53 protein-coding genes and 1 pseudogene are annotated in these 51,889 nt (G+C 71.9%); 18 read left to right on the top strand and 36 right to left on the bottom strand.

Annotated features, from left to right (window positions below; translation table 11 throughout):
• Positions 1 to 57 precede the first annotated feature (57 nt).
• Together AADR41_RS18845 and AADR41_RS18840 are read right to left on the bottom strand one after the other, a co-directional pair.
• A complete protein-coding gene (locus AADR41_RS18845; protein ID WP_342282579.1) occupies positions 58 to 2,208 on the bottom strand; it encodes a flotillin family protein in 2,151 nt (716 codons plus the stop codon).
• 167 nt (positions 2,209 to 2,375) lie between these two features.
• The gene (locus AADR41_RS18840) at positions 2,376 to 3,053 is read right to left on the bottom strand and encodes a hypothetical protein (protein ID WP_342282578.1); all 678 of its coding nucleotides are present in this window, start codon (positions 3,051 to 3,053) and stop codon (positions 2,376 to 2,378) included.
• Between the two features lie 264 nt (positions 3,054 to 3,317).
• Here AADR41_RS18840 and AADR41_RS18835 point away from each other — a divergent pair, with 264 nt between their 5' ends.
• Positions 3,318 to 4,388 (top strand): PucR family transcriptional regulator, encoded by a 1,071-nt coding sequence (locus AADR41_RS18835; protein ID WP_342282577.1) that lies wholly within the window; start codon positions 3,318 to 3,320, stop codon positions 4,386 to 4,388.
• Between the two features lie 284 nt (positions 4,389 to 4,672).
• On the opposite strand, the gene AADR41_RS18830 is transcribed toward AADR41_RS18835, so the two are convergent.
• Entirely contained in the window at positions 4,673 to 5,128 is a 456-nt protein-coding gene (locus AADR41_RS18830; RefSeq protein ID WP_266747201.1) for a tellurite resistance TerB family protein, read from the bottom strand.
• Positions 5,129 to 5,289: 161 nt separating this feature from the next.
• On the opposite strand from AADR41_RS18830, the gene AADR41_RS18825 reads away from it, so the two are divergent.
• Both AADR41_RS18825 and AADR41_RS18820 read left to right on the top strand, forming a co-directional pair.
• Positions 5,290 to 5,808 (top strand): BlaI/MecI/CopY family transcriptional regulator, encoded by a 519-nt coding sequence (locus AADR41_RS18825; protein ID WP_342282576.1) that lies wholly within the window; start codon positions 5,290 to 5,292, stop codon positions 5,806 to 5,808.
• 7 nt (positions 5,809 to 5,815) lie between these two features.
• Entirely contained in the window at positions 5,816 to 6,763 is a 948-nt protein-coding gene (locus tag AADR41_RS18820) for a M56 family metallopeptidase (protein ID WP_342282575.1), read from the top strand.
• Here the strand turns inward: AADR41_RS18820 and AADR41_RS18815 are convergent.
• A complete protein-coding gene (locus AADR41_RS18815; RefSeq protein WP_342282574.1) occupies positions 6,711 to 7,253 on the bottom strand; it encodes a nitroreductase family deazaflavin-dependent oxidoreductase in 543 nt (180 codons plus the stop codon). The genes AADR41_RS18820 and AADR41_RS18815 overlap by 53 nt on opposite strands.
• 118 nt (positions 7,254 to 7,371) lie before the next feature.
• Between AADR41_RS18815 and AADR41_RS18810 the strand changes: the two genes are divergently transcribed.
• On the top strand, positions 7,372 to 7,923 hold the full coding sequence (locus tag AADR41_RS18810; RefSeq protein WP_342282573.1) for a MarR family winged helix-turn-helix transcriptional regulator: 552 nt from the start codon (positions 7,372 to 7,374) through the stop codon (positions 7,921 to 7,923).
• A 2-nt stretch (positions 7,924 to 7,925) separates the two neighbouring features.
• Here AADR41_RS18810 and AADR41_RS18805 read toward each other — a convergent pair whose 3' ends face one another.
• From AADR41_RS18805 to AADR41_RS18795, 3 genes are all read right to left on the bottom strand, one after another.
• Complete coding sequence (locus tag AADR41_RS18805) at positions 7,926 to 9,251, bottom strand: cation:proton antiporter (RefSeq protein ID WP_342282572.1); 1,326 nt, start codon at positions 9,249 to 9,251, stop codon at positions 7,926 to 7,928.
• A gap of 2 nt (positions 9,252 to 9,253) precedes the next feature.
• Positions 9,254 to 9,724, bottom strand: a complete 471-nt coding sequence (locus tag AADR41_RS18800) for a cation:proton antiporter regulatory subunit (RefSeq protein ID WP_342282571.1) — start codon at positions 9,722 to 9,724, stop codon at positions 9,254 to 9,256.
• A gap of 286 nt (positions 9,725 to 10,010) precedes the next feature.
• Positions 10,011 to 10,508 carry a hypothetical protein gene (locus AADR41_RS18795; protein ID WP_342282570.1) on the bottom strand — a complete coding sequence of 166 codons (498 nt, stop codon included), beginning with the start codon at positions 10,506 to 10,508 and terminating at the stop codon, positions 10,011 to 10,013.
• A 295-nt stretch (positions 10,509 to 10,803) separates the two neighbouring features.
• Here AADR41_RS18795 and AADR41_RS18790 point away from each other — a divergent pair, with 295 nt between their 5' ends.
• Positions 10,804 to 11,199: a nitroreductase/quinone reductase family protein gene (locus AADR41_RS18790; RefSeq protein ID WP_342282569.1), complete on the top strand. Its 396-nt coding sequence runs from the start codon at positions 10,804 to 10,806 to the stop codon at positions 11,197 to 11,199.
• 70 nt (positions 11,200 to 11,269) lie between these two features.
• Here the strand turns inward: AADR41_RS18790 and AADR41_RS18785 are convergent, their stop codons facing one another.
• The 3 genes from AADR41_RS18785 to AADR41_RS18775 form a co-directional block, all read right to left on the bottom strand.
• The gene (locus AADR41_RS18785; protein WP_342282568.1) at positions 11,270 to 12,709 is read right to left on the bottom strand and encodes a flotillin family protein; all 1,440 of its coding nucleotides are present in this window, start codon (positions 12,707 to 12,709) and stop codon (positions 11,270 to 11,272) included.
• 141 nt (positions 12,710 to 12,850) lie between these two features.
• Entirely contained in the window at positions 12,851 to 13,360 is a 510-nt protein-coding gene (locus AADR41_RS18780) for a hypothetical protein (RefSeq protein ID WP_342282566.1), read from the bottom strand.
• Positions 13,361 to 13,466: 106 nt separating this feature from the next.
• Positions 13,467 to 13,952, bottom strand: a complete 486-nt coding sequence (locus AADR41_RS18775) for a peroxiredoxin (protein WP_342282564.1) — start codon at positions 13,950 to 13,952, stop codon at positions 13,467 to 13,469.
• A gap of 96 nt (positions 13,953 to 14,048) precedes the next feature.
• Here AADR41_RS18775 and AADR41_RS18770 point away from each other — a divergent pair, with 96 nt between their 5' ends.
• From AADR41_RS18770 to AADR41_RS18755, 4 genes are all read left to right on the top strand, one after another.
• Entirely contained in the window at positions 14,049 to 14,759 is a 711-nt protein-coding gene (locus AADR41_RS18770) for an alpha/beta fold hydrolase (RefSeq protein WP_342282563.1), read from the top strand.
• A gap of 213 nt (positions 14,760 to 14,972) precedes the next feature.
• Complete coding sequence (locus tag AADR41_RS18765; RefSeq protein WP_446751069.1) at positions 14,973 to 17,075, top strand: eCIS core domain-containing protein; 2,103 nt, start codon at positions 14,973 to 14,975, stop codon at positions 17,073 to 17,075.
• Between the two features lie 105 nt (positions 17,076 to 17,180).
• Positions 17,181 to 17,453, top strand: a complete 273-nt coding sequence (locus AADR41_RS18760; RefSeq protein WP_342282562.1) for a DUF1876 domain-containing protein — start codon at positions 17,181 to 17,183, stop codon at positions 17,451 to 17,453.
• Positions 17,454 to 17,586: 133 nt separating this feature from the next.
• Positions 17,587 to 19,314, top strand: a complete 1,728-nt coding sequence (locus AADR41_RS18755; protein ID WP_342282561.1) for a SpoIIE family protein phosphatase — start codon at positions 17,587 to 17,589, stop codon at positions 19,312 to 19,314.
• Positions 19,315 to 19,323: 9 nt separating this feature from the next.
• On the opposite strand, the gene AADR41_RS18750 is transcribed toward AADR41_RS18755, so the two are convergent.
• From AADR41_RS18750 to AADR41_RS18730, 5 genes are all read right to left on the bottom strand, one after another.
• Positions 19,324 to 20,172, bottom strand: coding sequence for a GNAT family N-acetyltransferase (locus tag AADR41_RS18750; RefSeq protein WP_342282560.1), 849 nt, complete (start codon positions 20,170 to 20,172; stop codon positions 19,324 to 19,326).
• A 74-nt stretch (positions 20,173 to 20,246) separates the two neighbouring features.
• The gene (locus AADR41_RS18745; protein WP_342282559.1) at positions 20,247 to 20,846 is read right to left on the bottom strand and encodes a hypothetical protein; all 600 of its coding nucleotides are present in this window, start codon (positions 20,844 to 20,846) and stop codon (positions 20,247 to 20,249) included.
• Positions 20,843 to 22,147: an MAB_1171c family putative transporter gene (locus tag AADR41_RS18740; RefSeq protein WP_342282558.1), complete on the bottom strand. Its 1,305-nt coding sequence runs from the start codon at positions 22,145 to 22,147 to the stop codon at positions 20,843 to 20,845. Before AADR41_RS18740 ends, AADR41_RS18745 begins: the two co-directional genes overlap by 4 nt.
• A gap of 42 nt (positions 22,148 to 22,189) precedes the next feature.
• Entirely contained in the window at positions 22,190 to 22,810 is a 621-nt protein-coding gene (locus tag AADR41_RS18735; protein ID WP_342282557.1) for a toxin, read from the bottom strand.
• 6 nt (positions 22,811 to 22,816) lie between these two features.
• The gene (locus AADR41_RS18730; RefSeq protein WP_342282580.1) at positions 22,817 to 23,278 is read right to left on the bottom strand and encodes a hypothetical protein; all 462 of its coding nucleotides are present in this window, start codon (positions 23,276 to 23,278) and stop codon (positions 22,817 to 22,819) included.
• A gap of 796 nt (positions 23,279 to 24,074) precedes the next feature.
• On the opposite strand from AADR41_RS18730, the gene AADR41_RS18725 reads away from it, so the two are divergent.
• Complete coding sequence (locus AADR41_RS18725) at positions 24,075 to 24,278, top strand: cold-shock protein (RefSeq protein ID WP_093547863.1); 204 nt, start codon at positions 24,075 to 24,077, stop codon at positions 24,276 to 24,278.
• A gap of 242 nt (positions 24,279 to 24,520) precedes the next feature.
• On the top strand, positions 24,521 to 25,975 hold the full coding sequence (locus tag AADR41_RS18720; protein WP_342282556.1) for a DEAD/DEAH box helicase: 1,455 nt from the start codon (positions 24,521 to 24,523) through the stop codon (positions 25,973 to 25,975).
• Between the two features lie 90 nt (positions 25,976 to 26,065).
• Here the strand turns inward: AADR41_RS18720 and AADR41_RS18715 are convergent, their stop codons facing one another.
• The 7 genes from AADR41_RS18715 to AADR41_RS18685 all read right to left on the bottom strand — a co-directional run bounded on the left by AADR41_RS18715 (position 26,066) and on the right by AADR41_RS18685 (position 31,684).
• On the bottom strand, positions 26,066 to 27,964 hold the full coding sequence (locus AADR41_RS18715; RefSeq protein ID WP_342282555.1) for a LamG-like jellyroll fold domain-containing protein: 1,899 nt from the start codon (positions 27,962 to 27,964) through the stop codon (positions 26,066 to 26,068).
• 456 nt (positions 27,965 to 28,420) lie between these two features.
• Positions 28,421 to 29,215 (bottom strand): SDR family NAD(P)-dependent oxidoreductase, encoded by a 795-nt coding sequence (locus tag AADR41_RS18710; protein ID WP_342282554.1) that lies wholly within the window; start codon positions 29,213 to 29,215, stop codon positions 28,421 to 28,423.
• Positions 29,216 to 29,555: 340 nt separating this feature from the next.
• Complete coding sequence (crcB, locus tag AADR41_RS18705; protein ID WP_342282553.1) at positions 29,556 to 29,930, bottom strand: fluoride efflux transporter CrcB; 375 nt, start codon at positions 29,928 to 29,930, stop codon at positions 29,556 to 29,558.
• Positions 29,927 to 30,283: a DUF190 domain-containing protein gene (locus AADR41_RS18700; protein WP_342282552.1), complete on the bottom strand. Its 357-nt coding sequence runs from the start codon at positions 30,281 to 30,283 to the stop codon at positions 29,927 to 29,929. Before AADR41_RS18700 ends, crcB (AADR41_RS18705) begins: the two co-directional genes overlap by 4 nt.
• A complete protein-coding gene (gene crcB / locus AADR41_RS18695) occupies positions 30,280 to 30,690 on the bottom strand; it encodes a fluoride efflux transporter CrcB (protein WP_342282551.1) in 411 nt (136 codons plus the stop codon). The genes AADR41_RS18700 and crcB (AADR41_RS18695) overlap by 4 nt, the downstream gene beginning before the upstream one ends.
• A 64-nt stretch (positions 30,691 to 30,754) precedes the next feature.
• Positions 30,755 to 31,210 (bottom strand): carboxymuconolactone decarboxylase family protein, encoded by a 456-nt coding sequence (locus AADR41_RS18690; RefSeq protein ID WP_342282550.1) that lies wholly within the window; start codon positions 31,208 to 31,210, stop codon positions 30,755 to 30,757.
• Between the two features lie 297 nt (positions 31,211 to 31,507).
• Positions 31,508 to 31,684 carry a hypothetical protein gene (locus AADR41_RS18685; protein WP_342282549.1) on the bottom strand — a complete coding sequence of 59 codons (177 nt, stop codon included), beginning with the start codon at positions 31,682 to 31,684 and terminating at the stop codon, positions 31,508 to 31,510.
• A 107-nt stretch (positions 31,685 to 31,791) separates the two neighbouring features.
• On the opposite strand from AADR41_RS18685, the gene AADR41_RS18680 reads away from it, so the two are divergent.
• From AADR41_RS18680 to AADR41_RS18665, 4 genes are all read left to right on the top strand, one after another.
• Positions 31,792 to 32,628, top strand: coding sequence for a helix-turn-helix domain-containing protein (locus AADR41_RS18680; RefSeq protein ID WP_342282548.1), 837 nt, complete (start codon positions 31,792 to 31,794; stop codon positions 32,626 to 32,628).
• The gene (locus tag AADR41_RS18675; RefSeq protein WP_342282547.1) at positions 32,625 to 32,840 is read left to right on the top strand and encodes a DUF397 domain-containing protein; all 216 of its coding nucleotides are present in this window, start codon (positions 32,625 to 32,627) and stop codon (positions 32,838 to 32,840) included. The genes AADR41_RS18680 and AADR41_RS18675 overlap by 4 nt, the downstream gene beginning before the upstream one ends.
• A 150-nt stretch (positions 32,841 to 32,990) precedes the next feature.
• On the top strand, positions 32,991 to 33,206 hold the full coding sequence (locus AADR41_RS18670) for a DUF397 domain-containing protein (RefSeq protein ID WP_342282546.1): 216 nt from the start codon (positions 32,991 to 32,993) through the stop codon (positions 33,204 to 33,206).
• A 64-nt stretch (positions 33,207 to 33,270) separates the two neighbouring features.
• Positions 33,271 to 34,776, top strand: a complete 1,506-nt coding sequence (locus AADR41_RS18665; protein WP_342282545.1) for an alpha/beta hydrolase — start codon at positions 33,271 to 33,273, stop codon at positions 34,774 to 34,776.
• A gap of 75 nt (positions 34,777 to 34,851) precedes the next feature.
• Here the strand turns inward: AADR41_RS18665 and AADR41_RS18660 are convergent.
• From AADR41_RS18660 to AADR41_RS18635, 6 genes and pseudogenes are all read right to left on the bottom strand, one after another.
• Positions 34,852 to 35,478 (bottom strand): annotated as a pseudogene (locus tag AADR41_RS18660) (phosphoribosyltransferase); the annotation flags it as partial.
• Between the two features lie 135 nt (positions 35,479 to 35,613).
• On the bottom strand, positions 35,614 to 36,411 hold the full coding sequence (locus AADR41_RS18655; protein ID WP_342282544.1) for a VOC family protein: 798 nt from the start codon (positions 36,409 to 36,411) through the stop codon (positions 35,614 to 35,616).
• 100 nt (positions 36,412 to 36,511) lie between these two features.
• Entirely contained in the window at positions 36,512 to 37,198 is a 687-nt protein-coding gene (locus AADR41_RS18650) for a response regulator transcription factor (protein ID WP_342282543.1), read from the bottom strand.
• The gene (locus AADR41_RS18645; protein ID WP_342282542.1) at positions 37,195 to 38,421 is read right to left on the bottom strand and encodes a sensor histidine kinase; all 1,227 of its coding nucleotides are present in this window, start codon (positions 38,419 to 38,421) and stop codon (positions 37,195 to 37,197) included. The genes AADR41_RS18650 and AADR41_RS18645 overlap by 4 nt, the downstream gene beginning before the upstream one ends.
• A gap of 188 nt (positions 38,422 to 38,609) precedes the next feature.
• On the bottom strand, positions 38,610 to 40,805 hold the full coding sequence (locus AADR41_RS18640) for an MMPL family transporter (RefSeq protein ID WP_342282541.1): 2,196 nt from the start codon (positions 40,803 to 40,805) through the stop codon (positions 38,610 to 38,612).
• A gap of 280 nt (positions 40,806 to 41,085) precedes the next feature.
• Positions 41,086 to 41,361 carry an FAD-dependent oxidoreductase gene (locus AADR41_RS18635; protein ID WP_342282540.1) on the bottom strand — a complete coding sequence of 92 codons (276 nt, stop codon included), beginning with the start codon at positions 41,359 to 41,361 and terminating at the stop codon, positions 41,086 to 41,088.
• Between the two features lie 991 nt (positions 41,362 to 42,352).
• On the opposite strand from AADR41_RS18635, the gene AADR41_RS18630 reads away from it, so the two are divergent.
• The 3 genes from AADR41_RS18630 (at position 42,353) to AADR41_RS18620 (ending at position 43,881) form a co-directional block, all read left to right on the top strand.
• Positions 42,353 to 42,874 carry a hypothetical protein gene (locus AADR41_RS18630; protein ID WP_342282539.1) on the top strand — a complete coding sequence of 174 codons (522 nt, stop codon included), beginning with the start codon at positions 42,353 to 42,355 and terminating at the stop codon, positions 42,872 to 42,874.
• A 235-nt stretch (positions 42,875 to 43,109) separates the two neighbouring features.
• A complete protein-coding gene (locus AADR41_RS18625; RefSeq protein WP_342282538.1) occupies positions 43,110 to 43,469 on the top strand; it encodes a hypothetical protein in 360 nt (119 codons plus the stop codon).
• Between the two features lie 55 nt (positions 43,470 to 43,524).
• Entirely contained in the window at positions 43,525 to 43,881 is a 357-nt protein-coding gene (locus tag AADR41_RS18620) for a hypothetical protein (RefSeq protein ID WP_342282537.1), read from the top strand.
• Positions 43,882 to 43,951: 70 nt separating this feature from the next.
• On the opposite strand, the gene AADR41_RS18615 is transcribed toward AADR41_RS18620, so the two are convergent.
• The 8 genes from AADR41_RS18615 to AADR41_RS18580 form a co-directional block, all read right to left on the bottom strand.
• A complete protein-coding gene (locus AADR41_RS18615) occupies positions 43,952 to 44,731 on the bottom strand; it encodes an enoyl-CoA hydratase/isomerase family protein (RefSeq protein WP_342282536.1) in 780 nt (259 codons plus the stop codon).
• Entirely contained in the window at positions 44,728 to 45,858 is a 1,131-nt protein-coding gene (locus AADR41_RS18610) for a cytochrome P450 (protein ID WP_342282535.1), read from the bottom strand. Before AADR41_RS18610 ends, AADR41_RS18615 begins: the two co-directional genes overlap by 4 nt.
• A gap of 427 nt (positions 45,859 to 46,285) precedes the next feature.
• Positions 46,286 to 47,680 (bottom strand): cytochrome P450, encoded by a 1,395-nt coding sequence (locus tag AADR41_RS18605; protein WP_342282534.1) that lies wholly within the window; start codon positions 47,678 to 47,680, stop codon positions 46,286 to 46,288.
• A 97-nt stretch (positions 47,681 to 47,777) separates the two neighbouring features.
• The gene (locus AADR41_RS18600; RefSeq protein ID WP_072487819.1) at positions 47,778 to 48,368 is read right to left on the bottom strand and encodes a GTP-binding protein; all 591 of its coding nucleotides are present in this window, start codon (positions 48,366 to 48,368) and stop codon (positions 47,778 to 47,780) included.
• On the bottom strand, positions 48,343 to 48,717 hold the full coding sequence (locus tag AADR41_RS18595; protein WP_259927769.1) for a DUF742 domain-containing protein: 375 nt from the start codon (positions 48,715 to 48,717) through the stop codon (positions 48,343 to 48,345). The genes AADR41_RS18600 and AADR41_RS18595 overlap by 26 nt, the downstream gene beginning before the upstream one ends.
• Complete coding sequence (locus tag AADR41_RS18590; protein ID WP_342282533.1) at positions 48,714 to 49,118, bottom strand: roadblock/LC7 domain-containing protein; 405 nt, start codon at positions 49,116 to 49,118, stop codon at positions 48,714 to 48,716. Before AADR41_RS18590 ends, AADR41_RS18595 begins: the two co-directional genes overlap by 4 nt.
• The gene (locus AADR41_RS18585; RefSeq protein WP_342282532.1) at positions 49,115 to 50,344 is read right to left on the bottom strand and encodes an ATP-binding protein; all 1,230 of its coding nucleotides are present in this window, start codon (positions 50,342 to 50,344) and stop codon (positions 49,115 to 49,117) included. The genes AADR41_RS18590 and AADR41_RS18585 overlap by 4 nt, the downstream gene beginning before the upstream one ends.
• A gap of 323 nt (positions 50,345 to 50,667) precedes the next feature.
• Entirely contained in the window at positions 50,668 to 51,798 is a 1,131-nt protein-coding gene (locus tag AADR41_RS18580; protein WP_342282531.1) for a hypothetical protein, read from the bottom strand.
• Between the last annotated feature and the right edge of the window lie 91 nt (positions 51,799 to 51,889).

The raw sequence follows: 51,889 nt of genomic DNA, 5'->3' as shown, positions 1-51,889 counted from the left end.
CCCCCCCCCCCCCCCCCCCCCCCCCCCCACCGCGCGACCGGCGTTCCGGTCACGGCACTACGCGACCGGCGCGGACCCGTTCCGCGAGACGGGCACGGCGGAGCCGTCCGCGGCCCCCGCCGTCGCGGGGACACCGGCCCCGGTCACCGCGGAGATCGGCTGGTCGGCGATGCCCAGTTCCCTGGCGGCGGTCAGGAGCTGCTGGATCTGGCCCGGTGCGACCCCGGCGCCCGGTGCCCGCATCATCCGCATCAGCAGTGCGGACACCGTCAGGTTCTGCACATCGCCGGTGGACACCGAGCCGAGTACCCGGGTCAGGTCGTCGGTGAACGACGAGGTGCCGTTCAGCCACGGAGCCGCGAGGGCCTTCGCGGTGTCCGAGTTCTCCACGAACCCGTCGAAGCTCTTGCCCATCGACACGGCCGAGACCAGCCGGTCGAAGAAGACCGACTCCCCGCCGACGATGTCGATGTCGGCGTTCTCCAGGCCCGTGGCCAGCACCGTGGCCTGCGCCTCGGCGACCTGACGCTGCACGTCGAGGCCTGCCAGCCGGATCTCCTTCTCCGCGGCGAGCCGCAGCCGGTACTCCTCGTGTCCGCGCGAGGCGTCGTCCAGCGCCGCCATCGCGGCCGCCTTCTCGGTGAGGCCCGCCGCCTCGGCCTTCAGCTTCTCGCCGATCATCGCCGCGTCGGCCGTCGCCTGGGCCTGGGTTCCCTCGGCCGCCGCGAGCGCCTTGAGCCTGGCCCCCTCGGCCTCGGCCCGGAGCCGGGCGGAGGCCGCCTCGGCCTCGGCGAGACCCTGCTTCTCGATGACGTCGGCCTGCGCGTCCCGCACCTGGACCTCCGCGAGGCCGGCCGCCGCGGACTCCGCCTGGATGCCCTCGGCCAGCCGCAGCTTCGCCTGGGCGTCCAGGTCCGCGGTCTTCAGCCGGGCCTCGGCGAGCGTCAGCTGCTCGGCGGCCACGTGGGTGGCCGCGGCCTCGGCCGCCTCGGCGGCCTTGATGTCCTTGACCAGCTTCTCCTGGGCCTCCGCCTCGGCGGCGATGATGACCGACCTGCGGGTGCGCTCCGACTCCTCGACGGCCCGCAGTGTCTTGATGGACTCCTCCTGCTCGGCGACCGTGCGGTCCACCGCGATCCGCTCCCGGATCACATCGGCGACGTCGCGGCGCTCGGCCTCGACCTCCTTCGTCGCGGCGATCCGGTCCAGCTCGGTCTGCCGCTCGCGCCCGATGACCTCGATCAGCCGGTCCTTCTCGATGCGCTCGTTCTCCACCGCGATGACCCGCTCACGGTTCTTCTGCGCGACGGCGATCTCCCGCGCCTGGTTCTCCCGCTGGATGCCGAGCTGCTCCTCGGTGCGGATGAACGCGGCCTGGGCGCCGAGCCGTTCCTCCTCCTGGACCTTGGCGGTGGCCGCCTCCTCGCGGGCCCGCAGCGTCTCGACCTCGCGGCGCTGCTTGATCTCGGCCTCGGCCTGCCGGCGCTCCAGTTCCAGGATGGTCTCGCGGGCGTCGACGTCCTGCCGGGTGATCTCCTTCTGCTCGGTGCGCTGGAACTCGTTGGTGCGCACGTGCTCGATCGCCGTCAGCTCGGTGATCTTGCGGATGCCCTGCGCGTCCAGGATGTTGGCGCCGTCGAGCTGCGTCATCGGCGTCTGCTCAAGGAAGTCGATCGCCGCGTCGTCGAGGTGGTAGCCGTTCAGGTCGGTGCCGATGACCCGGATGATCCGGTCCCGGAACTCCTCGCGCTTGGTGTACAGATCGACGAAGTCCAGCTGCTTGCCGACCGTCTTGAGCGCCTCGGCGAACTTCGCGCCGAAGAACTCCTGGATCGCCACCTTGTCGCTGGCCCGCTCCGTGCCGATGGACTGGGCGACCTTGATGACGTCCTCGACGGTCTTGTTGACCCGTACGAAGAAGTTGATGTGGATGTCGGCGCGGATGTTGTCCTGGCAGATCAGGCCCTCGCGCCCGGTGCGGCGGATCTCGATGGTCTTCACCGAGATGTCCATGGTCTCGGCCTTGTGCAGCACCGGCAGGACCACGGCCCCGGTGAAGGTGACATCGACCTTCTTGGTCTTGGAGATGATCAGCGCCTTGCCCTGCTCGACCTTGCGGAAGAGCCGGCTGACGACGAGGAGCAGGGCTACGGCGATGAGCAGAACGACGGCTACGAGCACACCGAAGCCCAGGGTGATGGCATCCATGACAGTCCTTGCGGCTGGTGAGGAAGGTGGTGAAGGAAGAGGAGGGGGCAAAGGTCCCGGCGGCGAACGGTCCGAGGGCGAGGGGTCCGGCGGCGGGCGGCCTGTCGTACGACGGCGGCCCGACGGACGGTCCGGGCGGCCCTCGCCCGGCTGTGCGGCCCGGACGGTCAGCCGGTTCGGCGCGGGGTGCGGCGCGGGGTGCGGCGCGCACCCGTGCGTGGTCGCGGGGCCGGCGGGCCCGGGTCCAGGGCCTTGTCGTAGGGCGAGACCCAGAAGAACTCGCCCTCGTCGTCGTACGCGTAAAGAAGGCCCGCACTGCCTGCGGCGAGGGCCGGGCCGTCCGCCGGAGCGAGCATCCTGACCTGCACGATCGCGGTGGAGCCGTCGTCCGCGGTGACCTCGGCCTGGCCGAAGTCGGAGCTGACGGAACCGGTACGGACCGTGCAGATGCGGCCCAGGAAGTCCTGCCGCGACGGAGGAGGTTCGTCCGGGAAGCTGCGGCGGAAGCAGCGCACCAGGATCCGCAGCACCGACCGGCCGAGCAGCAGCGCCGCGGCGAAGACGGCGCAGGCGAGCGCGGCCCGGGTGAGGCCGGTGGTTCCGCTGCGGTGCACCAGGACCGTGCCGGTGAGGCTGGTGAACCAGCCGACGACGACCATCACGGACACCGAGACGGTGACCGGCACCCCGCCGATCCCGGCCAGGTCGGTGTCGAGGTCGCCGTCGAAGGAGTGGTGGTCGGCCGCACCGGCCAGCACCAGGAGCCAGAAGAGGACGACGACGGCCAGCGCGGCGCCGAAGAGGACGGCGGGAAAGGCGGTCGCTGCGCTCAGGAACTCCTGCATCCGTCCACCCCTTCTCCTGCCGGGCGGCCGGTGGTGACTCCGGTGCTGCGGCACCGCGTGGCGCGGTGCCGCAGCAGCCGGGTCGTATCCCCCGTGTCCCCCCGTGTTCCCCCGGTTGGTGCTGACCGGATCGTGTCATTCACAGGCATGAGATCGCATTGCCGGAGCCCGGCAATCTTTGCTCTTCCTTGATGCCGGGCACCGGCACCGGGCGGTATGCGTTGGGTGAGTGTCAACGTCGCGACAGAATTGTGAGGAGAACGCGTGCCGGAGCCGGAGATCCCCGATGACCTTCTGGCGGGATATGACCGCATCCTGGCCGATGTGGCCGCCACCGGACGCCGGCTCACCCGGGACGAGCTGGACGACCGCCGCCTGCTGGGCCGGGAGGCCGCCGAGTCCGGATTCCAGCTGCGCGCCCTGATCGTCCGTCACATCGCGGCGACCCGCACCGCCTGGCCGCTCACCTCCGCGGCCGACGGGGCGGCCACGGATTCGGTGCTGGCCGCCGTCGAGCAGGCCGTGGACGCCTTCGCGGACGGCTTCGAGCGGGCCCAGCGGATCACGGTGCGGCGCGAGGAGGCGGCCCGGCGCGAGTTCATCGACGATCTGCTGTACGGGCGCAGCGATCTGGGGCGGCTCGCCGAGCGGGCCACCCGGTTCGGCCTGCGGCTCTCGCGCGCGCACGCGGTGGCGGTGGCGACGGGCCCGGAGGCGTACACGGAGACCGACTCCGTGCCGCGCACGGTCGAGGCGGCGCTGCTCGCCCGGTTCGGCGGCCGGAAGATCCTGCTCACGACGAAGGACGGTCGGCTGGTCTGCATCGCCCCCGGCAGCCAGCCCGACGTCCTGCGGTACTTCGCCAAGCAGTCGCACGCGGCGACGGACGGCGGCCGGGTCGCGGTGGGACGCCCGCACCACGGGCCCGGCGGGGTGGTCCACTCGTACGACGAGGCGCTGGACGCGCTGGATCTCGCGGAGCGGCTGGATCTGGACGATCCGGTGCTGTACGCCGCGGATCTGCTGGTCTATCCGGTGCTGACCCGCGACCGGCAGGCGATGGCCGATCTGGTCCGCAGCGAGCTGGGCCCGCTCCAGCAGGCCCGCGGCGGTGCCGAACCCCTGCTGAAGACGCTCGCCGTCTACTTCGACGCGGGCTGTGTGGCCGCGGAGACGGCCCGCCGGCTGTCGCTGAGCGTACGGGCGTTGACCTACCGGCTGGAGCGGATCCATCAGCTGACCGGTTCGGATCCGTCCGACCCCATACGCCGCTACGCCCTGCAGACGGCGGTCATCGGCGCACGGCTGCTGGACTGGCCGGCCAAGGAGGTGTGACCCGGCCGCGGGCCCGGGGCAAGGGGCCCGGCCCCGCGTCCGGAGAAAAGGGTGGCCGGGGATGCGCAAAGGGGGAGTAGCGCATCCCCGGCCTGCCGGGCGCCGGCCGGTGGTCAGTCGGCAGCGCTTGTTCCGGCGGTCCGGGACGCCGGACCGGGCGGTGCCGGTCCGGCGAACAGGTGGGACCTGGGTTCTTTCGTTCGGATCGGGCCGGATCGGGCACCGGGGCACGTGAGCCCGGCGTGATCCGAACGAGAGGGCCTACAGGTCGGGAACGAGAGGTCCTAGAGGTCGAACTCGTGCGGCGGGAGGTCGAGCGCGAAGCACGCCTCGCGCACGACGGCCTGCTCCGACTTGTCGAAGTCGCCGTCGGCGCCGCCGATGACGATGCCGATCTGGATGACGGCACGGGCCTCGGCGGGCTTCTTCTTCGCCTTGCCGATCTCCTGGAGCACGCTGACCTTGCCGAAGGCGAAGTCGGCGGTGAGCTTGTTCACGTAGTCGTTGAAGCGGCGCTGGAGGTCGTCCGCCGGGAAGTTCTGCAGAACCTCGTTGGATGAGATCAGGGAGGCGACGCGCTGGCGCTCGGACGGGTCGATGGAACCGTCGGCAGCGGCGACAAGGGCGCACATCGCCATGCTCGCGTCGCGGAACGCCCCGCTCTTCAGGTCGTTCTTCTTGGCTTCCAGCTGCGACTGCATCGACGAGGCGGATTCCTTGATCCGATCCCACAGTGCCATGACGTCTCCATACGTTGCTTGCGTTGCGTTGCCGGATGGAATCCAACTCTACAGACGTGTAGAAGTTAGCAGCAGGTGCGGTTGCTGTGTTCCGGAAACGGCGGTAAGTAGGATGCTGCGACGTCGCGGCCGACGCGGCATCGCAGAAGGGCGGACCCCTGATGGACCCGGCCAGGCCCGGCCACCACCCGGACAACGAACCACCAGGCGACGGAGTGCCCGGCCGCGCGGAACCGCTGCCCGGCGCGGCGTGCCCGGGCGGTGAACGTCCCGGAGGCCGGCGGCTGCGCAGACGCGGCCAGGGCGAGCTGGAGGCCCAGGTCCTCGCCGTGCTGCACTCGGCGAACGGTCCCGCGACGGCCGGCTGGGTCCAGGAGCACCTCGAAGGCGACCTCGCGTACACCACCGTCATCACGATCCTCTCCCGCCTCTACGAGAAGAAGGCCGTGACCCGGTCCCGCGAGGGCCGTTCCTACACCTGGACGTCCGCCTCCGACGAGGCCGGTCTCGCCGCCCTGCGGATGCGCCGGGTGCTGGACGGCGAACGCGACCGCGACGCCGTGCTCGCCCGCTTCATCTCGGCTCTCTCACCCGGCGACGAGGAACGCCTGCGCGCCCTGCTCGCGCGGGCGGCCGCCCCGGACGACCCGGTCGACCCCCGTGACACGGAAGGCATGTAGCCCGCCGATGGGTGTCTTCGTCTGTCTGCCGCTCGTACTGCCGCTGACCGCGCTGCCGATCGCGCGTCTGGCCGAACAGCATCTGCACCCCCGCAGCGCGACCCGGCTGCTCGCCGTCGTCGGCGCGCTGCTCGCCCTGTGCAGCACGCTCTGTCTGGGCCTGCTGATGGTGGTGGGCACCGCACAGCTCCCGGGCAACCCGCTGCCGGACAGCTGGTCGGACCCGGAGGTGCGGGACGCGGTGCCGTACGAGGAGAAGGCGGGCATCGTCGCGATCGGGGTGCTGGTGGCGGTGCTCGTGGCGTGCGGATGGACGGTGTTCCGTCATGTCCGGCTGCGGGTCCGGGCGGGCCGTGCGCTGGCCGCCGCGCCCTCTGTCGTCTCCGACGGTGTCGCGCTGCTCCCGGACCCGGAGCCGTACGCCTACGCGCTGCCCGGAAGTCCGGGCCGGGTCGTCGTCTCGACCGCGATGGCCGAGTGCCTGGACGCCCGTGAGCGGCGGGCCCTGATCGCCCACGAGCGGGCCCATCTGGCCGGGCGGCACCACCGCTATCTGCTGGCCGCCCAACTCGCGGCGCGCGCCAACCCGTTCCTGCTGCCGCTGCGCACCGCGGTGTCGTTCAGCACCGAGCGGTGGGCGGACGAGGAGGCCGCGTGCGCGGTCGGCGACCGGCGGGTGGTGGCGGTCGCGGTCGGCAAGGCGGCGCTGTACTCGCACCGGGCGCCGGACGTCTCGGCGGGCCTCGCGGCCTTCGCGGCCCCGGCCGGCCCCGTGCCGCGGCGGGTGGCGGCGCTGCTCGCCCCGGTGCCGCCGGTCCGGTTGTGGCCGCCGTCGTCCGCGTACGTCGCGCTCGCGGCGCTGGTCGCGGCGGTCGGCACGGCGGCCTCGGCACTGTCCTCGCTCAACGCGGCCGTGACGCTGGTGGGGATCCTTCGCGCGGCGACCCCGCTATGAGCCGGACGAAGGGGATGGACTCGCCGGCCCGCCGGTAGCCGTCCGCGCTCCCGTCGGGCTCGTACCCCAGGTACGTGCAGAGCCGGCGCGCGAGTCCGGGGTGCCGTGCCGCGTACCGCGCCATCAGCTCGCCGCCCTCCCCGGCCGGGACGAACTGCGCGGTCACCACGTGGAACCGGCGGCCCACCTGCACGGTGGCCTGCGGGGTGAGGACCAGGTTCCGGTACCAGTCGGCGCCGGGCCCGAATCCGGACGCGACGGTCCAGCAGTGCCGCCCGTCGGTCACCGTCGACTCGACGACCTCGATCGTGGTGCGCCGGGCGAGGCCGGAGACCCGGCCGGTGTGGACGAGCAGCAGCAACCGCCCCCGGAACAGCGGTCCGAGCCCCATCCGGAAGAGGTGCGACGGGAGCCGGGCGGCCGTGCGCCGCCAGCCGGCCGGCGGGGGTGGGCGGTGCGGTTCGGCGGGGTCGGGGAGCTGAGGCGTCACTATGCAAACGTTGCATAGTCCAAAGGTTTGTGCCAGCGTCCGGTGCCCGTTGCCCGTACCGGGCGCCCGGTTCCCGGAACCGATTCGAGTCCTGCGGACCGGCACGGTACAAAGGGGCATGGCCGCGCGCGAACAGGCACCCGAGGAACGGTCCCCGGAGCGGGACAGCGACGATGTCGACGAGGTGACCCGTGCCGTGCTGACGGCCTCCAGGCTGCTCGTCGCCGTCTCGGCCCGATCGCTGGCCGCGGTCGAGGACCGGGTGACACTGCCCCAGTTCCGGCTCCTGGTAGTGCTTTCCACCCATGACGAGGCCAAACTCGTGACGCTCGCCGAACGGCTCGGGGTGAACCCGTCGACCGCGATGCGGATGCTGGACCGGCTGATCGCCGCGGGGCTGGCCGAACGGCGGGTGAACCCCGCCAACCGGCGGGAGACGGTGCTGCGGGTCACCCCGGGGGGCCGCCGGCTGGTCGAGGACGTCACGGCGGGCCGGCGGCGGGAGATCGAGGGGATCGTCGAGCGCCTCGCCCCGGAGCAGCGCGCCGCCCTGGTCGACGCGCTGACCGCGTTCACCGTGGCGGGCGGCGAGCCGTCCGTGCCGGGGGGCGGCACGGACGCGTACCCGCTGGGCTGGACCTGCGGCCCGCCCGCCCGCCACGACGACTGAACTCAGCGCTTCTCGGAAGCGAGTTCCTCCTGGGCGGTGGGCGCCGGACGTGTCGCGGGGACCTCGCCGCCGCTCTCGCCGGTGCCGCTCGCCCTGCCGGCGCCGCCGCTGTCGCCGGTGCCCGTGGTGCCGCTCTTTCCGGTGCCGCTCGCCCTGCCGGTGCCGCCGTCCCGGCCGCGCCACGCCTGGATCTTCGCCGCGACCGGCTGGGTCCAGCGGGCGGTGAGCGGTCCGACGATGACGAGGATGAGGACGTACGCGGTGGCGATGGGCCCGATCCGGGGCTCGGTCGCCACGGCCAGGCCGGCGATGACGATGGAGAACTCGCCGCGTGCGACGAGCGTGCCACCGGCCCGCCACCGTCCGCGCGAACCGATTCCGGCCCGCCGGGCCGCGTACCACCCGGTGGCGATCTTGGTGAGTACGGTGACGACCGCCAGCAGCGCCGCGGGGAGCAGCACCGGCGGGATCTCGGCCGGGTTGGTGGAGAGCCCGAAGAACACGAAGAAGACGGCGGCGAACAGGTCGCGCAGCGGCGTCAGCAGCTTGCGGGCGCCCTCGGCGACCTCGCCCGAGAGCGCGATCCCGACCAGGAACGCGCCGACGGCCGCGGACACCTGCAACTCCTGTGCCACCCCGGCCACCAGGACGGTCAGCCCGAGGACCACCAGGAGCAGCATCTCGGGGTTGTCGGAGGAGACGGCCCGGCTGATCAGGCGGCCGTGCCGCAGCGCCAGATAGAGCACGAACCCGACGGTGCCGAGCGCGATGAGCAGGGCGATGCTGCCCCCGGCGAGGCCGACGCCCGCGAGCATCGCGGTGAGCAGCGGCAGATAGACGGCCATCGACAGGTCCTCGATGACCAGGACACCGAGGATGACGGGCGTCTCCCGGTTGCCCAGCCGCCCCAGATCGGTGAGCACCTTCGCGATGACCCCGGACGAGGAGATCCAGGTGACCCCGGCCAGCGCGACCGCGCCCACCGGTCCCCAGCCGAGCAGCAGCGCCGCCACGGCTCCCGGGGTCGCGTTGAGCACGAAGTCCACGGCTCCGGACGGGTATTGCGTCTTGAGGCTGGTCACCAGCTCCGAGGCGCTGTACTCCAGGCCGAGCAGGAGCAGCAGCAGGATGACGCCGATCTCGGCGCCGACGGCGGTGAACTCCTCGCTGGCCCCGAGCGGAAGCAGCCCGCCCTCGCCGAACGCCAGGCCCGCCAGCAGATACAGCGGGATCGGCGAGAGTCCTATCCGGCCGGCGAACCGTCCGATGAGTCCGAGGCCCAGAATGACGGAGCCCAGCTCCACCAGCAGTGCGGTCGTGTCGTGCACGGTCAGCCCTCCGCGATGATCTCGGAGAGCGTGTCGACGCCCTCACGCGTACCGACGGCGACCAGGGTGTCGCCGATTGCCAGCCGGAAGTCCGGCCCGGGGGACGGATGCGCACTGTGCGTCCGCAGCACCGCCACGATCGAGGCCCCCGTCCGGGTCCGGGCCTTCGTGTCCCCGAGCAGCCGCCCGCCGTACGGCGAGCGCGTACCGAGCGGGATGTGCTCGGTCACCAGGTCGATGCCCTCGGTGCGGACCGCGTCGATGGGCGCGGAGTCGATGAGGTGCGCGAGGCCGGTGGCCTCCTGCGGTGTCAGGGGTACCGAGAGCAGGCACGAATCAGGGTCGTCCTGGTCGTAGAAGCCGATGAACCGCCGTCCGTCGTGGTGCACGACGACGGAGATGTGCTGTCCCGACTCGGTCGTGTAGTCGTACTGCACACCGACTCCGGGCAGCGTGGTGCGGTGGGTTCCCATGGCTTCCTCCCGAGGGTGCGGCGGCTCTTGACGCACTTGGTGATCTCTTTATCCGCCCATTACCTTATCCGGAGGGTTCCGCCGCCTCCGGTGCGTGGGGCCGCCGGATCGCATCCGGCAGGCGCGGAGCGCGAGTCCGGTGCTCGTCACCGGTGCCACGGCGAAGGCCCCGGCCGGAGGCCGGGGCCCTGTTCGTCGTTCCGGTGCCGCAGGGGTTTCGGGGCCGCGTCCGGTGGTGGCCGGCCCCCTTCCCGCACGGCACGCCGATCCGCCCCCGCGGCGCTGCTCAGCCGCGCATCGCGACGGTGTGGACGTACAGGGCGATCAGGCCGGCGACGCAGGCGAGGATCACCCAGGAACCGAAACCGGTGTGTCTCCCGCTGCCCCCGGACCGCCCGGCCTTCCCGGACCGCCGGGTTTTCCCGGCCTTCCCGGCCTTCCCGGCCTTCCCGGACCGCCCCGGCGCCGCCCGTCCCGGCGCGCCCGGCGCCACATCGGCTGCCGCCTCGGCAAGCAGGCGACGGCAGGTCGCGGCCAGCACGTCCGTACCGGCGGACAGCGGCACCACGGCCTCCGAACGCGCCGGAGCGGTGGTGCCGCCGTCCAGGATGCGCCCGACGCGTACGAGAGCCTCGCCCCGGCCGCCCGTCGGAGCAAGGCTGATCCACCGCCGCACATGCTCACCCCGGATGACCACGCCGCCGGACCGCTCCCGGTACACGGTGTGCTCCCGCCACAGAACCCCCGCCAACTCCCCGGCGATATCCCTCAGTTGTGCGCTCACGGCCCCTCCCCCTCCACCTGCGGTGGATCGAACAAACATCGCACTTTAACGGCAGGCGCAGAGACAGGTGCAGAGAGGAGGGCCCGGCGGCATGAACATCGTCCTGCTCCCGCCGCGCGGCATTCCGTCGTCCCGCGTGGCCGATCGGAGGGCCGGGTCCGGGAATCGCCGCCACGCGTGCGTCCGCCGGCGTCCGTGACGCGGCGGCAGGGGCGTAGCGTCGTAGGCTCTCGGGCGCGGTCGTCGGGGACCGGCCGGGCCGCCCGTGGGCGGCGACAGGTGGAAGGGGCACGCGATGGCGGACTTTCGGGATCTGAAGTTCCGGGCGGTCACCTCGCTTCAGCGGAATGTCGTCAACCCGCTGGCCAGACGGTCCGGGGCGCAGATCCTGCTGGAGACGACGGGCCGGACCTCCGGTCGGCCGCGTCGTACCCCGGTCGGCGGGCGGCGCACGGGTCAGGAGTTCTGGCTGGTCTCGGAGTTCGGGGAGAAGTCGCAGTACGTCCGCAACATCCTGGCCGACCCGCGGGTCCGGGTCCGTATCGCGGGCCGCTGGTACGACGGGGTCGCGCACCCGCTGCCCCAGGACGACGCCCGTGCCCGGCTCCGGACGCTGCCGCGCTACAACAGCGCCGTCGTGCGGGCGATGGGCACCAACCTGCTGACCGTGCGGGTGGATCTCGCGGACTGACGGGTCCGGACACGGGCGTGCCCGGGTGGTGTGCAACCACCCGGGCACGTACGGGAGCCGTTCCGCCGGATCAGTCGGTGATCTCGATCTTGCCGTTCGGCGCGGCGGCGGTCTCCGGCTGGGCCGGGGTCTCGGCCCCGGGGCCCGAGCCCTTGAGGTTCTTCAGCAGGGCGGCGAGGTCGACCCCTGTGGTGGAGCTGAGGAGTTCCATGCCCTGGGCGACGTTGTCGGTGACCGTGCGCGACAGCCGGCTCGCGCCGTCCGTCGAGATCACGGTCATCTTGTCGACGGCGCTCAGCGGCTCGGACGCCTTGGCGACGACCTGCGGCAGCACCTCGACCAGCATCTGGAGCACGGCCGCGTCGCCGTACCGGTCGAAGGCGTCCGCCTTCTTCTGCATGGCCTCGGCCTCGGCCGCACCCTTCGCCGCGATGGCCGCGGCCTCCGCCTCGCCCTCGATGCGCACGGCGTCGGCGAGTGCCGAGCGGTGCAGCTTCTCGCCCTGACCGGTCAGGCGGGAGCGCTCGGCGTCCGCCTCGGCCTCCTTGACCTGGGCGATCCGGCGGGCCTCGGCCTCCTGCTCGGCCTGGTAGCGGGCGGCGTCGGCGGGCTTGCGGACCTTGGTGTCGAGCTCGCGGTCGGTCAGTGCGGCCTGGCGCTGGGCGACCTTCTCCTGCTCCTCCAGGACCTCCTGCTGACGGGCCGCCTCGGCGAGCGGGCCCGCCGCGTTGGCCTTGGCCGCGGCGGCTTCCGTCTCGGCCTTGATCTCCGCCTGCTTGAGGTAGAAGGTCCGCTCGGCGATGGCGATCTCCTCGGCGGCCTTCAGCCGGGCCTGCTCGGAGGCCCGCTTGGCGATCGCCTCGGCGATGTCCGCCTCCTGCTTGGCGCGGGCGGCCTCCGGACGGCCGAGGTCCTCCAGGTAGGAGCCCTCGGTGGTGATGTCCTGGATCTGGAAGGCGTCCAGGATCAGGCCCTGGCCGGAGAGGCTGGCCTCGGCCTCCTCCGCGACCTGCCCGGCGAACGCGGCCCGGTCACGGATGATGTCCTCGACCGACATCCGGCCGACGATGGCGCGCAGCGCGCCGGAGAGCACTTCCTGGGTGAAGCCGACGATGCCGTCCTGCTGCTGGAGGAACCGCTGGGCCGCGGCCCGGATCGCTTCCTCGCTGCCGCCGACCTTGACGATCGCGACGCCTTCCAGGTTGGACTTCACACCGCGCAGGGTGACGGCGCCGCGCACCGCGATCGGGATGTGCCGGCTGGACAGGTCCAGGGTGAACTTCTGCTGGACGAACGGGACGACGAAGACGCCGCCGCCGACCACGACCTTCTGGCCGCTGTTGTCGATGCTGGTGCGGCCGGTCACCGGGTCGGTGGACTTCTTGCCGCGGCGGCCGGTGATGATGAACGCCTCGCTGGGCCCGGCGACCTTGTAGCGGGTGATGACGACGAGGGCGAGCAGCACCAGGAGTACGACGACTCCGGCGACTGCGGTCACGACTGGGCTCATAAAGGTGTCCCCCCTGCCTCCCTGCGGGAACGGCAGCTAGGTTTCGGGCGGTGTGCCGCGGGGTGGTGCGGTGCGGCACGGTGGATCGGCCGGGGCGGTGGCCCGCGCCCGGCGGCCGGACCCGGCGTTCGGGTGCCGGGCTCAGTGCTCGACGGGGCGGACCGCGACCGAGGTGGACGACAGCGCGGACTCCACCCAGATCTCGGTGCCGCGTGGGACCGGCGTCGCGCTCTTCGCCGCCAGCTTCACGGGCTGGCCCGCGAGTTGCAGCAGGACCTCTCCGTAGCCGTCGGCCGGGATGGCCGTGACGACCGATCCGGAGGTGCCCACGAGATCGTCGCTGCGCGGTGTGACGCTGGTCTGGTCCCGCATCAGGGCCCGGCTGAACTTCCAGGTCAGCCAGGCCGCGACGAGCCCGGCCAGCACTCCGGCGGCGGTCGCGACGACCGTGCCGGCGCCGGTGGCGCCGAGCACGATCGCTCCGCCGAAGCCGAGCATCGAGAGGAATCCGGCGATGACCGGGAGGGACAGGAGGCCGTCGAACAGACCGTCCAGTACGCCCCCGAAGAGCCCTTCCAGGACTCCGTCGAAGATCAGGGACAGCACGAGCAGAACGATTCCCGCAATGCCGAGACCGAGAAACAAGGTCACCTGGTCACCCTCCCCGATCTTCGAAATCCCCCGGGCATTTCCGTCGAACTGGCTGGATGATCCCATACCTGTAGGCCAGTGGGCACTGCCGGGTTCCGGCAATCTTTTACGCGCTCTTGATGCCGGAGAGCTGTTCGGTCAGTCTGGCCGCCGACTGGAACGTGGCACCCAGCAGCGCGACGTGCTTCCAGCGCAGCACTCCGTCCGGCCCGATGAGGAACACCGCCCGGCGCACCCCGATCCCGGGTGCCGCGACCCCGTACGCGCGGGCGGTCTCCCGGTCGGTGTCCGCGAGCAGCGGCATCCGCAGGCCGTGGGCGCGGGCGAACGACTCATGACTGTCCACACCCTGTGGACTGATTCCCCAGACCTCCGCGTCGAGCTCCTCGAAGGCCTCCAGGCCCGAGGAGTACGAGCAGAGCTGCTTGGTGCAGACCGCCGTGTTGTCGCCCGGGTAGAACGCGAGGACCACGCAGCGGCCGCGCGCCCCGGCCAGGGTGTAGTCGCGGCGCTCGAAGTTCTCGCCGCCGAGCACGCCGCCGGGCAGTGTGAAGTCCGGTGCGATCAGGCCGAGTTGCGGGGACGGTGCCATGTCGTTTCCTCCGTGGTCCGGTGCTGCCGGGTTTTCCGGGCGTGCTCCGTACAGCATGCTCGGTACGGGACCGGCTTCCCGCACCAGGAGGTACGCATGGCACGACCGCCGTCCACCGTGGGTCCGTCCGCGGCGGTGCTCCTGCTGCACGGCGGGGCCGAGACGGGCCTGGCCGCGCCGCCGCCCGGCCCGCTGAATCTGCCGGCCGTACGGATGCGTCCCTTCGCCCGGTCCGTCGCGGGGGCCACGGGAGGCGAGGACGGAGGCGTGCTCGTACGGACCGCCCGCTACGCCCACCGCGGCTGGAACGGCCCCCGCGAGGACCCGCTGCACGACGCCGTACGCGCCCTGGAGGCGCTGCGCCGCGAGGCCGGGGACATCCCGGTGGTCCTGGTCGGTCACTCGATGGGGGCCCGCGCCGCCCTCCGCGCGGCCGGTCACCCGCTGGTGCGCGGGGTGGTCGGCCTCGCCCCGTGGTGCCCGGCCGACGACCCGGTCGACCAGTTGGCGGACCGCGATGTCGTCCTGCTGCACAGCACCCGCGACCGGATCACCAGCCCCCGCGCCTCCCAGCACCTCACCGTCCGCGCCCGGCCGGCCGGTGCCCGCGCCTGTCTGGTGGCGGTCCGGGGCAGTGATCACGCGATGCTCCGGCGCGCCGGGCAGTGGCACGCGCTGACGGCCCGGATCGTGGCCGGGCTGCTGGGGCTGGGCCCGCTGCCCGGGCCGGTCGAGGCCGCGCTCGCGCTGCCGCCGGACGCCCCGGCGGTGGACGGCACCCTCGACCTGGACCGGCTGGAGGTGTGACGGGGCGCCGCCGTGCGCCCCGCGTCCCGGGGCGCCGCCGGGAACGCCTGCGCGCGGGGGCGGCGCCGGGAACACCTGCCGGACGCTGCCCGCCCGGCTCCCTCCACCCTGTCCGCCCGGTCACCCCGCCCTGCCCTCGGCCCCCTAGCCGTGGCCCCCGTCCACCCCGTATCCAGGAGGTGTCGCTGCTCCCGGAGGGGAAGAGGTCCCGTTTTGCGTGCCCAGGACCAGGACAGGACCAGGGGGAACGAGCGCTCCCGCACGCCGCTGCCGGGTACGCGGGCGGCAGGGCGCGAGGTGCCGCCGGCGGGGCTGATGGCGCAGCAGGGCCGGGTGGGGAACGCGGTCGTCCTGCGGATGCTCCGCGGGGCCGGGTACCCCTGGGCAAGCGGCACGGACGGTACATACGGCACGGGCGGGGCGGGGGTCACGGGCGAGCAGGACGCGCCCCACGTCCAGCGATCCGCCGTGCACGACGTGCTGCGCGGGCCCGGGAGGCCCCTCGACGGCGCGCTCCGTGCCGAGATGGAATCCCGGCTGGGCGCCGACTTCTCGGATGTCCGGGTGCACGACGAATCGGCCGCGCGGGCATCCGCCGCCGAGATCGGCGCGCACGCCTACACCAGCGGCAACCACATCGTCCTCGGCAGCGGCGGCGTCGACCGGCACACCCTCGCGCATGAGCTGACCCACGTCATCCAGCAGCGCCGGGGGCGGGTGAGCGGGCGGGACAACGGCGCGGGGCTGCGGGTCTCCGATCCGTCCGACCGGTTCGAGCGGGAGGCGGAGAGCACCGCGCGCCGGGTCATGGCCGCGCCGGTCCCCACCGTCCCCGCAAGCCCCGCGAGCCCCGCGGCCGCCGCCCGGCAGGGCGCTGCGCCCGTACAGCGGGCCGTCCCGGCGACCGGTGGCGGTACGCCGGTGATCCAGCGCAAGTCCCGCTTCAGCAGCATCACGCCCAGGGAGACGAACGCTCCGCTGCCCGTGGACAGCCTGCACACCGCGTTCGAGAAGTACTTCCGGGAAGTCGGGCTGCCGGAGCAGTACTTCTTCGCCGCGCTGGGCCTGGTCGGGGCCGCGGACTACCGGAGCGGCTTCCACCGGGCCGGAGCGGTCACGGCCGAGATCGACCCGGCGTCCCACCGCAACGCGGACGGCAGCAACCGGGACAACGGCGTGATCGGGCCGTACGGCCACTTCGGCGCCATGGAGCGGGCCATCTTCGGGCGGCAGAACCTGGGCAACACCTACGACGGCGGGCATCTGGTCGAGCACACCCTGATGGAGGCGCGGGACGCGGATGTGCACGGCAACATCGCGCCCCAGGAGAACAAGAACTTCAACCAGGGGCTGATGCGGGGCTGGGAGAGAATCGCCGAGGAGCTGGTGCGTACCGGGCAGCCGTTCCGCTACCGGGTCGAGGTGAGCTACTCCTCGGACACGTACCAGCGGACCGGACGGCAACTGGTGGCGGCGGGCATCATTCCCGTCCCGGTCCTCGACGTACTGGCCAGGACGACGTTGCCGGCCGACCCCACCCGGACCCTGGCCGACCTCCTGTACGCGGAGACCGTCTCGTTCCAGCGTTGGGTGCCGACGCAATGGGTGGGAACGGTGGCGGAACCCACTGGCGCGGCGCTGCCCACGATGACCCTCAACAAGGGCGCGCACTTCAGGAACCTGCACGGTTCGCAGGCCGACGCCATGAACGGCGTGGTGGATCCGACCGCCCACGCCCTGGCCACCAACTCCGGTGTCCCCGGCCTGCGTCGGCAGAACTCGGGGACCTTGGGCGGCTTCATCGAGACCGCCGCCGTGACGAACACCGGGCTGCTGTCGGTCGGCGGTGTCCCGTCGCTCTCGGCGCACATGTACCAGCCGGAGCCGCAGGACCTCGCCGACCAGCCCACCGCCACCACCACTCCCGCCGGAGCGGCGCCGGCGCAGCTTCCCGCGTCGAGCATCGTCGTGAACGTCCTTCCGCAGCAGGTGGGGCTGGCCGCGCTGCACCGGGATCTGATGAGCATCGAGACGAAGAAGCGGAAGCGGCCCGGCGGGGAGCTGTCGAACGAGAACAAGGCGGCCACGACGATCGACCAGGAAGCCAAGAACGCGTCAACCGGCTTCCGGACCCTGCGCGCGCTGCTCGGCAACGCCGAGAACGGGAAGAAGCTCGTCCTCGCGATCAGGGGGCACGACGCGAACACCGCCTTCAGGCATGGTGAGTTCGTCGAGGCCGTCCGCCGTTCCGGCCTCACCACGGACTTCCGCCGGACTCTGCTCGCGCTCGGATACGACCCGAACCTCGTGGCGTGACGAAGGGCGTGACGAGGGGTGTGACGAGGGGCGGGGCGGGCCCCGGCCCGGTGCCGTGGTGCAGGGGTGGGGGAACGGGCGCACCCTGGTAGGGAGGTGATCGTCATGGTGATGACAACTGTCGGGTGGCATGTCGAACTGGAATTCGAAGAAGACACCCATCGCACCCGCGCGGCCGCCCTGGTCCGGCTCCCGGACGGGTCCGAGGTGCGCGCCCATGGATATGCGAGCCGCCACCCCTCCGACAAGCACCAGCCGAGGGTGGGAGAGGAGATCGCGGGAGCCAGAGCGCTCAACGAACTGGCGATGAAGATGCTGACGAAGGCGCACGACGAGATCGACGACGCGTCCGGCCGGACCTCGCATCCGCTCACCTGACGCGGCGGCCGGGGCGTACGCGGCCCGGCCCGCACGGCGGCCGCCGGCCCGGTCTGCGGATGCGCGGCGGGGGCGGGCGGCCGACGATTGAGGGCCGGGCAGCGGGTGGTCCGCGCCCGCCCAGGAGGTTGACGTGCAGGCCGATACGTACGCCGGCGGCCCCGCGCCGTTCGACCCCCGCGCCCTGGCCGCGCTGGTCGACGGCACCATGGCCGGGGTGGGCGTGCTCGACACCGGGCTGCGCTACCTCTATGTGAACCGGGCGCTCGAACGGCTCAACGGCATCCCGGCCGCCGAACATCTGGGACGCACCGTCTCCGAGGTGCTGCCCGGCGTCGACGCGCGCGAGGACATGCTGCGGGCGGTGCTCGCCGACGGCAAGTCCCGCGAGATCACCTCCAGCGGATTCACCGCCGCGGCCGCCACGGTCCGGCGGTACTGGCACGGCGCGTACCACCGGCTGGAGATCGGCGGGCGGGTCGTCGGCGTGGCCGGGATAGTGCTGGAGGTCATGACCTCGGACAAGGGGCAGCGCGAGCTGGAGCAGGCCCGGCGCCATCTGAACCTGCTCGACACCGCGGCCGCCCGGATCGGCACCACGCTCGACATGGACACCACCTGCGCCGAGCTGGTCGACCTCGTCGTGCCGGGGCTGGCGGACCTCGCCACGGTCGAGGTGTTCCCGCCCGACGTCGCCCCGCCGGTCCGGCCCGCACCGCCCGGGGTGCTGCGGCTGCGGCGGGCGGCGCTGCGGGCGGTGCCCGCGCTCCGCGACGAGCTGGACGGCTTCGGGCTGACCGACGAGTACATCGACTACCAGGAGGGCGCCGCCGTACAGCGCTGTCTGGCGGTCAACCAGCCGGTGGTGGAGAACCTCACCACCGACGAACAGCTCGCCCGCTCCGCCCCCGGCCCGGAACGGCTCGCCGCCTACCGGGCCCTCGGAATGCACTCGGCGGTCATCGTGCCCGTCACCGTGCGCAGCGGCCCGCTCGGCATCCTCGGGCTGATCCGGGCGGGCGACTCACCGGTCTTCACGGACGAGGACGTGGTGATCGCCCGGGAGCTCGCCGGCCGGGCCGCCGTCGATCTCGACCACGCCCGCCGGTACGCCCACGAGCACACCATCGCCCTGGAGCTCCAGCGCTCCCTGCTGTCCGAGCCGCGCCCGCCGCACCCGCACATCGAGATTGCCACCCGCTATCTGCCGGCCGACCGGAGCGTGATGGTCGGCGGTGACTGGTTCGACGTCATTCCGCTGCGCGACGGGCGGCATCTCAAGGCGATGGGCGATGTGATGGGGCACGGGGTGGAGGCGGCGGTCGCCATGAGCCACTACCGCTCCCTGCTGCGGATGTTCGCCGACGACGAGCTGCCGCCGCACCGCATCCTGGAACAGCTGGACCGGATGGTCGAGCGGTCCGGGCTGGACCGGGCGGCCACCTGTCTGCTGGCCGTCGTCGACCGCTTCGGCAGGGCGTGCGAGGTGGCCAGCGCCGGGCATCTGCCGCCGGTGCTGATCGAACCCGGGGCGGGTGCCCGGGTGTGCGACGAGATGGCGGTGGGTCCGCCGCTCGGCACCGGGTTCGGCGGGTACCGGACGACGCTGATGGAGTTCGATCCGGGCACGGTGCTGTTCCTGTACACCGACGGTCTGGTCGAGCGGCGCGGCGAGGACATCGACGTCTCGGTCGACCGTCTCAGGGAACTGAGCCTGCCGGCCGGCGGCAGCCTGGAGCAGCTGCTGGACGACGTCCTCGTACGGTTCGGGCCGGGGGCGGAGGACGACATCGCGGTGCTGGCCTCCCGGACCCGGCCCACCGGGAGGGGCACGCCGGAGGCCGCCCCGGACAGCCCCTGAGAACGGCCCTCAGCCCAGCTCCAGACTGGTGATGCCGAACAGGCCGGTGTGGTCGATGTCGGGCGACGGTCCCGTGTACATCCGGGCGGTCTCGAACGACGGGGTGAGGCCCAGCTGTTCGGCGAGGCGTACGGCGGCCGGGTTGACGTCCGGCACGTCGATCGCGACCGGGACGCCGGGATCGGTCGCCGCCACCGCGCCGACCAGGGCGCCGGCCACCTCGGGCGACTCCGCGTACACCGGGCCGATCCGGGACGACGTACGGCAGGGGCGCAGCACCGCCAGGCCGCACAGCTCGCCGTCGCGGACGGCGGCGAGCGAGGTGCGGGTGGGGTGGGCGATCCACGGTGCGAGGAAGCTGTCGCGGTCGGCCGGGAAGAAGCGGCGGTCGTAGGCGGCGAGCCGGTCGAAGGGCACGGAGCGCCCGTCGACCAGCTCGATGCCGGCCGGGGCGGCCGGGCCGGCCGGCGGCAGGCCCTCGTAGCGCATGTTCGTCCACACCGAACGGAAGCCGGACTTGCGGTAGTTGGGCTGCTGGGCCACCACCCCGTCCAGGCCGACGTTGCGCCCGTCCAGCCGTGCCATGCCGGCCCGCCAGAGCTGGATTCCGTACCCCTGGCCGCGCAGCCGGGGCCGGGTCAGGTAGAAGCCGAGGAAGCCGGAGTCGGTGCCGTAACGGACCACCGAGACGCAGGAGACCGGTTCGCCGTCGAGGCGGCCGATCAGGAAGCCGCGCGGGTCGGCGGCGAAGAACGCGTGACGGTCGGTCAGTCCGGGGTTCCAGCCCTCCTCGTGGGCCCATTCGGCCAGCATGGTGAGGTCGTCGGCGCTCGCGGTGGTGATCTCGAAGTTCGGCACGGGGCACCTGTACCCGTCCGGGCGGCCGTTCCAACGGATGTTTCCCGCCACCACCCGGCGCGCACCGGTACGGGTCAGACCAGCAGGAACGCGCCCGCCGTCGCGGCCCCCAGCGACGCCCCGGCGACCGTCTGGGCCACCGAGTGGTACCGGAGCGCGACCCGTGACCAGCACACGGCGAGCGTCATCGCGTAGCCGAGCAGCCACCACGGCGAGTGGACCGCGGCGAGCAGGGCGACGACGGCCGAGGCGACCGCGGCGTCCACCGAGATCTTCCAGACCGTGTTGACGGCCAGCAGGATCACGGTCATCGCCCACAGGGCGAGCATCACCACGAGGATGCCGGCGGGGGCGTCGCCCAGCACCATCACCACCGAACCGGTGCCGATGGAGCCGAGGATCACGAAGAAGATCGGCGCCCGTTTGGTGCGGTCGACGACGTGGCGGTCGCCCCAGGTGCCGCGCCCGCGCTCCCATTCGATGTACCCGGCGGGTATGAGGCCCGCGCAGAGGGCGCCGAGGAATCCCCAGAGCAGGCCGGTCCAGTGGCCGGCGGCGGCCAGGCCGATGCCGAGCATGCCGATCAGCAGGACGTTGCGGGGCTGGAAGACGTCGGTGACGGTGCGCGCGACGGCGTTGTCCGGCGAGGCGGGGGCGGTGTCGGTGGTGGTCATGCTGTCTCCTCGGTGGAGGCGGTGCGGGGTGCCGCGGTCGCGGCGGACGGGTCGGCGGCGGCGGACCGGGCCGCTGCCAGCACCTGCGCGGCCCGGTCCTGCGGGACGGTCCGGTAGGCGGTGGCGACCCGGACCAGCCAGGCCACCTCGCCGTCCTGGTCGGTGGCGTGCTGGGCCTCGACCGCGGCGGCGGTGGAGGCGGGCGTCCCGCTGTTCTTCGCGGTGAGCGCGGCCTTGATCCAGTAGGCCTCGGTGAGCGGGCCCGCCTTCTCCGAGTCCGCGGAGCCGTCCGAGGCGGCGCTCTTCGCGGCCGGGAGCAGGGTGTCGGGGACGTAGTGGCGCAGTTTCTCCAGCGCGTCGGCGATGTCGGCGGCCCAGCGGTCGATCCGCAGGTCGGCGGGGGTGCCGAAGCGGGTGAGTTCGCGGGCCAGCGAGGCCGGGGGGTCGAAGGGCTGCTCGGGGAACGCGGTCATCAGCTCGCGCCACAGGCCGTGCAGTCCGGCCTGGGCCCGCCAGAGCTTCGCGCGCCGCCGCCCCTTGCTGAGGGCGGGGATGGAGGCGCCCACGGCGAAGAACGCGAACAGCACCACCTGGGCGGCCTCGGTGATCTCGTCGAAGCGGAGCGCGAAGGACTCGCTCGGGGTGTCGACGGCGCCGACCCACAGGAACAGGGTCCGGCTGACGGTGTAGCCGACCCCGATGAACATGGCGAACGTCATCATCCCGAGGCCGATCCGCAGATGGCGCAGCCCGGCACCGGCGGTGGCCAGCGCCCACTGGTAGGCGCAGACGGCGGACGCGGCGCCCAGGTAGAGGTAGAACACGCTCATGTACAGCGTGGCCCCCCACTGTCCCGCGTGGTCGGCGACGAAGCGGTCCGAGGGGACGGAGCGGTCGACGACGGTGAAGAACAGCACCGTCAGCAGGATCAGCGTGGCGATCGACGCCTTGGCCGCCACCTGCTGGATGATGCGGGCGAACCGTACGTGCCGGGGGACGGTTCCGCCGTCGGGGTACTGGCCGTAGATCGCGACGATGTAGCTGAGGATCGCCAGGATCGCGATCGTCGCCGTGTAGTGCTTGATCAGTACGGCGAGGTCGGTGACGGCGCTGTCGTTGAGCGCGATGCGCACGGCCCGGGTCTTGGTCCACAGGGCGACGGCGAAGCCCGCGTAGCAGCCCCACAGGGCCCGGCGGCGCTTGTCTTCTTCGTCGCCCCACAGGGCGGCCGGCATGCGCCACAGTGCGACGGCCGTCATCAGGGCGGCTACGAGATAGCCGGCGAGGTCGAGCGGGGTCACGGCGGATTCCTCGGGGTGGGGGGTACGGGGAGAGGTGCGGTGTCAGGAGCGGCGGAACAGGCCCCGGCGGCGGTTGGCGACCGGGCGGGACAGGGAGTTGGCCAGCCGGCCCACCATGTCGTCACTGGTCACGTCCATGGCCATGCGGGGAATGAGCGAGGCCCCGAACTCGGCCATGCGCTCGTCGTGGGTGTCGTACTGCGCGCGGGCCTGCACGGTGCCGTCCCCGGACCGGAGCGCGTCGGCGATCGTGGCCACGACCGGCGACGGCGGGGGCGGTGACTGCGGCGGCGGGGGGCCGTTTCCGAGGACCCGGGTGATCAGCGAGGTGTCGAACACCGGCAGCAGCCGCCGCAGTTGTTCCGGATCGAGGGAGGTGCCGTGGTCGAACCACTCGTGGCACAGCTCGTGCAGGATGACGTGCTGGGTCTGGTACGCGGTCGGTCTGCGGCGGTAGAGCACGAAGCTGGTCCGGCCGGTCTTCAGCCGCAGCCCGCAGGCGGCGTTGACGCGGGCCAGCCGGTCGGGCATCTCGTGCAGCACGATGGTGCGGCCGCGGGCCGCCTCCATGTTCGCCACCAGTGCGTCGATGGAGAAGGGCGCGGGGATGGGCAGGTCGGCGAGCCCCGCCTCGCACTCCTTCCGCAGTTCGCGCATCGACATGGCGGTCTACTGCTCCGGCTCGCCATGGACGCCGCCGCCGTCGGCCGCGCCCTGCCGGCCCTTGGCGTCCTGAAGCAGCGAGAGGGCGAACTGCAGCAGCTCCGGCGGAAGACCGTCCTCGTCGAGGCCGCGCCCGGCGACTCCGCTGATCTCCCCCGTACGCCGCATCGCGAGGAACTGGAGCCCGGCGACCACGTCGTCGACGACCTCGGACTCCTCCTTGAAGAAACGCCAGTCCACGCCGAATCCCAGACCGAGCGCCTTGAGGATGTCCTCGGAGGGCTGGGTGACCTTCCCGGCCAGGATGTTGGAGAAGTAACTGTGCGAGAGGGATCCGCCGCGTTCCCTGACCAGATCGGCGAAGAAACGCCCCGAGATCTTCTGGCCGGGGAAGGTCTCCTCCACCATGTACTCGACCTTCTGCTGCAACGTCCGCAGCTCCGGTGTGCGTTCCTCGGCGCTGTCCATCCGGTCCCCCACGTATCCGCTCCCGTGCGATCGGCGTTCACGGTCGTCGATTCGGTCGACGGGCTCGTACTGTAACCAACCCCGGCGCGCCGCTCTCATTGCGGTGGGCGATAGGTGGTACGGAAACGGGCTTGCGTAAACACGCTACGTCACTGTTAACTCGAAAAAACACGGGCAGGGGACCACGAGGGGAGTCCCCTGCCTGTGGAATCCATGGGTTTCGTGTGAATTCACCACGGACAAAAGGTGCATGACGCACATACATGGTGTGCGGGCATGGGTGTAGCCCTTCACGACGGGGGATGCGTGAAGGGCTACGCGTACATTATGACTGCTGGTCAGGCCGTCATCAACTGCCCTTGCCCCGGCGTGTCCGGGGACGGCGCCGCCGCGGGGGGTCCGGTTCGGTCGCACACCTGCCGATTTCCGGCCGAAAAGAATTTCACGCGATTTCCGGGTGGATTCGCATTCCATTCGGACCGGGATTCGAATCGGAGTTCAATTCCCTGCTCAATTCTCGGCCCGGTCCCGGGCTCAATTCCCGGCTCAATTCAGGGGTGGATCCGGATCGGTGGACCGTAATTTATTTCCCTGTCCGGTCGCTTCCGCCGTGCTATTCTGGAAGCAGTTGCAGTTGTGGTTCCCGAAGACTCCAAGTGTGCTCCCCGGCTCAATGCGCCGGGGGCTGCGCTTCTGTGTTTTCCGGTGCTTTTTCCGGATGGGGCAATCATCGCGGCGACGTGGGATCCGCACCGTGCGGCTCCCCTGGAACTGCCCCCCATGAAGGAGACAGAACATGGCTACTGGCACCGTCAAGTGGTTCAACGCGGAAAAGGGCTTCGGTTTCATCGAGCAGGACGGCGGCGGCCCCGACGTCTTCGCCCACTACTCGAACATCGCGGCCACCGGCTTCCGTGAGCTCCAGGAGGGCCAGCGGGTGAACTTCGACGTCACGCAGGGTCAGAAGGGCCCGCAGGCGGAGAACATCACCCCGGCCTGATCCGGCCGCTCCGGCGCCGTCGCGCTGTGACGACTTGCACGATCGGGGCCCGCACCTCCGGGTGCGGGCCCCGGTTCGCTGTCGTCCGTACGGTCCGGTGCCCGCCCGAGCCACGTGAACGCGGCTCATTTTTCGCAGCCGGGCTTCGCCCAGGCTTGTCAACGGCCCGTTCTTGCGATTCCTGTGCCGCCCGCCGCCGCAGTGAATTCCTCGATACGCGCCCCGTCGAGGAAGGGTCCTGCATGGACCGCGATCGCACAGCACGTTCGACCGACCGTTATTCCCGTCCCCGCTCCGGCGGCCGCAGGCCCGCCTCCGTACAGGGCGAGTTCGCACCGCCGAAGACCATCACTCCGGCGCTGCCCGCCATTTCCGCCTTCGCGGAACTGGACCTGCCCGAGCCGCTGCTCTCGGCACTCACCGCCGAGGGCGTCACCGCGCCGTTCCCGATCCAGGCGGCCACCCTGCCGAACTCCCTCGCGGGGCGCGACGTGCTGGGGCGCGGCCGGACCGGATCCGGCAAGACCCTCGCCTTCGGCCTGGCCCTGCTGGCCCGGATCGCGGGCAACCGGGCCGACGCCCGCCGCCCGCTGGCCCTGGTCCTCGTCCCCACCCGGGAACTGGCCCAGCAGGTCACCGACGCGCTCGCCCCGTACGCCCGCGCGCTCCGGCTGCGGATGGCCACCGTCGTCGGCGGCATGTCGATCGGCCGGCAGTCCTCCGCGCTGCGCTCCGGCGCCGAGGTCGTCGTCGCCACGCCGGGCCGGCTGGGGGACCTCGTCGAGCGCCGCGACTGCCGGCTGGACCGGGTCTCCGTCACCGTCCTCGACGAGGCCGACCAGATGTGCGACATGGGGTTCATGCCGCAGGTCACCGAGCTGCTCGACCAGGTGCTGCCGCAGGGCCAGCGGATGCTGTTCTCGGCGACCCTGGACCGCAACGTCGACCTGCTGGTGCGCAATTACCTGCACGACCCGGTGGTCCACTCGGTCGACCCGGCGGCCGGCGCGGTGACCACGATGGAGCACCACGTGCTCTACGTGCAGGGCGCGGACAAGTACGCCACCACGACCGAGATCGCGGCCCGCGAGGGCCGGGTGCTCATGTTCCTGGACACCAAGCACGCCGTGGACAAGCTCACCGGCCACCTGCTCGGCAGCGGGGTGCGGGCCGCCGCGCTGCACGGCGGCAAGTCCCAGCCGCAGCGCACCCGCACCCTGGACCGGTTCAAGAACGGCCAGGTCACGGTGCTGGTCGCGACGAACGTCGCGGCGCGCGGCATCCACATCGACAACCTGGACCTGGTCGTCAACGTCGATCCGCCGAGCGACCACAAGGACTACCTGCACCGGGGCGGCCGCACCGCCCGCGCCGGTGAGTCCGGCAGTGTCGTCACCCTGGTGCTGCCGGGGCAGCGCCGGGAGATGACCCGGCTGATGGCCGACGCCGGGATCACCCCGAAGATCGCCCAGGTCCGCTCCGGCGAGGCCGAGCTGAGCCGGATCACCGGCGCGCGGAAGCCCTCCGGCGTGCCCGTCGACGGCAGTGCGCCGACGACGGAGCGCCCCCGCAGCGTGCCCTTCCGGGGCCGGGGCACCGCCCCCACGAAGGCGGGCCGCTCGTCCCGCCGCTCCGACCTGCCCGACGCCGCGGCGCGCGCCGCCGCGAAGCAGCGCCGCACCAACCGGGCGGGGTGACCCCGGGGGCCGCGCCCGCCCCTCCCGGGGAGCCGCGGTCCCCGGACCGGCCGTCGCCCGGGAGCCGCGGCCCCTGGGCGAAGGCCGGTCTCAGGCGGTCATGAAGTCCTGCACCCGCAGGGCGCGTTCGACGATCCTGATGTCGCCGAGCCAGCCGTGCATCAGCTGGTCGAGCCTGCCTCCGTACTCGTAGGCGCCGAGCAGCCAGGGCAGGCCCACGGTGGCGAGACCGGTGGTGCGGGTGGCGGGGTTGCGGGCGACCACGCAGCCGTCGATGTACATCGTGGTGTGCTTCCCGTCGTTGACGACCGCCACGTGCCACCACCGTTCGCGCGGCAGTTCGTGGCTCCAGTTGGTGACGCCCCCCGGCTGGTTCAGGGGCGCCGCCGCCCACTGGAGCCCGGGGCCGTCCGACACGGAGAGCGTGGCGACGGGCTCCTCCGGGTCGCCGGAGGTCTTGCCGGCCGCCCCGAGGGTGCCGCGGCGGCCTAGTACGGCGCCCCAGGCGTTGCGTCCGGCGTCCCAGTCGGCGGGGAGGCGGAGGAAGGCCTCGATGGTGTAACCGGACCTGAAGGTCTTGGTGTTGAGCGGTGCGTTGTTCTCCGTGCGCAGATACGCGCCGCGCAGCGGCGGCTTCGAGCCGTCGAAGTAGAGGCTGCCGTGGCCGGGCTGGTCGGGGTGGTGGGAGGCGGACCAGCGCAGCGCGTCGGACGCACTGCCGGGAACGGCCTCGCGCACCAGGTCGTTGCGGTGCCCGGACAGGTCGGGGACGCGCAGACCGGCTTCGGCGGCGGAACCGTCCGGGTGCGAGGGGGAGTCGAAGCGCCAGTAGGCGACGGTGCCCGGTATCAGCAGCTGCTTCGCCGGGCGGGGGCCCCGCGCGGGCACGGGCGCGAAGCCCGCGAAGCGCTTCTCGAAGTCGATGGGGACGGCGAAACAGTCCTGCGGACCGGTCAGTTCGATCTCGCCGCGCTCCAGGTCGTTGAGCCGCTCGCCCGCGCGGCCGAGGACCCACGGGGAGATCGTCTCCACGTCGATGGTGTTCCTGGCCAGGTCGAAGCGGTAGAGGCGGATCATGGCGCTGCCGCCGTAGTAGCGGTTCTGGTAGTTGGTGATGTGCAGATGGACGTCGTTGCCCGCGGTGTTCCTGCGGGTGGTGCGCCCGGCGGGCCAGTAGTGGCCGTTGAGGGTGAGGAAGATCTGGTCGTTCCCGGCGATCAGCTCGTCCCACAAGTGCTTTCCGTGGTCGGAGAGTTCGGCCTCGTCGCCGTCCGCGTTCGCGTACACCAGCTCGTGCGTGGTGAGGATGACGGGGGTCCGGGGGTGCCGGGCGATGACGTCCTTCGCCCAGGCGAGCCCGGCCGCCGACGGCCGCCAGTCGAGCGCCAGCACCAGCCACTCGCGCCCGGCGGCGCGGAACAGGTGGTACGTGTTGTAGCCGTCCGGGGTCGCCCCGCCGAACGTCGGCAGGCGCCGCATGCGCTTCGGACCGAAGGTGTCCAGGTACGGGGTGCGGCCGCGGCGGTCGTCGGTGGAGGACTTGATGTCGTGGTTGCCCGCGACGACGCTGTAGCCGACCCGTCGCCGGTCGAGCAGCTCGAACGCCTCGCCGATCGCCGCGAATTCGCCTGCCTGGCCGCTCTCGGTGAGGTCGCCCAGATGGGACAGGAAGACGATGTTCTCGTCGCGCCCGTGGTCGAGCACGTAACGCAACGACGCCTCGACCGGCGCCTTGTGGATGCTCGCCCCGTCGAAGAGGTACTGGGTGTCCGGCATGACGACGAGCGTGAATCTGGGGTTCTCGGGGTCGGGCCGCCAACCGGCCGCGACGGCACCGGTGTGCTGCTGGGCATCGGCCGCGGCGGGCGTGGCGGACGCGAGCCCGGTGGCCGCGGTGGCGGCACCGGTGAGCGCGGTCGCCCGCAGGAACGTACGGCGGCTCGCGCCGGGCAGAAGCGGTCCGTCGGGCTGGTGGAGGGGGCTGCACATGGATGTCTCCGCGGGGGACGAGCGTAGGGACGAACGTTGGGGTGATCGTCTGCAAGCTAGCCGCGGGGTGGGGGAGGAACCGGTCCGTAAGGGCCACACCTGGGCGAAGGCTCCATGAATTCGTACGGTGCCGGGCGCGCGGGACGGCGGCGCCGGGGGAGTACGGGCGGGGCACGGAGAAGCGGGCCCCGGCCCCACGGAGCCCACTGCCGGTCCCGCCACGCTCGGCTGCCGGTTCCGTTGCGCCCGCTGTCGGTCCCGCCGCGCCCGCGACCGGTCCCGCCGAGCCCGTTCCCGGCCCGCCGAGCCCGTTCCCGGCCCGCCGAGCCCGTTGCCAGCCCTGCCGCAGCCGCTGTCGGTCCCGCCGCGCCCGCGACCGGTCCCGCCGAGCCCGTTCCCGGCCCGCCGAGCCCGCGACCGGCCCGCCACGTTTCGCTGCCGGCCCGCCGCGCCCTGTTACCGGCCGCCCGAGACCCGCAGGACCGTCCCGGTCACGTAGGACGCCTCGCCCGACAGCAGCCAGGCGATGGCGGCGGCGATCTCCGGGGCGGATCCGACGCGGCCGAGCGGGATCCCGGGGGCGGCCGCGTCCGCGCGGCCGGGGTCGCCCGCCGTGGCGTGCATGTCGGTGTCGATCATGCCGGGCGCGACCGCGTTGACCCGGATGCCGTCGGGCCCCAGCTCCTTGGAGAGCCCGACCGTCAGCGCGTCGGTCGCCGCCTTCGTGGCCGCGTAGTGGACGAACTCCCCGGGGCTGCCCAGAGTGGCCGCGACCGAGGACAGATTGACGATCGCGCCGCCCCCGCCGGCCGCCATGTCCTTCGCGGCCCGGCGGCAGCAGAGCAGGTAGCCGAGGAGGTTCACGTCCACGACGCGGCGCAGCGTCTCGGCCGAGGTGTCGGCGAGCCGCCCGAGCGGGCCGGTCACGCCCGCGTTGTTGACCAGCCCGGTCACCTGGCCCAGCTGCTCGGCCGCGGTGTCGAAGAGCCGCTCCACATCGGCCTCCTCGGCGGTGTCCACCCGCACCGTGACGCAGCGCGCCCCGGCGGCGCGTACCGCCGCGGCCGTACGTTCGGCGGCCTCGGCGTTGCTCACAAAGCCCAGGGCGAGGTCGTGCCCGTCCGCCGCCAGACGGATACAGGTCGCGGCGCCGATTCCCCGGCTGCCACCGGTGACGACGGTGACGGGGCGCGGCTGCGGGGTGATGCTGCTGTCCGGCACTGAAGACCTCTCGTTTCGCTCTCGGACCATGAACGCCAGGTGGGTCACGTGACGGACATGGATGCGGATCAGTCAGCGAATCACCGCGGGTACCGGTGGATCAAGGCCGCCGGCCGGGTGACGGCAGCCTGGGCCCCCGGGCGCCGGGCGCCCGCCGTTGGGGTGGTGCCGGGACGCGTACCGGCGTGGTTCCCGGTTCGGCGCGCGGACGGTTGCCTAGCGTCGGCGCCTGACGGACCGCTGTCGGCGCGGAACGGGTTGAATCGCCCGGCGCTCGGTGACGGCTCCTCCTCAACGGCGTTCCCCTGCCACCGTCTCGCATTGCGGTGGCAGGGGACGCCGACCGCTCCCCGCCCGCGATCCCCGCGTCCTACGCCCACAGCGCCCGTGCGAGCGCGACCCCGGCGAACGCCGCGGCCAGCCCCGCCGCCACGCTCCCCACGACATTGGCCACCGCGTAGGACTTCGCGCCGTCCTCGGCCAGCCGAAGCGTCTCGTAGCTGAACGTCGAGTACGTGGTGAGCGCCCCGCAGAGCCCCGTGCCGATGAGCAGTTGCAGGTGCGAGGAGGCGGCGCCGGCCGCCACCGCGCCGGTCAGCAGGCCCAGGATCAGCGAGCCCGACACATTGATCGTGAAGGTCCCCCACGGGAAGACGCTGTCGTGGCGGGACTGCACGGCCCGGTCGGTCAGATAGCGCAGCGGCGCCCCGACCGCCGCGCCGACGATCACCAGCAGCCAGTTCACCGGCCCCGCTCCTGTTCGTCGCCGAAGCGTACGATCTCGCACTCGTCCAGGAAGGCCACCCCGCCGCCCGCGACCAGTTCCCCGATCAGCGGCAGGAACGCCCGGACGCGCTCCTGCGTGTCCACGATCACGACCGCCACCGGCAGGTCCTCGCTCAGCGAGAGCAGCCGCTGGGTGTGGATCATCGACGAGGTGCCGAAGCCCTCGATGCCCCGGAACACACTGGCACCGGCCAGACCGGCCAGATGTGCCCGGTGCACGATCTCCGTGAAGACCGGCCGGTGGTGCCAGCCGTCGGACTCGCCGACGAGAACCGTCAGCCGCAGGCCCCGTTCCGTCCCCGGCGTCGTCATGACTGCCTCCAGGCCAGCACGCGGCGGGTCGCCCACACCGCACTCCACACCGCCGCGAGAGCCGCGAGCAGCGTCAGTCCCAGGTACGCCAGCCCGGCGCGGGCACGGCCGCCGTCGAGCAGGCGCTGGATGTCCACCGCGTACGTCGAGAACGTGGTGAAGCCGCCGAGCACCCCCGTACCGAAGAACGGCCGCACCAGCCGGTGTGCCGTCCACGCCTCGCTGATCACCACCATGAAGACGCCGATAACCGCGCATCCGACGGCGTTCACGACCAGCGTCGTCCACGGGAAGCCGCCCGGGGCGGTGGGCCAGAGCAGCGCGGCCCCGTAGCGGGCGGTGGCTCCGATCGCGCCGCCGAGCGCGACCACCGCGACGACGGAACCTTGGGGGTTCGGGCTTCCCATGAGCGCTTTTCTCCTGCCTGCCGCACCCCCAGGCTATCGCCCGGGGGTGTGACCGGCGCGGGGCCTACCAGGTCTTGCCCGGGGGCTGCTTGGTGGTGACGTTGATGCGGTTGAAGAGGTTCGTCAGACCGATCGCGAGGACCAGGCCGGCGAGCTCCTTCTCGCTGAAGTGGCGGGCGGCCTCGTCCCAGACGGCGTCCGGAACCGGGTCGTAGCGGTCGCTGAGCCGGGTCGAGTGCTCCGCCAGCGCCAGCGCGGCCCGCTCGGCGTCGGTGAAGTACGGCGCGTCGTGCCAGGCCGACACGGCGAAGAGCCGCTCGTCGCTCTCACCGGCCTTCCGCGCGTTGCGTACGTGCCCGTCGACACAGAAGGTGCAGCCGTTGATCTGGCTCACCCGCAGTCCGACCAGTTCGAGCGTCGTCTCCGGCAGCCCCGCCTTGCCGATGGCCTTGACCAGGCCCAGCACGGGCGGCAGGGCCTCGGGAAGGATCTCGGCCGGGTTGTCGATACGTGCCTGCATGATGTCTCTCCTTCGCTGTCCGTCACGGTCGCGGCGGCGTTCTCGCCGCGCCCTCACTGCACTGACGGACGGCGGAGCGGAAGTGTGACGAGAGCGGCGGCCGGGGTCCTCACCACGTCCGCCGGAGCGAGCTGCGCAGCTCGTTCTCCTCGACGACCCTGGCCCGGAGCCGCCGTATCAACGCGGATTCCGCAGCTCTGCCGCTCCCGCCGGAACGGCACCGCGCGCATTCGCAGGGCGGCCAGCGCGACGGGGTGAACCCGGGCGACTCCGGTGCGGGCTCGGGCGCTCGTCCGCTCATGCCGATCGCTGTTCCGCGCAGTCCGCCGTGTCCCGGTGGCGCCGGAGCAGTACCCGGCAGTCCGTCGCCCTGCTGTAGTCGCGCTGATCGTTGGCGAGGGCTTCGGCCAGGCGGAGTTCCTGACACCCGGGACAGGGCTTCTGCCCGGCCGGGGAACCGGTCTTCGCGGACACGGGTCATTCCTCTCCGTAGTCGTTCCACTACTAAGCGGACCCAGATTGGCCTACAGTTGGGGGCGCTTCAACTTGTTGGGTGCGAGCGAAGAGTCAGGTGACAGCCGTTGAACCGCAAGGAGTTGGACCCCGAGAGCAGCCCGCAGGCAGCCTTCGGCGCACGCATCCGCAGACTCCGGGAGGAACGCGGATGGAAGCAGGAGGAGTTGGCCGAACGGGTGGGCTACTCCGGTACGCACATCTCCGCCGTCGAAACCGGCCGCAAGATGCCGACTCTTCGGTTCTCGCGCAGTGCGGATCAGATTTTCGGCACCGGAGAAACAGCAGACACGTTCGAACGCCAGTACCGCGAGATCCGGCACGGCTCGCTGCTGGAGGGCTTCCCGCAGTACGTGGGGCACGAGGGGCGTGCGGTCGAGATCCGGCTCTATGAAATCGGCATCATCCCCGGGCTGTTGCAGACGCCGGAGTATGCGCGGGTGCTGGCGGACAGCGCGCTGCGGCGAGGGGCGATCGTTCCGGAACAAGCAGCCGAGCGGGTCTCGTTCCTGGCGGAGCGTCAGGGTGCGCTGGTGCGTCCCCGTCCTCCCATGATGATGGTGGTGATGGACGAGAGCTGCATCCGCAGGCGGGTCGGCGGGAACGAGATCATGGCCGCCCAGCTCGACCGCCTGCTGGAGTTCGCCGAGCTGCCCAACACCGTGCTCCAGATCGCTCCGTACGACATGGGCGAGCGACGCACGTTCAATCTCCCGATGAACCTGCTGACGCTGTCGGACATGTCCGTGATCGCGTACGCGGAATCCCAGATGCGGGGGCATCTGGAGCGCGATACGACCTCTGTGCTCCCGCTGTTGACGGCCTACCATCAGCTACAGGCCGAAGCGCTGTCCCAGGCGGCATCGGTGGCCATGATCAATGAGGCACGAAAGGGCACCCCGTGACGACCACGACCGAGTCCCCCCGCTGGTTCAAGTCCTCGTACAGCGACAACGGCGGCAACTGCGTGGAGGTCGCCGCCAACCTCGTCGCCCCGCGCGGCGTCGTCCCCGTCCGCGACTCCAAGAATCCGGGTGGCCCGGTGCTGACCGCCTCCGCCGCCTCGTTCGCCTCCTTCGTCGAGGGCGTCAAGGCCGGAGAGTTCGCTGCCGTCTGAATCAGCAGCCCCAGTGCATGCGATCCGCGATTGCCCCGCCGTGCACCGCATGGTGGGGCTTCTCGCTGTCGGCGTCGCGTTGCCCCGTTGACGGCCATCAACTTCGGCTCCACGCTGAAGCGTTGCGTCAGAGACGAGGAAGGGCACCCCGTGACGACCACGACCGAGTCCCCCCGCTGGTTCAAGTCTTCGTACAGCAACAATGGCGGCAACTGCGTGGAGGTCGCCGCCAACCTCGTCGCCCCGCGCGGCGTCGTTCCCGTCCGCGACTCCAAGAATCCGGGTGGCCCGGTGCTGACCGCCTCCGCCGCCTCGTTCGCCTCCTTCGTCGAGGGCGTGAAGGCCGGAGTGTTCGCCGGGGGCTAACCCCACCGTGTTCCGTCATGCCTCCCGGATGGGTTGATGACGCTTGCTCAACCAGCCTTGTGGCATGAGGACTTACGGAAAAACCGCCGCGTTCGTCGCCCTGTCCGTCACCACCGTCGCCACCGTTCTCACCGGGGCCGCCGGCCCGCGGGCCGTCGCGTCGGCCAACCCCGTACCCGCCCTCGACTGGCGGCCCTGTGCCACGGCCGGCGGGCCCGTCGGGCAGGAGTGCGCGGAGTTGCCGGTGCCGGTGGACTACCGCGATCCGGGCGGTCCGCAGCTCTCGCTCGCGGTGACCCGGGTCCGCAGCGACCGGCCCGCCGCGCGGCGCGGGACGCTGGTGGTGATCGCCGGCGGTCCGGGTACCTCCGGGGTGCAGCGGGTGAAGGAGAAGGGGGAGCGGCTGCGGCAGGAGACGGAGGGGCGGTACGACATCGTGAGCCTCGACCCGCGCGGGGTCGGCGGCAGCGCGAAGGCGGGCTGCGGGCTCGACCCGGAGGACCGGGAGCTGGTGAACATGCGGTCCTGGCCCGCCGCCGACGGTTCGATCACCGAGAACGTGTCGCGCTCCCGGCGCATCGCCGAGGCCTGCGCGCGCAACGGCGGAGCGGTGCTGCGGAGCCTCACCACGGCCAACGAGGTGCGGGACATCGACCGCTTCCGGCAGGCGCTCGGCGAGGAGAAGCTGTCGGCGTGGGGGATCTCGTACGGTACCTACGTCGGCGCCGTGTACGCGCAGAAGTACCCGCAGCACACGGACCGTTGGGTGCTGGACAGCAGCGGCGACCCCGACCCGTCGCGCGTCGCGCAGGGCTGGATGGCGAACATGGCGGTGGGCGCGGAGGACCGGTTCCCCGACTTCGCGCGGTGGGCCTCCGACCCGGCCAGGGAGGAAGCGGGGCTGCGGCTCGCGAAGCGGGCCGAGGACGTGCGGCCGCTGGTGCTGGAGCTGGCGGCGCGGCTGGACCGGGAGCCGAGGGAGTCCACCACGGCGGGCGTCCCGCTGACCGGCAACCGGCTGCGCCAGGCGCTCCAGATGGGCATGTACGACGACGGTGCCTTCGCCGGGTTCGCGGAGCTCGTCCAGGCGGCCCGGAGCACCTCGGTGAAGCCCGTGCTGCCTGCCGCACTGGCCGGTCCGCTGCCGGACGCGGACGCGGCGGTCTCGATGGCCGTGGTCTGCAACGACGTGCGCTGGAAGGGCACCGTCCCCTCGTACCGGCGGGCCGTCGCCGTCGACCGCGCGAAGCACCCGCTGACCGCCGGGATCTCGGTGAACGTCACCCCGTGCGCCTTCTGGAAGGACGCCCCCGCGGAGCAGCCGACCAGGATCACGGACGCGGGACCGTCCAACGTTCTGATGGTCCAGGGCCTGCGCGACCCGGCGACGCCGTACTCCGGCGCGCGGAAGATGCGGGCGGCCTTCGGGGACCGGGCCCGTATGGTCGCCGTCGACCACGGTGGGCACGGCATGTACCTGGGCAACGGGAACGCCTGCGGCGACCGGGCGGTCACGACGTTCCTGAACACCGGGGCACGACCGGAGCAGGACACGTACTGCGCGGGCTGATCGCCGTACGGCGCGGCTGCGGCTGAGCAGGCGTCCCGCTCAGTCGCAGCCGGGTGTCACATGTCCGCTGTTCCTGGCCTCCGCCAGCAGGGTGACGACCTCCTCGTCGGACGTCTGCGTGAAGTCCCGGTACCACTCACCGACCGCGTAGAACAGGCGCGGCACCGACAGGCACACCACCTCGTCCGCGCTCCGGCGCAGCCGCACGACCGCGTCCGGCGGCGCCACCGGCACGGCCGCCACCACCCGCGCCGGCTGCTGTGCCCGCACCACCAGGCAGGCCGCCTCGGCCGTGGCGCCGGTCGCGATGCCGTCGTCCACGACGATCACCGTCCGGCCGCCGAGCGGTATCCGCGCCCGCCCGGCCCGGTACACCTGCGCCCGCCGCCCGAGCTCCGCCTCCTCGACCCGCTCGACCGCCGCGAGGTCCTGCTTGCCGGCCCGCAGCCGGGAGACGACATCGTCGTTGAGTACCCGCACCCCGCCCTCGCCGATGGCGCCGAACGCCACCTCCTCGTGGTGCGGCACACCGAGCTTGCGGACGACGATCACATCGAGTTCGGCACCGAGCGTCTGCGCCACCTGGAAGGCCACCGGAACCCCGCCCCGGGGCAGTCCCAGCACGACGGGGTTCTCCCGCTCCAGGTGGTGGAGCGCCTCGGCCAGCTGCTGGCCCGCGTCCTCGCGGTCGGCGAACAGCACGGTGGTTCACCCCCAACCAGGGAGTGGGGCCGCACACGTGCGCGCCCCACCGGCTTTCCTACTTCGAAACAACCCCATGTGCGGCGGCCCCGCAACTCGGGCGGGAGCCCCGGCGGCACCGTTCGGCGGTCCCGCTCAGGACACCGGCGACATCTTGGGCACCTCGCCCTCGGTCGTGTGGACGTCGATGACGGAGAACGCCGCGCCCTGCGGGTCGGTCAGCGCGGCGAACCGGCCGAACGGCATGGTCATCGGGCCGAACCGCAGGACGCCGCCGCGCTCGGTGGCCTTCGCCACCGCCGCGTCGCAGTCCGGGACGGTGAAGTACACGTTCAGGTACGGCGGAACCTCGGGCGGGAACTCGTCGCCCATCTTCATCCGCCCCAGGACGGTCTTGTCGCCGAGGTTGTACATCCGGAAGTCGACGTGCTCGTCCGCCATCTTCACCATCGAGTACGGGAAGACCGCGGGGAAGAAGGCGTCGGACTTCTCGGGCTCCCGGGTGAAGACCTCGGCCCAGCAGAACGCACCGGGCACCGCCTGCGCCTCGAAGCCCTCGTGGGTGCCGGCCTGCCACACGCCGAAGACGACGCCGCCGGGGTCGCGGGCCAGCAGCATCGTGCCGAAGTCACCGACCCGCATGGGGTCCATCAGGGTCTCGCCGCCGTTGTCGCGGATCTTCGCCGCCGTGGCCTCGGCGTCCGGCGAGGCCAGGTACAGGCACCAGGCCGACTGGCCCTCCTGGCCGGGCATCGGGGGCACCACCGCGGCGACCGCCTTGCCGTCGGCGTACGCCTGCGTGTAGTTGCCGAACTCGGACGAGGACTCTCCGAACGTCCAGCCCAGCACCTCACCGTAGAAGCTCTTCGCGCCCTCCAGGTCGGCGAACATCGCGTCGGCCCAGCAGGGTGTGCCCTCCGGTTGTACAGCCATGACCCTGACTCCTTCGCGTTCGGTGGGGGTGGTGGTGGTCCGGCTTTTCACGCTAGCCAGCCCACCGCCTTCCCGCGCGCCGGGAGTCCGGCCCCGGGGCCTAAGGGCTGTCCCGGCCCTGCGGCGGGTCCACCCGCACCAGGCCCGACTGGTAGGCCATGGCGACCAGCTGGGCCCGGTGCCGGGCGCCCAGCTTCGTCATCGCACGGCCCACGTGGGTGCGCACGGTCAACGGGCTGACGTGCATCCGGGCGGCGATCTCGTCGTTCGACAGGCCCTCGGCGGCCTGCGCCATGACCTCGCGCTCGCGGGCGGTCAGCACGTTCAAGGACTCGGGCGCCGCGACCCCGCCCTCCGGGCGGGCGAGGTAGCGGGTGATGAGGGCCCGGGTGGCGGTCGGGGACAGGAGCGTGTCGCCCGAGGCCACCGTCCGGATCGCGTCCAGCAGTTCCTCGGGGCCCACGTCCTTGCCGAGGAAGCCGCTGGCCCCCGCACGCAGCGCGCCGGCCACGTACTCGTCGATCTCGAACGTGGTGAGGATGAGGATGCGGGTCTGCCGCAGCGCCTCGTCGCGGCAGATCTCCTCGGTGGCGGCCAGCCCGTCCATGCCCGGCATGCGGATGTCCATCACGACCACGTCCGGGGCGGTGGCACGGGCCTTCTCCACCGCCTCCCGGCCGTCCGCCGCGACCCCGACGACCTCCATGTCGTCGTTCGACTCGATCAGCAGCCGGAAGGTCCCGGCCAGCAGCGCCTGGTCATCGGCCAGCAGTACCCGGATGGTCACCGTGCCGTCCTTTCCTCGTCGTCGTCCTGGTGCGATTCGGGCTCCGCCGTCTCCAGGGGAAGTTCCGTGGTCACCTCGAAGCCTCCGTCGGCCCGGTGCCCGGCCGCCAGCCGGCCGCCGGCGGACAGAGCCCGCTCGCGCATGCCGATGAGGCCGTAGCCCGACGTGCCCGCCGTGGGCGGCGCGTGCCCGTCGTCGGAGACGGTGAGCGTGAGCAGCCTGCGCGAGTAGCCGAGACGGACCGCGGCCGTGGCGCCGCCCGAGTGCTTGGTGACGTTGGTCAGTGCCTCCTGCACGATCCGGTACGCGGTCAGGTCCGCGCCCGGCGGCAGCGGCCGGGCCTCGCCCTCCACGGTCACCGTCACCGCGAGCCCGGTGTGCTCGAACGAGGCGATCAGCTCCGGGAGCCGGGCCAGCCCGGGCGTGGGCTCCAGCGGTGTCTCCGGGTCGCCCTCGCGGCGCAGCAGCCCCACGGTCGCCTTGAGCTCGCGCAGTGCGGAGGAGGTGGTGCCGGCGAGTTCGTCGAGCATCTTCTGTGCCTGGTCGGGCTTGCTGCGCAGCAGGTACGCGGCGGTCGCCGCCTGGGCGTGGGCCAGGGCGATGTGGTGCGCGACGATGTCGTGGAGCTCGCGGGCGATCCGGGTCCGTTCCTCGCCCACCCGCTGCCGCGCCTCCTCCTCGCGGGTGCGCTCGGCCAGTTCGGCCCGCGCCTCCACGGCGGCCAGATGGTCGCGCCGGCTCCGTACCGACTCGCCGACCGCCCCCGCCAGCAGGACGCAGGAGACGAGGCCGACCTGGTCGGGCCGGAGCAGCGCCACCCTGCCCCAGGCGGCGGAGGCGATCAGGAGGGCGACGGCCACCCCCACCGTGTAGCGGGTGGCCGTGCGGTGGTCGGTGCGCAGGGCCAGGAGATACAGGGCGACCAGGGCGGCGCCCACGACGCTCGGACTGGGGTCGAAGCCGATGCCGCTGCCCATCAGACCCAGGGCGCAGCCGAGCACCGTGGTCACCACCACCATCGTGCGCGGATACCGGCGGTGGCCGAGGAGCAGGACGGCGGGGGGCACCGCGGCCGCCAGCGAGAAGGAGAGCGCGGGGGCGCGGACGATCCGGGCGTCGGTGAGGGTGCTGGAGAAGACCGCGAAGGCCCACAGCAGCACCGCCACCACCACATCGACGGTCCGGGGATGGCGCCGGGCCCACTGCATCCAGTCGGTGAACATGCGTTCTCTTCTCCTCGGGTCCGTCCGACCATGGTCGCCGACCCGGCCGGCCTGCCCGGCCCGGCCGAGTCGGCCGCCCCGCCGGGCCCGCCTGCGTCGCCCCGAGCCTGTCGCCCGTTGCCCCGTACCCGTCACGTCTTCCACGGGTACGGGTACGGGCATGGGCGCGGGCGTGGGGCCCGGACCGGTCATACGCGCACGGGCTCCGGCTCGGGCCGCGGCTCGGCCGGTGCGGCACTGTGCAGCTTCTCGCCCTCGACGTCCACCCGGGGCACGACACGGTCCAGCCACTTGGGCAGCCACCACGCCCGGTGGCCCAGCAGGGCGAGCACCGCCGGGACGACCGTCATCCGGACGACGAAGGCGTCGAAGAAGACCGCCGCGGCGAGGCCGACACCCATCATCTTGATCATCGAATCGTTCATCCCGATGAACCCGGCGAACACCGCGATCATGATGACGGCCGCGGCGCCGACGACCCGTGCGCTGTGCCGGAACCCGGTGACGATCGCCTGGCCGGGCCGCTCCCCGTGGACGTATGCCTCCCGCATCCGGGTCACCAGGAAGACCTCGTAGTCCATGGCCAGACCGAAGACCACACCGATCAGGAAGATCGGCATCATGCTCATCACCGGCCCGGTCTGCTCGACGCCGAGGGCGTCGGCGAGCCAGCCCCACTGGAAGACCGCGACGATCACGCCGAACGCCGCCGCCACCGACAGCAGGAAGCCGAGCGCCGCCTTCAGCGGGACCAGGAGCGAGCGGAAGACGACCATCAGGAGCAGGAACGCCAGGCCGACGACGAGCGCGAGATAGGGCAGCAGCGCGTCGTTGACCTTCTGCGACACGTCGATGTTCACCGCGGTCGCGCCGGTGACGAGCATCGTCGCACCGGTGTCCGACTTCAGGCCGCGGGCCTCGTCGCGGATGGTGTGGACGAGGTCCGTGGTGTCCGCGCTGCTCGGCCCGGTGGAGGGTACGGCGGTGAGCACCGCGGTGTCACCGGCCTCGTTGAAGCCGGGGGGCGTCGTGGCGACGATGCCGTCGGTGGCCGTGAGCTGCTTCGCGGCCCGTGCCGCGGCGGCCTTCGGGTCGGCCGAGCCCTTGGCGTCGACGACGACGGTCAGCGGTCCGTTGAAGCCGGGACCGAAGCCGTCGGCCAGGGCGTCGTAGGCGCGGCGCTGGGTGGTCGAGGTGGCCTTCGACTCGTCGCCCGGCATGCCGAGCTGAAGATCGAGCGCCGGTACGGAGATCAGCCCGAGGCCGAGAACACTGAGCACCAGGACCGCGAGCGGCCGCCGGATCACGAAGCCGGCCCAGCGGGTGCCCAGACCGGCCCGCCCGCCCTTGGCGCGCTGCCCGCCGTGCCCCTTGCGCTGGGCGCGCGGCATGACGGCCTTCCGGAAGAAGCCGAGCAGCGCGGGCAGCAGGGTGACCGCGACCAGGACGGCGATCACGACGGTGCTCGCCGCGGCGAGGCCCATCTTGGTCAGGACGGGGATGCCGACCACGGACAGGCCCGCCAGGGCGATGACCACGGTGAGGCCCGCGAAGACGACCGCGGAGCCCGCCGTTCCCACGGCCCGTGCCACGGCCTCCTCGGCGTCGTGGCCCTCCGTGCGTTCGGTCCGGTAGCGCGAGACGATGAACAGCGCGTAGTCGATGCCGACCGCGAGGCCCAGCATCAGGGCGAGCGTGGTGGTCGTTGTGGACATCCCGACGGCGACGATCGAGGCCACGCCCACGCCGATGCCGACGATCGCGGTGAGCAGCGGGAGGCCCGCCGCGGCGAGCGAACCGAAGGTGATGAGCAGGACGACCGCGGCGGCGGCGACGCCGACGAGTTCGGTGGTGCCGCCCAGCTCGTTCTCCGGCACCAGGGCCGATCCGCCGAGCTCCACGGTCAGTCCCGCGTCCCGCCCCTTCTCGGCGGCGTCCTCCAGCGCGTCGGTGGTGGCGGTCGTGAGATCCATGCTCTGTACGTCGTACGAGACGGTGGAGTACGCGGTCGTACCGTCCTTGCTCACCGCCCCGGCCATCTTGAACGGGTCGAGAGCGCCCTTGACCTGGTCGCCGCCCGCGACGTCCGCGACGATCTTCTCGATGGCCGCCTTGTTCGCGCTCGCCGTGACCTTCTGGCCCTTCGGCGCGACGAAGACGATGCGGGCGTCGGCGCTGTTGGAGTTGCTGCCGGGGAAGCGCTGGTCCAGCAGGTCGAAGGCCTTCTGCGACTCCGTCCCGGGCATGGAGAACCCGTCCTCGGGGGCGGCCGGAGCCTTGGCCGCGGCGAACGCGCAGGCGGCGAGGACCACCACCCAGAGCAGGGCGACGAGCCGGCGTCTCCGGAAGGAGAAGCGGCCCAGCCGGTAAAGGAAAGTAGCCACGAGGAGGCGCTCCAGTCTCTCGAAGGGATGCCTCGATCCTTCGTGAGAGCGCACGTCATCGTCGTCGTGCGGCTGCATGGAGTCCTACGTACTGTCGATGCAGTACGCGGCCGGTCCGCCCTGCGCCCTGGGCGGGACCGCGCAGGCGTGTCGGACCATCCTCGGGGCGGGTGCCCCGCCCCGGACCGGACCCGGGCCCCCGCGGGCAGCGTCCGGGATCGGACCTGGGCCCCGGTGGGCGCCGTCTCGCGGCCCCGGGCCCCGCGGGCAGCGTCCCGGATCAGACCCGGACCCCGGCGGGCAGCGTCGGCACGATGGCTCCGGAGTGTACGAGCACCCGGTGCAGATCGGTCATCGGTACGCCGGTGATGTCCGTCTTCCGGTCCGCGGCCATCGCCGCGAGCGCACCGGCAGCCTGCCCCGTCGCCATGGCCGTGGCCTGCACTCGCAGCGCGGAGTTCGCCGCCTGGTCGGAGCCGACGCAGCGCCCGGCGACGACGGCGTACGGGTTGCCGGCCGGGACCATCGCGTCGCGGGGGTCGCATGGACGCCTCACGCCGGGATCGGTGATTGATACGTTTCAATCGTACGAGCGAACCCCGCCGGAGGCGAGGGCAATGGCGCGATCACGTGAAGTTCCGTCCACGTGGCGGGAGATGGAGAACGTGCGCTACGGTGACCACACCATCACGCTCTGTGTGCCTTCGTGCGCATAGGGCGGCCCTCGGCGGTGCGACAACACCAATCCGAGGGCCTACACCACCAGTGGAGCTGCGAGGCCACCGGAAATGCTGCGTCATGTTATCGCGCCGTCCGTGCGCTATACGAAGGCATCGAACGATGTCGTCCGCCATCCGCGTCTGGACAGTGACGCGAAGCTCCTTGTCCTCTACGTCCAGGGACTCCCGGAAGATGCCGTCCACAAGCCGTTGAGTGAACTCGCCCGCGAAATGCGCATCAAGGGCCGTGTGTACCAGAAGGCGAAGAAGCAGCTGGTCGAGCACGGCTACATGTACGAGTGGCGGAGCCAGGGCGAGGGAGGCCGCTGGCAGACCGAGCAACTCGTCGCGAACGCCCCCCTGACGAGTGAGCAGGCCCGGCACTTACGGATGGCTCGGTCCCAGGTCCGGCCGGACGACCTGCCCGTGACTCGGTCTCCGGTCGCACCGGGTGACCTGCCTGAAACTCGGCTCCTGGCCCGGCAGCCGATTGACCTGCCCGCGACTCGGCCTCCGGTTCGGGCGGTCGACCCGCCCGTGACTCGGCTCCCGGTACAGCAGTCGGCCGACCTGCCCGTGACTCGGCCTTCGGTCGCGCCGGCCGACTTGTCCGAATCTCGGCTCCCGGTCCAGCAGTCGGCCGACCTGCCCGTGACTCAGTCTCCGGTCGCGCCGGCCGACCTGCCCGTAACCCCGCCACCGAGTAAGCACTTTCCGACGGTCGGTGCACCGGCCCCTCGGACGGCCGGTCGCTATGAACCGGTAGAAGACCACAGCGATAAGACAACTCCCCACCCACCCCCCGAACCTGAGCCCGCGACAGCGCCCGTGCCCGAACCGCCCCCGCGGGCCACGGCGTCGGCGGACCCCGCCCAATTGGCCCGGGCGGAACGGGTCCTGCTCTCCCTGCGCCACACCCGCCGTGAACTGCATCTGGGCCTGCGCGAGGCCCGCGTCCTCGCCGTGGATGCCGTCAAGTGGCTCGAACGCGGCCTGAGCGAATCCGACCTCCGCCACGCCCTGCTCGCCGAACGCCCGCAGGAAGGCGTCCGGTCGGCCGTCGGTTTCCTGCGCTACCGGCTGATCCAGAAGCTCCCCGAACCCCCGGTCCGGCACCAGCCGCCGGAACGCCCGCCTCTCCCCGAACCCGTCGAATGCCGGGGCCCCGGTGCCCCGCACGTGTTCCGCCCCCTGCTTGGCGAATCCGAATGCCCCTCCTGCCGCCTGGCCGCCGCCCGCTCCGAAACGGTCCCCGAACACGTCCCCTGGCGCGAACGCGTCGCCGCGCTCAACGGCACACCGACGACAACGCGGCGAGGCGCGGCATCGGGGCACGCGGGCCCGGCCTGACCCGGACGAGAGGCCCGGGTCCGACCGGACGCGCCTGTCAATACGCAGAACTCCCCATGTGATCCCCGTGCGCCGCCCGGCAGAGTCGGGCATGCGGGCAGGCGCCACGGGGGGACGGCTCCTCGCGTTGCACGCGATGCCGTGCGCCTGCTCGCACAGAGGGGCATCCGTACCTGGGGGGCCTCCACGGGACCGAGGCGGAGACACCCGGCCTCGGAGAGAAGGGGGATCCGAGATGCGACCGATCAGCCGATTCACCGCCTGGGCCACGACCCTGGCCACCGCCGTGGGAGCCACGGTGGTGATCGCGGGAGGCCCGGCCGCCGCCGCCGGTGGAGGGTACTGGTCCATCTCGTGCGATTCCCCGAACGCGTGCATCAGGCTTTCGGTCGGACGCCAGGGCCCCGGCGGGCCGTTCTGGAACATGATCGGCTGCGGTGTCCACGGCGTCAGCGACTACTACGACCGCGGCTACGCCCATGGCTGGGCCTTCGACGTCCACTACGCGGACCGGAGGTGGGACCGCGTCGAGTTCGGGACCAACCGCCCGCTGGACCCCAACAACCGCGTCACCAGTGTCGACGTGCTCTGCTGACCTGGCCCCGACTGCCGTCCTGACGAGACCGCCACTTCGAGAAGGGGGATCCGAGATGCGTCCGATCAGCCGATTCGCCGCCTGGGCCACGACCCTGGCCACCGCCGTGGGAGCCACGGTGATACTCGCGGGAGGCCCGGCCGCCGCCGCCGGAGGGTACTGGTCCAACTCATGTGATCCCGGACGGGCGTGCATCAAGCTCTCGGGCGGACGCTCGGGCCCGGGCGGACAGATCTGGAACTTCGACGGGTGCGGCTACCACACGATCAACGACTTCTACGACTACGGCTACGCCCACGGCAATCCCTTCGACGTCCACTACGCGGACCGGAGCTCGGACCGTGTGCAGTCCTGGTCCAACCGCGGACTGGATTCCGGCAACCGCGTCACCGGTGTCACCGTGCTCTGCTGAGCCGCAGCACGCAGTGTGGGCACTCCCGCGGCCGAGGCGCGGGAATGCTCCTGTCCGGTGATCCGCGCCCCTACCGCCGCCGGGTGGCCGCCGCGACGGTCGCCATGAGTTCCGCGTCCAGTACGGACGGGTCGGCCAGCCGGGTCGGGGCCGCGTAGGAGTTGAGGAGCGCCTTGGTGACGCGCAGGGCGGCCTCGGGGCGGCGCACGATCGGCTTGGTCCACGCGGTGACCGCCGAGTCGAGTTCGACCTCGGGCACGACGCGTTGCAGGACCGACAGCTCAAGCGCCTCGATGGAGTCGAAGGCGCGTCCGGTGAGGATGAGTTCGCGGGCGCGGGCGGCGCCGACCTCGTGGATGAGCCGGGGCAGTACGCCGCCCCAGGCGGTGGGGAGGCCGAGCGCCAGTTCCGGCAGCCGGAACGAGGCGGTGTCGGTGCCCACGCGCAGATCGCAGGCGAGCGCCAGCGCGAGGCCCGCGCCGATGGCCTTGCCCTGGATCCGGGCGATGGTGACGGCCGGGTTGGTGGAGATCGCCTCGCAGACCCGGCGGGCCTTGTCACCGGCGATCCGGATGCCACGCCCGGTGGGGTCGTCGTCGAGCCAGTCGGCGAACTCGTTGCGGTCGCCGCCCAGGCAGAAGTCGTCGCCGGCCCCGCTGAGCACCAGCACCCGGACGTCGGGGTCCGGCACCGCCAGGACCGCCAGCAGGTCGTCCAGCATCGCCTCGGTGACCGCGTTGCCGGTGGCGGGGGTGTCCAGCTCCACGCGGAGGACGGCGCCCTCGCGCTCGGCGCGCAGCGTGCTCGGCCGCCGGAACGGCGTCAGGTACTGCGGGAGCGAGAGCTTCATGCCGTCACGCCCAGCGAGGTGATCCGCCGGAAGACCAGCCGGGACGCGTAACCGGCCGGGGTGACGGCGCGCAGGGTGGGGAAGCGTTTCAGCAGTTGCGTCAGGAGGGTGCGCGCCTCCAGGCGGGCGAGGGCCGCGCCGAGGCAGTAGTGCACGCCGCCACCGAAGGTCAGGTGCGTTCCCCCGCGCCCGACGTCGAAGGTGTCCGGGTCCTCGTTGCGCCGGGGGTCGTGGTTGGCGGCGCCGTACATGACATGGACCATGCTGTCCTTGGCGATCGGAACACCCGCCAGCACGGTGTCGTCGGCCGCGATCCGGGTATTGATGTGGATCGGCGGGTCGTACCGCAGGACCTCGTCGACAGCGGCGTCGATGTACCCGGGGTTCTCCCGGAGCCACTCCCACCGGCCGGGCTCCTTCAGGAGCAGGTCCACCATGGCCGACAGCAGGGTGGCGGTGGTCTCCAGCGAGGCGATGGTGACGAACATGGTGAGCCGGTAGAGGATCTCGTCCGCCGCCTCCCGGTCGGGTTCCCGCGCGTCCCAGGTGTGGATCCAGCCGGTCAGCACATCGTTGCCGGGGCTGGCCCGGCGCTGTTTCACCAGCTCGGTGAAGTAGCTCCGCAGCTGCTCGGTCGCCTCGGCGGAGACGGCGAGCTGGCTCTTGGTGGGCAACAGCTCCTGGGCGTGCACCTGGTTGTGGGTGATCTCCAGGATGTGCGCGTGGTCCCCGGGCGGAATCCCCAGCCAGGAGCCGATGGTGCTGATCGGGAGCTGTTCGCTGACCGTGCTGACGAAGTCGGCCTCCCCCCAGCGCATTTTGTCAGCCAGCTCGTCGAGGAGCCGGGTGACGTGCTCCTCGACCTGCGGGGTCAGCCGCGCGATGGTCGACCGGTCGAAGAGGTTGCCGAGGCTGCGGCGCTGGCAGGTGTGCTCGGGGGCGTTGAGCCGGGAGAGGGTCTTGGTCATTTCCTGCGTGGCGACGGCTTCCCAGCGCTCGGTGTCCGCCTGGCGTTCCTGCCAGGCGAAGTCGGGCGCCAGCCAGTTGCGCCCGCGCAGCACCTCGCTGCACGTGTCGTAACCCGTGACGAAGTACGCGTCCCAGGGAGCGCGTACGACATCGCCCATGTCTCTCAGATCGGCCAGCAAAGGGTAGGGATCAGCCTGCCCCTCGGGCGATTTGAGACGTCTCAGGAGAGAAATGAGGGCACGGCGGTCTACGGGGGGCCTGTCAGTGCCACATATAGCGCTCACGCAGAGTTCCTTGACCTGGGCTCATGGTTACCGGCAGAACCTACCCCTCCGCATATGCCGCCCAAGCGTGGATCTTTGTTGCCCGTATCACAGAGAAACCCTGATCCAGCCCCTTGCCAGTCGCCCCCCGTGTCTCAACTTCCTCCTGAGTCACTCCAGTTACATGGGTGATGGGCCGGCATATGCGTACAAGTCGCCCGGCCCACCATGATCATGTCCGGTGCGTCACACCATGATCACGACGGGTCCGTCGCACCCCGGACCCGTCCCGGTGCGTCACACCCGCACACGGCAGGGGGCGTCACACCCTGAACACGTCCAGGAAGGAACTCCACCAGCCCTTGGTCTTCTTCTGCGGCTCGGCGTGGTCGTGGTGCCCGGCGGGCGCCTGGTCCGGGGCGGTGTTCCGGGACGGTGCGGCCGGCTGCGCCGCCGGCGGTGCCGAGGTCCGGCGCGCGGGGGCGGCGCTGAAGAGGACGGGCAGCGACACCAGGGCCCGGTGGAAGGGGCCCGGCCGCCATTCGACCGTGGAGGGATGCACCGCGAGGGTGAGGTCGGGCACGGTGTTGAGGATCTTCTCGATCGCGGTGAGGGCGATCAGCTGCGCGGGAGACTTCGCCGGGCAGACGTGCGGGCCCGCGCCCCAGGCGAGATGGGCGCCCTTGCTCAGGGTCTGGCGGGCGTCGGTGAGCGCGGGGTCGCTGTTCGCGGCGGCGAAACTGATCAGCACCGGGGTGTCCGCCTTCAGCGTCACCCCGCCCAGGTCGATGTCCTGGACCGGGTAGTGCGTCGCGTAGTTGGCTATCGGCGGGTTGTTCCACAGCACGTCGTCGAGGGCGTCCTCGACCAGCATCCCGGTGCCCCGCCGCTGCGCGACCCCGGTGTCGCTGGACAGCATGAGGAGCAGCGCGTTGGCGATCAGGTTGCGCTCCGGCTCGACGCCCGCACCCATCAGCATGACGAGCTGGTCCTTGAGCTCCTCGTCCCGCAGGCCCGCCGGGTGCTGGATGAGCCAGGAGGTGATGTCCTCGCCGGGCTGCCGCCGCTTGAGCGCGACGAGCTCCATCAGACACTCGGTCAGCTCGGCGTTGGCCCGGAGCACGTCCTCGCCGTCGAAGATCGCGGACATGCTGCGGGTCAGCCGGTCGCCGATGTCCCCGGGGCAGCCGAAGAGCTGGTTGAACAGCAGCAGCGGCAGCAGCTTGGCGTAGTCGCCGAGCAGGTCCGCGCTGCCGCGCTCGATGAACTGGTCGATGAGGTAGTCGGCGATCCGCTCCACGTCCCGGCTGAGCCGGGTGGTGTTGAGCCGGCCGAGGCTCTCGGTGACCGCCTTGCGCAGCCGCAGATGCTCGGTGCCGTCCGTGAACAGGCAGTTGGGCCGGTACGCCATCATCGGCAGCACCGGGCTGTCCAGCGGCACCCGGCCCTCCCGCAGCGCGCCCCAGCGCCTCGCGTCCCGGGCGAAGAAGGACGGATTCTGCAACACCCGCAGCGCGGCCTCGTGCTGCACGATCAGGGTGGCCTCCACACCGGGGGCCAGCTCGATCGGGGCGGCGAGTCCGTGCGCCCGGAATTCGTCGTACACGCGCTGCGGATCGGACGCGAACTCAGGCCCGTAGAGCGACGTCTGCCGCTCACCGCGCATCGGACACCCGGTGGGGGCGCTGTACGGGGTGGATCCCGGTGACGAGTCCATGTGTGATTCCTCGATGTGATCGCGGACCCGAAGGGCCCGGACGGCGGACGGAGTACGGCAGTCGGGTGGCAGTTTCTCAGGCCGCGTGTGCCGGCTCTCAGGCCACGTGTGCCAGAAGGTGCTGGACCAGGGTGATCAGGGCCTGCGCGGACGACTTCTCGTCCCGGGCGTCGCAGTACACGACAGGGGTGTCCGGCAGCAGATCGAGCGCCTCGCGCAACTCCTCCTCGGCGTGCCGGGAGTACGGATCGAAGCTGTTGACCGCGACCGCGTACTCCAGCCCGTACGTCTCGACCAGGTCGATCACCGGGAAGGTGTCGGCGAGACGGGCCGGGTCGACCAGGAGCAGCGCGCCGAGCGAACCGCGCGCCATGTCCTCCCACAGCTCGACGAAGCGCTGCTGACCGGGCGTACCGAACAGGTACAGCACCAGCTCGTCGCTGAGCGTCAGACGGCCGAAGTCCAGCGCGACCGTCGTGGTCACCTTGTCGGGCGCGCCCCGCAGGTCGTCGATGTGCGCGCCGGCCTGCGTCATCCGCTCCTCGGTGCGCAGCGGGGTGATCTCGGAGAGGGTGCCGATCAGCGTCGTCTTGCCCACGGCGAAGTGCCCGACGACGAGGATCTTCGCCGCGCGCCGTACCGCGTCCGGGACATAGATGCTGTCAGCCGAACCGGACGTGGAGTCCATGCAACACCTCTTCGAGGATCTTCCTGTCAACGAGCTGAGCCGCCGGTGGCGCCTTGCGGCGCATCAGATGACCTTGTTCCGCTAAGTCGTTCAGCAGCAGCCGGGCCACCCCGACCGGCTGGCCGAGATGGCCCGCCACCTCGGCCACCGACAGATAGCCGCCGGAACACAGCTCCCAGATGGCCCGGACCTCCGGGCTCGGGTTCGGCGGCGGCTGCCGGTCGGGCGCGATGGTGACCAGGGTGACGAGGGAGAGGTCCTCCGCATCCGGCAGGCCGCGCCCGCCGGTGATGACGTAGGACCGGACGAACCCGCTGCTGACCGCCTGCTCCTCGCCCGGCGCCGTCATACGTCGATTCCCGCGTCCTGGCGGGGAGGTGTGGTCATCGCCTTCCCCAGCGCGGCGACCTGCTGCTGCATGCGGAAGGACATGGCCTCCATGTCCACATCGGCCGCGGCGGCGGCCGCCAGGTAGGCGCCGCTGCCCGCCGCGATCAGGAAGATCCAGCCGTGGTCGTACTCCAGCAGCGTCTGACGCCAGCGGCCCGGGGCCTGGGCGCCGATGAAGGGCGCGACGGCCCGGCTCAGCGACTGCATGGAACTCATCGCGGCCGCCACGGTCTCCGCGTCGTCCCGGCCGATCTGACTGGAGCTGGCCAGCAGCAGACCGTCGGCGGAGACGAGGATCGCGTGCCGTGCGCCGGGTACCTGAAGCACATCGTTGAGTACCCAGGACAGGTCGGGGTTCACTGGAACTCGGGTCCTTCCGTCGTCGTCATGTCACGCCCGGACCGCGTTCCGCGCTGGAACGCGCCCAGACGGGAAGCGGTCTCCTCGTTGCTGCGCACCGGCCCGGGCTCGGCCGACGGCACCACAGACACCGGGCTCTTGCGACGACGCTTGGGCAGGCCACCGGCGGTGGTGGCGGTGGGCCCGGTGGGCTGCGGAGCGACGGCCGGCTGTCCGACCGGAGGGAACAGCGGGGTCGGGGACGGCGCGGGCGCCTGGCGCCGGGGGAGCGCCGCCACTTCCGCGTCGTAGCGGCCGGCGGCGACCGGGGGCGGCGAGGGCACGTCGGCGGTGAGCAGCTCGTCGGGCAGGAGAACCACCGCGCGTACGCCTCCATAGGGGGATACGGAGTCCACCGAGACCTTGAACCCGTAGCGGGCGGCCAGCACGCCGGAGACCGCGAAGCCGAACTGCGGGGGAATGCCCAGGCTGGAGACGCTGATCGCGGCCTGCGGCGAGAGGAGGGCCGCCGCGCGGTCCTTCTCCTCCTGGCCCATGCCGAGACCGGCGTCGTCGACGATGAGGCAGACGCCCGTCGGCACGGCCTGGATGTTGATCTCGACCGGGGCGCCGGGGGCGGAGTAGTTGGTGGCGTTGGCCAGCAGCTCGGCCAGGACGACCGCGACGGGTTCCACGGCCTTGCTGACGACCGAGAAGTTCACCTGCCCGTTGACCCGCACCCGGTCGAACTGACGGATGCGTCCCTGGGCGCTGCGGGCCACGTCGAAGACCGAGGCGACGGTCTCCCGGCGCCCGAGCCAGCCGCCGCACAGCACCGCGATGCCCTGCGCCCGGCGGCCGAACTGGCTGTTGGCGTGGTCGATGGCCATCAGGTCGGCCAGCATGCCGGGGTCGTCGCCGTACTTCTTCTGGGCGTTCTCGATGACGACCTGCTGCTCGTCCGCGAGCCCCTGGAGGGTACGCACGGCGGCCTTGAGGACCGCCTTGGTCTCCTCCTCGGCGTCCCTGCGGACCTCGGTCAGCTCGGCGGAGTGCTGATGCGTCAGACCGGTGTGGGCGACATGGAGTTCGTCCCGTTGGCGTTGCAACATGTCGCGTTGCTGGTGTAGTTCGGCGTTCTGTCTGCGAAGCCCGATATTGGTCTTTCGAGCCCGCAGAACGGCACCTACGGCGATCAGCGCGACGACAACCAGTGCCCACAGAAGAGGGCCCTGTGCAAATGTCATGAGACTCACTTCAAGTGCCATGGCTATGGATACGGCTTGACGCTCCCTCATGTGCCGCAGGCGCCGGGCCGGTCGAGCCACGGCTTGCGCCACCCCAGGGAAGGCCCCTCCGAATGTGGGGCCGAGGAGTCCATTCCTCCCGGAATGCCCCCATACGCCATCAGCCCACTGGAAGTAAGATGATCTTAACATCGGTCAGGCTGGCAAATGTCAAGACCGACACGCCAGTTGCACTCTTGGCGCCGAATGTTCACATGCGGGCCGGAGGACGGCCGCATCACCCCGGCCGGGTGCGCACGACGGGACCGGGCACCCGGAAAGGGTCACGGAGCCGCCGGCAACCGCAGCCCCGTGCACTTTCCGCGCCGCACCTGGTCCTTCGCGAACGCGGCCACGTACTCGCGCAACAGCGCGCTCCGCTCGCCGCGCTGCTTCGCCGTGGGAGGGCCGGACTGCCCGTCCTCCTCGCGGTAGGAGTAGTCCTCCCCCCACTGCGCGCCGAAGCCGACGTTCTCGCCGTCGCATTCGGCGACGGCCCACGCCCGGGAATGGGTCGACGAGGGTTCCCGGAAGGCGCCCTCACCCCGCACCGAGCCCATCACGCGCAGGTCGGAACCCCAGTCCCCGAGCCAACTGGTGAGTTCCACCAGCGGTTCGCCCGGCCGCGCGCTGCCGCCGCCCTCCTGCGGTGCGTACAGGGTGCACCGTCCGACGACCCCGCCGTCCGCGACGGCGACGCGCACCCGCCCGTCGCGCCCCTCCGCCGGTACGCGGGTGGTGGCCAGCGCGCCGCAGGCGGTGCCCTTCGCCTCCGCGCGGGGCACGTACGCACCCGTGTCCGGCACCGCCCCGTCCTCGGGCGCGGGCAGCGGCGCGCCCCCGCAACCGAGCTTCCCGGTCACCTCGTTCGTCATCCGCACCGCGAGCCGCAGCATGGCCGCCTTCTCCTCGCGGCTCTCGGCGAAGAAGGCCCAGGTCCCCACCAGCAGCCTGCGGTGTTCCGCGGCGGGCGCCTTGCCGCCGCGCGGGCACTCGGGCATCAGGTAGACGACGCTGTTGTCGGTCTCGAAGCCGGGCAGCCCGCCGGGCAGCACGGCGTACGGCGGCCGGGCGCTGCCGATGAGCGACAACTCGTCGTTCCGGTCGGGCCCGTCCGGATAGGTGTCCACGGCGACCACGACCCTGTCCTTGTCGGTCGTCAGTACGCAGTGGTACTCGCCGAGTTCCTCGTCGAAGGACTCCTCCTGCTTCCCGAGCCGGGTGTCCGGCCGCACGGCCTTGAGGTCGCCGCCCGGAAGTTTGCCGCCGCACGCCTCACGCGCCAGCCACCAGTCCTTGAGCGGCGCCCGGACCGAGGCCCCGACGACGACCAGCACGGCCAGCGTGCAGATCACCCCCCACAGCAACCCGCGGTGCCGCCGCGCCCAGTCCTCCACCCGTTCCCCCCGGTCCACTCGTACTCCACTGCGACCCCACCAGTGTGAACAGCCCACCCTGCCGCCCGGTGGGCGGGTGTCGGTGAACGTGTGTCGGTGGGTGGTGCGG

It is taken from the genome of Streptomyces sp. CLV115 (assembly GCF_038448545.1).
GTDB lineage: Bacteria > Actinomycetota > Actinomycetes > Streptomycetales > Streptomycetaceae > Streptomyces > Streptomyces sanglieri.
Note: the sequence above shows the minus strand (reverse complement) of the source record. Positions and strands in the feature narration are given on the sequence as shown.

Bases quoted from the DNA above. Each gene is read 5' to 3' on its own strand.
- AADR41_RS18845 (WP_342282579.1), bottom strand. From the start codon at position 2,208: ATGGATGCCATCACCCTGGGCTTCGGTGTGCTCGTAGCCGTCGTTCTG.
- AADR41_RS18840 (WP_342282578.1), bottom strand. From the start codon at position 3,053: ATGCAGGAGTTCCTGAGCGCAGCGACCGCCTTTCCCGCCGTCCTCTTC.
- AADR41_RS18830 (WP_266747201.1), bottom strand. From the start codon at position 5,128: ATGGCACTGTGGGATCGGATCAAGGAATCCGCCTCGTCGATGCAGTCG.
- AADR41_RS18825 (WP_342282576.1), top strand. From the start codon at position 5,290: ATGGACCCGGCCAGGCCCGGCCACCACCCGGACAACGAACCACCAGGC.
- AADR41_RS18820 (WP_342282575.1), top strand. From the start codon at position 5,816: ATGGGTGTCTTCGTCTGTCTGCCGCTCGTACTGCCGCTGACCGCGCTG.
- AADR41_RS18810 (WP_342282573.1), top strand. From the start codon at position 7,372: ATGGCCGCGCGCGAACAGGCACCCGAGGAACGGTCCCCGGAGCGGGAC.
- AADR41_RS18800 (WP_342282571.1), bottom strand. From the start codon at position 9,724: ATGGGAACCCACCGCACCACGCTGCCCGGAGTCGGTGTGCAGTACGAC.
- AADR41_RS18790 (WP_342282569.1), top strand. From the start codon at position 10,804: ATGGCGGACTTTCGGGATCTGAAGTTCCGGGCGGTCACCTCGCTTCAG.
- AADR41_RS18785 (WP_342282568.1), bottom strand. From the start codon at position 12,709: ATGAGCCCAGTCGTGACCGCAGTCGCCGGAGTCGTCGTACTCCTGGTG.
- AADR41_RS18775 (WP_342282564.1), bottom strand. From the start codon at position 13,952: ATGGCACCGTCCCCGCAACTCGGCCTGATCGCACCGGACTTCACACTG.
- AADR41_RS18770 (WP_342282563.1), top strand. From the start codon at position 14,049: ATGGCACGACCGCCGTCCACCGTGGGTCCGTCCGCGGCGGTGCTCCTG.
- AADR41_RS18760 (WP_342282562.1), top strand. From the start codon at position 17,181: ATGGTGATGACAACTGTCGGGTGGCATGTCGAACTGGAATTCGAAGAA.
- AADR41_RS18745 (WP_342282559.1), bottom strand. From the start codon at position 20,846: ATGACCACCACCGACACCGCCCCCGCCTCGCCGGACAACGCCGTCGCG.
- AADR41_RS18735 (WP_342282557.1), bottom strand. From the start codon at position 22,810: ATGTCGATGCGCGAACTGCGGAAGGAGTGCGAGGCGGGGCTCGCCGAC.
- AADR41_RS18730 (WP_342282580.1), bottom strand. From the start codon at position 23,278: ATGGACAGCGCCGAGGAACGCACACCGGAGCTGCGGACGTTGCAGCAG.
- AADR41_RS18725 (WP_093547863.1), top strand. From the start codon at position 24,075: ATGGCTACTGGCACCGTCAAGTGGTTCAACGCGGAAAAGGGCTTCGGT.
- AADR41_RS18720 (WP_342282556.1), top strand. From the start codon at position 24,521: ATGGACCGCGATCGCACAGCACGTTCGACCGACCGTTATTCCCGTCCC.
- AADR41_RS18715 (WP_342282555.1), bottom strand. From the start codon at position 27,964: ATGTGCAGCCCCCTCCACCAGCCCGACGGACCGCTTCTGCCCGGCGCG.
- AADR41_RS18710 (WP_342282554.1), bottom strand. From the start codon at position 29,215: ATGGTCCGAGAGCGAAACGAGAGGTCTTCAGTGCCGGACAGCAGCATC.
- AADR41_RS18700 (WP_342282552.1), bottom strand. From the start codon at position 30,283: ATGACGACGCCGGGGACGGAACGGGGCCTGCGGCTGACGGTTCTCGTC.
- crcB (WP_342282551.1), bottom strand. From the start codon at position 30,690: ATGGGAAGCCCGAACCCCCAAGGTTCCGTCGTCGCGGTGGTCGCGCTC.
- AADR41_RS18690 (WP_342282550.1), bottom strand. From the start codon at position 31,210: ATGCAGGCACGTATCGACAACCCGGCCGAGATCCTTCCCGAGGCCCTG.
- AADR41_RS18665 (WP_342282545.1), top strand. From the start codon at position 33,271: ATGAGGACTTACGGAAAAACCGCCGCGTTCGTCGCCCTGTCCGTCACC.
- AADR41_RS18655 (WP_342282544.1), bottom strand. From the start codon at position 36,411: ATGGCTGTACAACCGGAGGGCACACCCTGCTGGGCCGACGCGATGTTC.
- AADR41_RS18645 (WP_342282542.1), bottom strand. From the start codon at position 38,421: ATGTTCACCGACTGGATGCAGTGGGCCCGGCGCCATCCCCGGACCGTC.
- AADR41_RS18625 (WP_342282538.1), top strand. From the start codon at position 43,110: ATGCGACCGATCAGCCGATTCACCGCCTGGGCCACGACCCTGGCCACC.
- AADR41_RS18620 (WP_342282537.1), top strand. From the start codon at position 43,525: ATGCGTCCGATCAGCCGATTCGCCGCCTGGGCCACGACCCTGGCCACC.
- AADR41_RS18615 (WP_342282536.1), bottom strand. From the start codon at position 44,731: ATGAAGCTCTCGCTCCCGCAGTACCTGACGCCGTTCCGGCGGCCGAGC.
- AADR41_RS18610 (WP_342282535.1), bottom strand. From the start codon at position 45,858: ATGGGCGATGTCGTACGCGCTCCCTGGGACGCGTACTTCGTCACGGGT.
- AADR41_RS18605 (WP_342282534.1), bottom strand. From the start codon at position 47,680: ATGGACTCGTCACCGGGATCCACCCCGTACAGCGCCCCCACCGGGTGT.
- AADR41_RS18600 (WP_072487819.1), bottom strand. From the start codon at position 48,368: ATGGACTCCACGTCCGGTTCGGCTGACAGCATCTATGTCCCGGACGCG.
- AADR41_RS18595 (WP_259927769.1), bottom strand. From the start codon at position 48,717: ATGACGGCGCCGGGCGAGGAGCAGGCGGTCAGCAGCGGGTTCGTCCGG.
- AADR41_RS18585 (WP_342282532.1), bottom strand. From the start codon at position 50,344: ATGACATTTGCACAGGGCCCTCTTCTGTGGGCACTGGTTGTCGTCGCG.